Source organism: Nocardiopsis baichengensis YIM 90130 (assembly GCF_000341205.1).
GTDB lineage: Bacteria > Actinomycetota > Actinomycetes > Streptosporangiales > Streptosporangiaceae > Nocardiopsis_A > Nocardiopsis_A halophila.
In genome coordinates, this window is the sequence record NZ_ANAS01000014.1 from 57672 (window position 1) to 115342 (window position 57671).

Consider the following 57671-nt stretch of genomic DNA (forward strand, 5'->3'; position numbering starts at 1 on the left):
CCGCACCGGCGACCTGGCCAGGTGGCGCAGCGACGGTGCCCTCGACTTCCTGGGCCGGGCCGACCACCAGGTCAAGGTGCGTGGGTTCCGGATCGAGCCCGGCGAGGTCGAGGCGGAGCTGAGCGCCCTGCCCGGCGTCGCCCAGGGGGTGGTGGCCGCGCGCGAGGACGCTCCCGGCCAGGCCTACCTGGCCGCCTACGTCGTCGCCGAGTCCGGCGCGGACCCGGAGGCCTCGGTGATGCGCGCCGCTCTGGCCGAGCGCCTGCCGGACTACATGGTCCCCTCGGTGTTCACCGTCCTCGACGCGTTCCCGCTGACCGAGAACCGCAAGATCGACCGCAAGGCCCTGCCCGCCCCCGCGGTCGGCTCCACCGCCGGCGACCGCGAGCCCCGCACCGGCCTCGAACGCGGCCTGTGCGCCGTGGCCGCCGACATCCTGGGCCTGCCCTCGGTCGGCGTGCACGACGACTTCTTCGCCCTCGGCGGGCACTCGCTGTCCGCCGCGCGCGCCGCCAACCGGGTGCGCGCCGCGCTGGGCGCCGACGTCTCCGTGCGCGACGTCTTCGACGCCCCGACCCCCGCTCGCCTGGCCGCGCTCATCGAGGCGCAGGGCAAGGCGGGAGAGCCGGCCCGCCCGGCGCTCACCGCGCTCACCGCGCGCTCCGGCGGTGCCCCCTCCGAGGCGCCCGTGTCGGCCGAGCAGCTGCGCCTCTGGCTGCTCGACGGCATGGCGCCCGGGTCGGACGCCTACAACGTCCCCTGGTCCCTGCGCATCCGGGGCGACCTGCGGGCCGACGCCCTGAACGACGCCCTGCGCGACGTGCTGGCCCGCCACGCCGTCCTGCGCACCCGCCTGGCCGCCGCCCCCGGCGCCTCGGAGCCGGTGCAGCGCGTCCTGCCCGCCGAGGAGCTCCCGGCCCAGGTCCTGCGCATCGACGACGGGCCCGCCGAGGACGCCGCCGCGCGCGCCGACCGGGCCGCCCGCGAGCCCTTCGACCTCGCCGCCGACCTGCCCGCCCGGTTCACCCTCATGCGCACCGGCGACGACGAGCACCTGCTGCTGGCCGTGTTCCACCACGCCGCCGTGGACGAGTGGTCCCAGGAGCCCTTCCTGCGCGACCTGGACACCGCCTACCGGGCCCGTGTCCGCGGCGACGGGCCCGGCTGGTCCCCGCTCCCCGTCCAGTACACCGACTACGCGGTCTGGCAGCGCGAGCTGCTCGGCTCGCAGGAGGACCCCGGCAGCAGGGCGGCGCGGCAGCGCGCGTTCTGGCGCGGGGCGCTGGAGGGGCTGCCCGAGGAGATCCCGCTGCCCGCCGACCGCCCCCGCCCCGCGGCGCCCTCCGCCGCCGGGGGCGTGGTCCGCTTCGCCGTCCCCGCCGACCTCCGCCGCGCCGCCGACGCGCTGGCCGCCGAGTCCGGCGCCACCCGCTTCATGGTGCTGCGCTCGGCCCTGGCCGTGCTGCTGCACCGGATGGGCGTCGGGGACGACGTCCCCCTGGGCACCCCGGTGACCGGCCGGTCGGACGAGGCGCTGCACGACGCGGTGGGCATGTTCCTCAACACGCTGGTGCTGCGCACCGACCTGTCGGGCCGGCCGTCCTTCGCCGAGGTCCTGGACCGGGTGCGCGCCGCCGACCTGGCCGCCCACGGCAACGCCGACCTGCCCTTCGAGGACGTCGTCGACGCGGTCGACCCGGTCCGCGCGCCCGGGCGCAACCCGCTGTTCCAGGTCATGGTCTCCCAGCAGACCCGCCCCGAGGGCGCCGAGGACCTGTTCGGTCTGCGCACCCGCCTGGACGACCAGGTGATCGACAGCGCCAAGTTCGACCTGGAGTTCGCCTTCATCGAACGGCCCGGCCGCGACGGCCTGGACGCCGTCGTGCGCTACGCCTCGGCCCTGTACGACCGGCCCACCGTCGACGACCTCGCCGAGCGCTTCACCCGGCTGCTCGGGACCCTCCTCGCCGATCCGCGGCGCCCCGTCTCGGGCGCCGACGTGCTGCTGCCGCGCGAGCGCCGGGCCCTGGAGGCGGCCCCGGCGGACACCGCGCGCCCGGTGCGCAACCGGACCCTGCCGGGGCTGGTCTCCGAGGGGGCGGTGAACCCCTCGGAGACGGCGCTGGTCGGGCTCGACGGCGCCGAGCTGACGCGCGGCGCGTTCGAGGAGCGGGCCAACCGGTTGGCGCGTGAGCTGGTGGCGCGGGGTGCGGGTCCGGAGTCGGTGGTGGCGGTGGCGCTGGCGCGGTCGGTGGAGCTGGTGGTGGCGCTGCACGCCGTGGTGCGTGCGGGTGCGGCGTATCTGCCGCTGGATCCGGAGCTGCCGGGGGAGCGGTTGGCGGCCATGCTCGCCGACGCCGGCCCCGTGGCCCTGGTGACCGACGGGCCCACCCGGCGCGACCTGCCCGACGGCCTGCCCGAGGTGCTCGACCTCGACGACCCGCGCTTGCAGGGCCGGCTGGAGGTCCGCTCCGGCGACCCGCTGACCGACGCCGACCGGCGCTCCCGGCTGGACGCCCGGCATCCGGCGTATGTGATCTTCACGTCGGGCTCGACGGGGCGTCCGAAGGGGGTGGCGGTCGCGCACGGGGCGATCGTGAACCGGTTGGAGTGGATGCAGGGCGCCTATCCGCTGGATGCGGGCGACCGCGTCCTGCAGAAGACGCCGGCGTCGTTCGACGTGTCGGTGTGGGAGTTCTTCTGGCCGTTCGCGGCGGGCGTGCCGCTGGTGGTCGCCGAGCCCGGCGGCCACCGCGACCCCGCCTACCTCGCCGAGCTGATCCGCACCCACGGGGTGAGCGTCTGCCACTTCGTCCCCTCGATGCTGCGCATCTTCCTCGACGCCCTCGACGCGCTGGAGACCCCGGCCGCGGACGCGGACCAGGGCCTGCCCCTGCGGACGGTCTTCGCCTCCGGCGAGGCGCTGGGCGCCGACATCGCCGAGCGGTTCCGGTCGGTGCTGCCCGGCGCGGAGCTGCACAACCTCTACGGGCCCACCGAGGCGGCCGTCGACGTCACCTGCTACGACGCCGCCTGGACCCCCGACGGCGCCGCCACGGTGCCCATCGGCCACCCGGTGTGGAACACCCGCGTGCACGTCCTCGACGGCGCGCTCGCGCCGGTGCCCGACGGTGTCCCGGGTGAGCTGTACCTGGCCGGGGAGCAGCTGGCACGCGGCTACGTCGGCCGCGCCGGCCTGACCGCCGACCGGTTCACCGCCTGCCCGTTCGGCGCTCCCGGCGAGCGCATGTACCGCACCGGCGACCTGGTCCGCAGGCGCGCAGGTGCGATCGAGTTCCTCGGCCGCACCGACTTCCAGGTCAAGATCCGCGGGCAGCGCATCGAGCTCGGGGACGTGGAGGCCGCGCTGCGCGGCCTGCCCGGTGTCGCCGACGCCGCCGCCACCGCCCGCCCGGGCCCCGGCGGGCGCACCCGCCTCGTCGGCCACCTGGTCCCCGCGGCCCCCGCCGCCGGCCTCGACCTGGACGCGCTGCGCGAGCGCCTGGCCTCCCTGCTGCCCGCCGCCATGGTCCCCGAGGCCCTGGCGGTGCTGCCGGAGCCGCCGCTGGCCCCCAGCGGCAAGCTCGACCGCAAGGCGCTCCCGGACCCGCCCGCCGCCCCGGCCGCGCGGACCGCCGGCCGTCCGCCCGCCGAGGGCGCCGAGCGCACCGTCGCCGACGCCTTCGCCGACGCGGTCGGCGCCCCCGTCGAGCACGCCGACGACGACTTCTTCGCCCTGGGCGGCAACTCCCTGGCCGCCGCGCGCGCCGCCAACCTGCTGCGCGCCCGCCTGGGCGCCGAGGTGCGGGTCACCGACGTCTTCGAGGCGCCCACGCCCCGGGCCCTGGCCGCCCGGCTCGGTGCCGCCGCCGACCCCCGGCCCCCGCTGCGCCCCGGCGCCGCCGACGCGCTCGCCGGACCGGTCCCGCTCACCGGCGGCCAGCGCGGCATGTGGGCCGCCGCCCGGGTCGCCGGGACGGAGGCCGCCTACAACGTGCCGTGGGTGCTGCGCGGCCGGGGCGACCTGGACACCCGCGCCCTGGGGCGCGCCGTCCGCGACGTGGCCGCCCTGCACGAGGCGCTGCGCACCGTCTTCCCGGCCGACGGCGGCGGCGAACCCGTCCAGCGGGTCCTCGCCCCGGAGGAGGCACCCGACCCGGTGGAGGTCGTCGACGCCCGGTCCCTGGGCGCCGAGGCCGCCGACGACCTCCTGGCCCGGGCCGCGCGCCGCCCCTTCGACCTGGAGCGCGAACCGGCCTTCCGGGTCACCGTGCTGCGCACCGGGGACCGCGCCTACACGCTGCTGTTCCTGTTCCACCACATCGTCGTCGACGAGTGGTCCCAGGAGCCGTTCCTGTGGGACCTGGAGGCCGCCTACCGGGCCCGTGTCCGCGGCGAGGCCCCGGGGTGGGGGCCGCTTCCGGTGCGCTACGCCGACTACGCCGCCTGGCAGCGCGAGCTGCTCGGCGCCGAGGACGACCCCGGCAGCAGGGCGGCGCGGCAGCGCGCGTTCTGGCGCGGGGCGCTGGAGGGGCTGCCCGAGGAGATCCCGCTGCCCGCCGACCGCCCCCGCCCCGCGCGGCGCGGCGCCGAGGGCGGGACCGCCCGCGTCGGCCTGCCCGCGGACCTGATGCGTGCCGCCGAGGCCCTCGGACGCGAGCACGGCGCCACCCGCTTCATGGTGCTGCAGGCGGCCGTGGCCGTGCTGCTGCACCGGATGGGCGCCGGGGACGACGTCCCGCTCGGCTCCCCGGTGACCGGCCGGTCGGACGAGGCGCTGCACGACGCGGTGGGCATGTTCCTCAACACGCTGGTGCTGCGCACCGACCTGTCGGGCCGGCCGTCCTTCGCCGAGGTCCTGGACCGGGTGCGCGCCGCCGACCTGGGCGCCTTCGACAACGCCGACCTGCCCTTCGACCGGGTGGTCGACGCGCTGGCACCGGTGCGCGCGCCGGGGCGCACCCCGCTGTTCCAGGTGATGGTCTCCCACCAGACCCGGCCCGAGCGCTCCCGCCGGGTGCTGGGGCTGGAGACCTCCGTCGACGACGGCGCCCTGCACAGCGCACGCTTCGACCTGGAGTTCGAGTTCGTCGAGACGCCGGGGGAGGAGGGCTGCACGGCCTCGGTGCGCTACGCGGCCGACCTGTTCGACCGGGGGACCGCCGAGGGGATCGCCGAGCGCCTGGCGCGCGTCCTGGCCGAGGGGGTCGCCGCCCCGCAGCGGCCGGTCCGGGCGCTGGACGTGCTCTCACCGGAGGAGCACAAGGAACTGGAGGAGGGCAGGGCCCGGACCGCGCACCCGATCACGCACCGCACCCTGCCCGGGCTGGTCGCCGCGGGCGCCGCCGACTCGTCGGCGCCCGCGCTCGTCTTCGCCGGCACCACCGTGCACCGGGGCGCGTTCGAGGAGCGCGCGAACCGGTTGGCGCGTGAGCTGGTGGCGCGGGGTGCGGGTCCGGAGTCGGTGGTGGCGGTGGCGCTGCCGCGGTCGGTGGAGCTGGTGGTGGCGCTGCACGCCGTGGTGCGTGCTGGTGCGGCGTATCTGCCGCTGGATCCGGAGCTGCCGGGGGAGCGGTTGGCGGCCATGCTCGCCGACGCCGACCCGGTCTGCGTGGTCTGCGACGACGAGACGGCGCCGCTGCTCCCGGACACCGCCGGAGCCGACAGGGTCGCCCCCGACGCCGGGGAGCGCGCGGGGCGCAGCGCCGCACCGCTCACCGACGCCGACCGGCGCTCCCGGCTGGACGCCCGGCATCCGGCGTACGTGATCTTCACGTCGGGCTCGACGGGGCGTCCGAAGGGGGTGGCGGTCGCGCACGGGGCGATCGTGAACCGGTTGGAGTGGATGCAGGGCGCCTATCCGCTGGATGCGGGCGACCGCGTCCTGCAGAAGACGCCGGCGTCGTTCGACGTGTCGGTGTGGGAGTTCTTCTGGCCGTTCGCGGCGGGCGTGCCGCTGGTGGTCGCCGAGCCCGGCGGCCACCGCGACCCCGCCTACCTGCACCGGCTCATCACCGAGCAGGCGGTGACCACCTGCCACTTCGTGCCGTCCATGCTCACGGCGTTCCTGGAGGACCCGGCCGTCGCCGGGGCGGCGGCCCCGACCCGGCTGCGCCGGGTCTTCGCCTCCGGCGAGGCGCTGGGCGCGGACACGGCCGAGCGGTTCCGGTCGGTGCTTCCCGGCGTCGAACTGCACAACCTCTACGGGCCCACCGAGGCGGCCGTCGACGTCACCGCCTACGACGCGACCGCCGCCCGGCCGGAGGGAGGGCGCTCCGTCCCCATCGGCGAACCCGTCTGGAACACCGGCGTGTACATCCTCGACGGCGCGCTCGCGCCGGTGCCCGACGGTGTCCCGGGTGAGCTGTACCTGGCCGGGGAGCAGCTGGCGCGCGGGTACGTGGGCCGGGCGGAGCTGACCGCCGACCGGTTCACCGCCTGCCCGTTCGGCGCTCCCGGCGAGCGCATGTACCGCACCGGCGACCTGGTGCGGCGCGGCCCCGCGGGCATCGAGTACCTGGGCCGCACCGACTTCCAGGTCAAGATCCGGGGGCTGCGCATCGAACTCGGCGAGATCGAGGCGGCGCTGGGACGCCTGCCGGGCGTCGCCGCCGCGGCCGCCGCCGTGCACGGCGCGGCCCCGGGAGGCGCGGGGGCGCCCCGCATCGCCGGGTACGCCACGGCGCGCCCCGGCGCGGCGCTCGACCCCGAGGAGCTGCGGGCCGCGCTGCGCCCGGCACTGCCCGAGTACATGGTCCCCGCGCAGGTCATGGTCCTGGACGCGCTACCGCTCAGCCCGAGCGGCAAGCTCGACCGCACGGCGCTGCCCGCACCCGCGCTGCCCGGGGGCGGCGAGGGGCGTGCGCCCGCGGGCCCTGCCGAGGAGGCGCTGTGCGCGCTGTTCGCCGAGGTCCTGGGGGTGGAGTCGGTCGGCGCCGACGACGGATTCTTCACCCTGGGCGGCGACAGCATCCAGGCCATCGCCCTGGTCGGCCGGGCACGTTCGCACGGGCTCTCGCTCACACCGGCCGACGTGGTCACCGAGCAGACGCCCGCCGGCCTCGCGGCGGTCGCGGGGCCCGCCGCGCCCGAGGACGCCGACGCCGACCCCGGCGCCGAGGACACGGGCGAGGTGCCGTTCACCCCGGTCATGCACTGGATGCTGGAGCAGGGGCGGCCGTTCGCCCGGTTCAGCCAGGCGATGGTGCTGCACGCGCCGCCGTCCGCCGACACCGGGCGGATCGAGCGGACCCTGCAGGCGGTCCTCGACGCCCACCCGATGCTGCGCACCCGGGCGGTGCTCGGCGGGGCGGCCCGCCCCCGCCTGGTGGTGGCCGCCCCCGAGGAGGTGCGGGCCTGCGACCTCCTTCGGCGCCGGGACATCGGCGGCGCCGGGGAGGACGCCCTGGGGGCCGTCGCCGCCGAGGAGGCGCGCGAGGCCCAGGACCTCCTCTCGCCCGAGGACGGGCGCATGGTGCGCGCCGTGTGGCTGGACCGGGGCGGGCGCCCCGGCCGACTGCTCCTGGTCGTCCACCACCTGGCCGTGGACGGGGTCTCCTGGGGCGTCCTGCGCTCCGATCTCGCCACCGCCTGGGCCGGAGCCGGAGAGCGGGTGCCCGCACTTCCCGCGCCCCCGGCGACCTTCGAGGCCTGGGCGCGCAGGACGGCCGCCCAGGCCGCGTCCCCTGAGCGCCAGGCCGAGCTGACCGAATGGGAGAGGATCACCGCCCCGGCCGACGCCCCCGAGCCCGTCCCCGACCCCGAGCGCGACACCGCCGCCACCGTGCGCCGCACGACGGTCCGGCTGAACGCCTCCGACACCCGGGAGGTGCTGGCCGGGCTGCCGGGCCTGTACAACGTCGGCCCCGACGACGCCCTGCTCACGGCGCTGGCCCTGGCCTTCGCCCGGTGGCGGGCCGACCGCGCGGGGGCGGCGGCCGGGCAGGCGCCCCTGCTGGTCGACATGGAGCGGCACGGGCGCGACCCGCAGGACGCGGGCGGCCTGGACACCTCCGGGACCGTCGGCTGGTTCACCGCCGTGCACCCCGTCCGCCTGGAGACCGGCGCCGACCCGGCGCGGTCGCGGGCCGGAGGCGCCGAGGCGGGGGAGGCGCTCAAGGCGGTCAAGGAGCAGCTGCGCGCGGTCCCGGGCAGCGGGGCGGGCTACGGGCTGCTGCGCTACCTGTCGCCGGCGGGGGCGCGGCTGGCCGACGGGGCGCGCCCGAAGGTGCTGTTCAACAACCTCGGCCGCATCGCCGCGGCCCCGGAGTCCCGGCCGTGGGAGGCCGCCCCGGAGACGGGGGCGCTGCCCCCGGGCGCCGACCCCGACGCCCCCGTGCGGTACGCGTTCGAGGTCATCGCCTCCACCCGCGACGGGGACGGCGGAGCGGAGCTGACCGCGACCTTCGCCTGGCCCCGGAACCTGTTCACCGAGCGGGAGGTCGGGAACCTCGCCGAGGAGTGGGCCGCCCAGTTGGCGGGCCTGGCCGCCCACGCCCGAACCCCGGACGCGGGCGGCGCGACCCCCTCCGACATGGCCTTCGAGGGCCTGGACCAGTCCGAGATCGACGAGTTCGAAGCGGAGTGGGACCTGTGATCCGTACCGGACGGGCCGCCCCCCTTGTCGTTGATCTCGGGGAAGTCGGCCTTAAGAGCGCCCTGATAAGGCCGACTTCCCCGAGATCAACACGGGTCTCCCCTCTTTGGACTTCCCGGTCCGCCGACGCGGACCCCGCACGACGCACGCTTCAGAAAGGCGGACACGAGTGAGCAGCGCATCCGGGCTGGAGGACATCCTCCCGCTGACCCCCTTGCAGGAGGGGCTGCTGTTCCACAGCGGGCTCGGCGACGGCGCGGCCGACGCCTACAACGTCCAGGTCGCCCTCGACCTGGACGGCCCGCTCGACGCCGAGCGGCTGCACCGGGCCGCCGACGCGCTCCTGGTGCGCCACCCGCACCTGCGCTCGGCCTTCCGCCGCCGCCGCAACGGCCAGCCCGCCGCCCTGGTCGGCACGTCCGTCCCCGCCTCCTGGCGGTACGCCGAGACCACCGAGGACGACCTCCCGGACCTGCTGGAGGCCGAACGCGCGGCCCGCTTCGACCCCGCGCGCCCGCCGCTCCTGCGGTTCGTCCTGGCCCGCACCGGCGCCGACCGGAACGTCCTGGTCCTCACCCACCACCACATCCTCCTCGACGGGTGGTCCCTGCCGCTGCTGGTGCGCGACCTGATGCGGATCTACGCCGACGACGGCGCCGCCGCCCTGCCCAGGCCCGTCCCCTACCGCCACTACCTGGCCTGGCTCGCCTCCCGCGACACCGACGCCGCCCGCAAGGCCTGGGCCGAGGCCCTGGGCGGGGTGCCCGGCCCCACCCGGATCACCGAGGCGGCCCAGGCGGAGCGGCGGGCCGGGGCGGCCGGTGGTGCGGACGGCGGCGCACCGCGCGGGGTGACCGTCGACCTGCCCGCCGGCCTCACCCGGCGCATGGAGGCCCTCGCCCGCGAGCGGGGCGTCACCCCCAGCACCGTCCTCCAGGCCGCCTGGGGCCTGGTGCTGGCCCGGCTGCTCGACCGCGACGACGTCGTCTTCGGCACCGCCGTCTCCGGCCGCCCGCCCGAGCTGCACGGCGCCGAGGCGATGATCGGCCTGTTCATCAACACCGTCCCGGTGCGCGTGGCGCTGCGCCCCCGCGAGAGCGCGGCCGGGCTGCTCACCCGCATGCGCGACGAGCGGGCGCGGCTGCTGGAGCACGACCACCTGGGCCTGGCCGACATCCAGTCCGCGGCCGGGGGCGAGCTGTTCGACACCCTGCTGGTGGTCGAGAACTACCCCCTGGAGGGCGCCGACCCGGCGGCGGACGTGCCCGGCCTCAGCGCCCGCGTGCGCGGGTCCGCCGACGCCACCCACTACCCGCTCTCGGCCGCCGCCGTCCCCGGCGGCGCCCCCGACGGCGGCCTGCGCCTGCGCTTCGGCCACCTGCCGGACCGGGTCCCCGCCGCGCTGGTCGAGCGGATCGGCGACTGGACGGCGGGGGTGCTCGGCGCCCTCGTCGAGGACCCCGACCGCCCGGTGGCCGGGCTGGCCCTGCCCGGGGCGGCCGAACGGGAGCGCCTGGACGCCTACTCGGCCGGCGGGCCGGTCGGGGTGCCCGCCGCGACCTTCCCCGAGCTGTTCGAGCGCCGCGTCGCCGCCGCCCCCGAGGCCCCCGTGCTGGAGGGCGAGCACACCTCCTTCACCGCCGCCGAGGTGCGGGCCCGCGCCGCCCGGCTGACCCGGGCCCTCATCGCGCGCGGGGCGGGCCCCGAGCGCACGGTCGCGGTCGCCGCCCCGCGCTCGCCCGAGCTCATCGTCGCCCTGGTCGCGGTCATGGGCTCCGGCGCGGCCTACCTGGCCCTGGACCCGGCCCACCCGGACGAGCGGTGGGCCGCCATGCTGGACGACGCCGCCCCGGTGTGCGTGCTGGCCGACGACGGACTGGCCGATCGGGTCGCGGCGCTGACCGGAGCCCCGCTGCTGGTGCCCGGCGGCCGCGACGCCGCCGAGGTGGCCGCCGCCTCGCCCGAGCCGGTCACCGACGCCGACCGGATCGCGCCCGTGGCCCCCGAGAACGCGGCCTACGTCATCTACACCTCCGGCTCCACCGGGACGCCGAAAGGAGTCGTCGTCCCGCACGCCGGCATCGCCAAGCTCGCCGCCACCGCCGACCGGCGGATCGGCGCCGGGCCCGGCGCGGTGATCACCCAGATGGGCTCGCCCGGCTTCGACGTGGCGTTCTGGGAGATGTGCATCGGGCTGCTGGGCGGCGGCCGCCTGGTGGTCGTCCCCGACGAGCGCCGGGTCCCCGGCCCGCCGCTGGCCGACTTCCTGCACGAGCGCGGCGTCACCCACGCCGCGCTGCCCCCGGCGCTGCTCTCGGCGCTGCCGGAGGGCACCGAGCTGCCCGAGGGGATGACCGTGCTCGCGGGGACCGAGGCCGTGCCGCCCGCCCTGGTGCGCCGGTTCGCCGCCCGCGGGCCCATGTTCAACTGCTACGGGCCGACCGAGGGCATCGTCAACGCCACCATCGGGGCGTGCACGGCCGACACCGGGGACGAGCGCGTGCCCATCGGCCGCCCCGACCCGGGGGTGCGGGCCCGGGTGCTTGACGGCGGCCTGCGGCCCGTGCCGCCGGGCGTGCCCGGGGAGCTGTACCTGGCCGAGGAGCCCGGCCCCGGCGGCGCACGGGCGCTGGCGCGCGGCTACCTGAACCGCCCGGGACCGACCGCGGGCCGGTTCATCGCCGACCCGTGGGCCGCCGAGCCCGGCGCCCGCATGTACCGCACCGGCGACCTGGTGCGCTGGACCGGCGACGGGCGCCTGGAGTTCCTCGGCCGCACCGACAACCAGGTCAAGATCCGCGGCTTCCGCGTCGAACCGGAGGAGACCGAGGCCGCCCTGGCCGCGGTCCCCGGGGTCGCGGCGGCCGCGGTGGCCGTGCTCGACGACGACGAGGGCGCCCCGATGCTGGTGGGCTACGCGGTCCCGGCCGGCCTCGACCCCGCCGCTCTGCGCGCCCGCCTCGGCGAGGTGCTGCCGCCCGCCATGGTCCCGGCCGCGATCGTGCCCATGGACGCCCTGCCCGTGCTGCCCAACGGCAAGGTGGACCGGTCGGCCCTGCCCGCCCCCGACTTCGCCGGCCTGGCCGTCCGCCGCCCCGCGCGCGACCCCGGCGAGCAGCTGCTGTGCGACCTGTTCGCCGACGTCCTGGGGGTGCCCGAGGTCGGCATCGACGACGACTTCTTCGCCCTGGGCGGCCACTCGCTGCTCGCGGGCCGCCTGGTGGCGCGCATCCGCGCGGCCCTGGGCCGGGAGGTGCCCCTGCGCGCCGTCTTCGACGCCCCGACCGTGGCCGGGCTGGCCCGGGCCCTGGGCGGCGAGCGGGCCCGGCCCGCGCTGCGCCGCACCGAGCTGCCCGAGCGGCCGCCGCTGTCCTACGCCCAGCAGCGCATGTGGTTCCTGCACCGGCTGGACGGCCCCTCGGCCACCTACAACATCCCCTTCTGCGCCCGCCTCACCGGTGGGCTCGACACCGCCGCGCTGCAGAGCGCGCTCGGCGACCTGACCGACCGGCACGAGACGCTGCGCACCGTCTTCCCCGAGGACGACGGGGTGCCCTACCAGCGCATCCTCGCCCCGGAGCAGGGACGGCCCGCGCTGCCGGTCACCGAGGTCGCCGAGGACGGCCTCGACGCGGCCCTGGAGGCCGAGGCCGCCGGCGGGTTCCGCCTGGAGGAGGAGCCGCCGCTGCGCGCCCGCCTCTTCCGCACCGGCCCCGACGAGCACGTGCTGCTGCTGGTGGTCCACCACATCGCCGCGGACGGCTGGTCGGCCCGCCCCCTCCTGCGCGACCTGGGGCGGGCCTACACCGCCCGCCGTTCGGGAGGGGCGCCCGCGTGGACGCCCCTGCCCGTCCGGTACGCCGACCACGGGGTGCACCAGCGCGCGGTCCTGGGCTCCGAGGACGACCCGGACAGCGAGTCGGCCCGCCAGGCCGCCTACTGGCGGGAGCGGCTGCGCGGCCTGCCCGAGGAGCTGCCGCTGCCCACCGACCGGCCCCGTCCCGCCGTCGCGCGCGGCGCGGGCGGCTCGGTGGGGTCCGTGCTCGGCGCCGACCTGGAGGCACGCCTGCGCACCCTCGCCCGCTCGGCCGACGTCAGCGCGTTCATGGTCCTGCAGGCCGCGGTCGCCGCCCTGCTCACCCGCCTGGGCGCGGGCACCGACGTCCCCCTGGGCACGCCGGTGGCCGGGCGCGACGACGCCGCCCTGGACGAGATGGTCGGCTTCTTCGTCAACACGCTGGTCCTGCGCACCGACACCTCCGGCGACCCCGGGTTCCGGGAGCTGCTCGCCCGGGTGCGCGAGACCGACCTGGAGGCGTTCGAGCACGACTCCATCCCCTTCGAGCGCCTGGTGGAGCTGCTCAACCCGGCCCGGTCGATGAGCCGGCACCCGCTGTTCCAGGTGATGGTGGCCTACCAGAGCGGCGGCCCCACCCCGCCGGAGATGGAGGGGCTGGGGGTGCGGCGCCACCCGGTGCGGGCCGACGCCGCCAAGTTCGACCTGGCCTTCGAATTCGCCGACCGGGGCGCCGAGGGCGGCGGCCTGGAGTGCACGCTGGTCTACGCGACCGACCTGTTCGACGAGGGCACCGCGCGCAACATGCTCCTGCGCCTGGAGCGGCTGCTGGAGGCGGTGGCCACGGCGCCGGACACGCCGCTGAGCGCGGTCGGCCTCATGGACGCCCAGGAGGAGCGGTCGGCGGCCGCGGCCGCCTCCGGGCCGGCCGTCCCCGCCGAGGCGGTGACGCTGCCCGAGCTGTTCGAGCGCCAGGCGGCGCAGGGGCCCGGGGAGCCGGCCGTGTCCTGCGCCGGGCAGGAGTGGACCTTCGGCGGGCTCAACGAGCGGGCCAACCGGTTGGCGCACGAGCTGATCGCCCGCGGGGCGGGGCCGGAGCGCATCGTGGCGCTGCTGCTGCCGCGCTCGGCCGACACCGTCGCGGCGATCCTGGCGGTCCTGAAGTCCGGTGCGGCCTACCTGCCGATCGACCCGGCCTACCCGGACGGGCGCATCGCCGGAATGCTGGAGGACGCCGGGCCCACGCTGCTCATCACCGCCCCGGAGCTGGAGGAGCGCGCATCGGACCTGCTGGGGAACGCCTCCGCGCTGCTCGTCCTGGGCCCCGACACCGCCTCCGGCCGGCCGGGCACCGACCCGGTCGACGCCGACCGGACGGCGCCGCTCACCCCCGGGTGCGCCGCCTACGTCATCTACACCTCCGGCTCCACCGGGCGCCCCAAGGGCGTGCAGGTCGAGCACCGCAGCATCGCCAACCTGTTCGCCAGCCATCGGGAGAGGCTGTACCTGCCGACCCGGCGCCGCGCCGGGCGGGACCGGCTGCGCGTGGGGCACTCCTGGTCCTTCGCCTTCGACGCCTCCTGGCAGCCGCAGCTGTGGCTGCTCGACGGGCACGCCCTGCACATCGCCACCGAAGAGGAGATGCACGACCCCGAACTGCTGGTGCGGCGCCTGCGCGCCGAGCGGGTCGACTTCGTCGAGGTGGCCCCCTCGCACGCGGTCCAGCTGCTGGCGGCCGGGCTCGACCGGCCGGCGGAGGACGGCGGCCGCGCGCACCCGCTGACCATGGGCGTCGGCGGGGAGGCCGTGCCGCGCACCCTGTGGGGGCGGCTGCGCGACCTGCCCGGGACCGAGGTGCACAACCTCTACGGCCCCACCGAGGCCACCGTGGACGCGCTGTCGGCGCGCCTGGCCGACGGCGAGCGGCCGGTCATCGGCCACCCGACCGCCAACACCCGCGCCTACGTGCTGGACGCGCGGCTGCGCCCGGTCCCGCCGGGCGTGGTCGGCGAGCTGTACCTGGCCGGGGCCGGGGTGGCCCGCGGCTACCTGGGCCGCCCGGGCACCAGCGCCGAGCGGTTCACCGCCGACCCGTTCGGGCCCCCGGGGGCGCGCATGTACCGCACCGGCGACCTGGTGCGGCGCCTGGCGGAGGGGGCGGTGGACTACATCGGCCGCTCCGACGGGCAGGTGAAGGTGCGGGGCTTCCGCATCGAGCTGGGCGAGATCGCCGCGGCCCTGGAGGCGCACGGCCGGGTGGCGGCGGCCGCCGTCGACACCTGGGAGCCGGTCACGGGCGACCGGCGCATCGCCGCCTACGTGGTGCCCGCCCCCGGCGGGGACGGTGCCCCGGGCGCGGCCGAGCTGCGGGCCCACCTGGCCGAGCGGCTGCCCGACTACATGCTCCCGGCCGCCTACGTTGCGCTGGAGGCGCTGCCGCTGACCGCGCACGGCAAGCTCGACCGGGACGCCCTGCCGGTGCCGGACGCCGCCGCGGCCCCGGCGCCGGGGCGGCCCCCGGCCGACGGCGCCGAGGCGGTGATGTGCGCGCTGTTCGCCGAGGTCCTGGGCGCCGAGGGGATCGGGGCCGACGACGACTTCTTCGCCGCCGGCGGCCACTCGATGCTGCTGGTGCGGCTGCGGTCGCGCATCGCCGCCGAGACCGGGCGCGCCCCGGCCGTCTCCGACCTGTTCGCCCACCCCACCCCGGCCGCGCTGGCCGAGTTCCTGCGGGGGCGGGACGGCGCCCCGGACGGGGTGGTCACCCTGCGCGCGGGCGCGGGGGACGCGGGGGAGGAGCCGCTGTTCTGCGTGCACCCCTCGGGCGGGATGGCGCTGCCGTTCGTCGGGCTGCGGGACCACCTGCCGCCGGAGCGGCCGCTGTACGGGATCGAGTCGCCGGACCTGGCCGCGGCCGCGGACGGGTGCCGGCCCGGCTCGGTGGAGGAGCTGGCCCGCGCCTATGCGGACCGGATCCGCCGGGTGCGCCCCTCGGGGCCCTACCACCTGGCGGGCTGGTCGTTCGGCGGGGCGGTGGCCCACGCGGTGGCCGGGCTGCTGGAGGCCGAGGGGGAGCGCGTGGGCCTGGTGGCCCTGCTGGACGCCCCGCTTCCGGGCGCCGCGGGCGCCGCGGGGGCCCCGGCCGGTGGCGACGGCGACGGTCCGCTCGCCGCCAACCACCGCCTGGCCGCGCGGCTGCTCCGGGAGGAGCCCGCCCCCGGGGCCCCGCGCTACACCGGTCCGGTCCTGCTGCTCACCGCCGAGGACACACCCGCGGGGGCGGTCGAGGCGTGGCGGGCCTTCTCCGCCGGGCCGGTGGAGACCGCCGAGGTCCCCGCCCCCCACCTGCGGATGCTGGAGGGGCCCGGCCTGGAGGCGGTCGGGCGCGCCCTGGCCGCCGCGCTCGCCGGGCGGGCGGCCGCCGCCCCGCCCGAAGGTCACGATCCCGAATCGTCCCGGACCACCGCATTGCAGACCGGGGACGGCGCAGTAAGGTAAGGCTGGCCTATCAGAGGATAGGCGATCCTCACATCTTCGGAACGGAGCAGGAACACCATGGAGGGACGCGCCTCGACCGCCCATCCCCCGGCCCTGGCGCGGCGCCTGGGCACCGGCGCCGCCGCGGCGGTCCTCGCCCTGACCCTGGCCGCGTGCGGCAGCGGGACGGGCGCGCAGGAGGAGACGGACACCGCCACCCGCGGCTTCGCCAGCGACCACACCGAGGGCGAGGTGGAGATCCCCGAGTCGCCCGAGCGCATCGTCGCCATCGGGTGGGCGGTGCCCGCGCTCATCTCGGTGGAGGAGGCCGAGCTGGTCGGGGTCTCGCGCGGGACCCAGGACACCAGCCTGACCCCACAGGAGCTGACGCAGGTCGAGGAGCTGCCCGAGGTCGGCACCGACCTGGAGATCGACGTGGAGAAGGTCGCCGAGCTGGAGCCGGACCTCATCGTCTCCGGCCTGGCCTCGGCGATGGAGTTCGACTACTCCGAGCTGGAGCAGGTGGCCCCGGTCGCCGTGGCGGCCATGGACGCGCCCGTGCAGTGGAAGGAGACCAGCGAGCGCATCGCCGACGCGGCAGGGGTGGCCGACGCCCACGCCGAGCTCGTCGAGGAGTACGACGCGCGCGCCGAGGAGCTGTCCCAGACCTACGCCGAGGAGCTGGAGGACACGACCTTCGCCTCGGTGGCCGCGTGGGGCGACGGCAACTGGACACTGGAGCACCGCGACGCCCACGGGGCCAACGTGCTCGCCGACGCCGGCCTCCGGTTCACCGAGGCGGCCGAGGACGGGGCGTTCAGCGAGAGCCTCTCCGTCGAGGAGCTGGACCGGCTCGACGAGTACGACGCCGTCATCGTGCGGGCGCAGGAGAACGGCGACGTCGATCCCGAAGTCCAGAAGATCATGGACCAGGGGCCCTGGGACGAGACCGAGCCGGCTCAGGCCGACCGTGTCTACCCGGTCCCGTTCGTGGGCGCGATGAGCTACACCACCGGGCTGCTGGTCTTCGACGAGCTGGAGGAGCGCGTCCTCAAGGACCTGTGACCGGGGCCGGCCGCGTTCCGGCGGGCCCCGAGACCCATCGCCCGCCTCGGCGCCCTGCACAGGGCGCCGAGGCGGGCGTACGCGCGCGGCCGACCGGCCGCGACCGACAACGGAGGTGACCCAACGGTGCCCGACAGCACCCGAGCGCCCTGGCGCTCCCCGCGGGAGATCCCCGCGGGCCCCGACGTCCTGGCCGCCGGACCGCCCCCGGTCCCCGCATCGGCGCCGCCCTTCGCGATGCGCGTCGCCCGCGCCGGCGGCGCGGACCTGGAGACGCTGCACACCTGGATGAACCGGCCCCACGTGGAGCGGTTCTTCGAGCGCGCCTGGACCAGGGAGCGCTGGGCCGAGGAGATCGCCGGGCAGGTGTCCGGGACGTTCTCCCGCCCGGTCCTGGTCTCCGAGGACGGCAGGGACGCGGCCTACATCGAGCTGTACCGGGCGGCGCGCGACGTCGTGGGGGAGGCCTACCGCTCCGAGCCGCACGACGTGGGCCTGCACATCGCCATCGGCGAGGAGCAGGACACCGGCCGCAGGCTGGGCGCACGGATCTTCGCCGCGGTGACGCAGGCCGTGTTCGCCGCCGACCGGCGGTGCCGGACCGTGCTGATCGAACCCGACGCCGCCAACGCCCCGGCGCGCAGGGCCGCCGAGCGGGCGGGCCTGCGGTTCGGGGGAGAGGTCGCCCTCCCGCACAAGAAGGCGGCCCTGTTCTTCGCGGACCGCCCCGAAGGGGACCATGACCGGGAGTGACCGCGGCCGGAACGGGGTGCGGGCGTGACCGCCTCCTCGCTCTCCTCCGTCGCCATGGACCTGAGCCCCCTGCGCACACCGGGGGGCTTCCGCATCCTGTTCGCGGTCCGGCTGGTGTCGCTGCTCGGCGGCGGCTACCGGATGGTGGCCCTGCCCCTGCAGGTCTACGCGCTGACCGGGTCCTCGGTGCTCGTCGCCAGCGTCAGCGTGGTCAACGGCCTGTCGAGCTTCACCGGAACGCTGGTCGGCGGCCCCCTCGCCGACCGGGTCGACCGCCGCCGCCTGGTCCTGGCCGGGGCCGTCGCCGAGGCGGTCGTGGTCTCCCTGTTCGCCGCGAACACCGTCCTGCCCGGCGGTGCCCGCCTCGAAATGATCTACCTCGGCGCGGCGGTCAGCGGGTGCGTGGGCACGACCGGGCTGATCGCCCAGCAGTCCATGGTCCCCGCGCTCGTCGGCCCGGCCCGCCTGCCCGCGGCGGGCGCCCTGTTCGCGCTGACCGCGCAGATCGGTGCGGTGGCCACGCCCGCGCTGGGCGGGCTGGTGGTGGCGGCCTTCGGCGTGGGCGCCGGGTTCGCCGGAACGGCGGTGGTCGCCCTGTTCGCCATCGCCGCCTCGCTCTTCCTCCCGCGGGCGCGCCCCGAGGAGGGCGAGGACGCGGGGGGCGGGATCGGCCGGGCCCTGGGCGGCGCGGTGTTCGCCGTGCGCGACCCGGTGGTGCGGCCGCTCATGGTGCTCGGCTTCTCCCAGGCGCTGCTGGCCATGCCGCTGGTCCTGATCCCCGAGTTCACGGACACGGTGCTGGGCGCGGGGCCCGAGGAGGCGGGGCTGCTGTACGCGGCGCCGGCCGCCGGGGCCGTCGCGGCCTCGCTCACCAGCGGTTGGACCGGCCGCGTGCGGCGCCCGGGGGCGGTGGTCTGCGCGGCGGTGGGGCTGTGCGGAGCGGCGGTGGCCTGCCTGGGGCTGAGCCGGTCGGTCCCGCTGGCGCTGGCCGCGCTGCTGCTCCTGGGGTGCGGGCAGGCCCTGGAGGAGATCCTGCGCTATGCGCTCGTCCAGTCGCGCACCCCGGACGAGCTGCGGGGACGGGTCAGCGGCGTGTGGCTGGCCCAGGCCACCGTCGGCGGCTCGCTGGGGGTGTCCCTGATGGGCGCCCTGGCGGCGCTGCTGGGCCCGGCCGCCGCCCTGCTGGCAGCGGGGTCGGCCTGCACCGCCGTCGTCGCGTCCACGGCGGCCGCCGAACGGGGCCTGCGCCGCCCGAGGGACGCGGACGCCCCCGCGCACGGCGCCGGCGGGGACGGCGGCGCAGGCCACACATAAAACCCTAAGGCAAGGCTTGCCTAATCGTGCGATGTGCGGGAAGGTGGCCCCTGGGCGGCCGCGCCCCGTGCACTGTGGACACCGAACCATCGAGGACCGGACCATGACCAACCCCTTCGACGACCCCGAGGGCACCTTCCTGGTGCTCGTCAACGACGAGGACCAGTACTCCCTCTGGCCGGAGTTCGCCGAGGTCCCCGCAGGCTGGACCACCGTCTACGGGCCCGCCGACCGTACCTCCGCCCTGGAGCACATCGAGGCCAACTGGACCGACCTGCGGCCCCGGAGCCTGCGTGAGGCGATGGAAGGCGCCGGGGCCACCGGCGCGGCGTGAGCGCGCGCGGCCCCCGGCTGCGCCGGGCCCTGGGCCGCGCGGCCATCGACCTCACCCCCCTCAAGGCCAGCCGCCCCTTCCGCACCGTCTTCGCCGCGCGCACCCTGTCCGTCTTCGGGCTGGGGTTCGCGCTGGTCGCGCTCCCCCTCCAGGTCTACGGCCTCACCGGCTCGTCGACCATGGTGGCCCTGGTCAACGCCGTCAACGGCGTCTCGGTGCTGGGCGGAACGCTGGTGGCCGGTGTGCTGGCCGACCGCCGCCCCCGGCGCGGGCTCATCGTCACCGGCCGCCTCGCCGCCACCGCCGCCTTCACCGGGCTCGCGCTGAGCGCCCTGTGGCTGGACGGCGCCGCCGCCATGGCCGCGATCGTCGTGTGCGCGGCCTTCAACGGCTTCCTGGGCACCTTCAGCCAGGTGGCGCTGCAGGCGGCGGTCCCCGGGCTGCTGCCGCGCGACCGGCTGCCGGCCGCCGGGGCCCTGCTCGCCCTCACCGGCAAGCTCGGCAGCGTGGTCGCGCCCGCCGCCGGGGGCGCGCTGATCGCGCTGCTGGACTACCCGCTCGTCTACACCGTCACCGCCGCCGCCTCCGCGGTGACCACCCTGATGGTGGCCCGCCTGCCCGCCATGGCGCCCGAGCACGCCCCCGGTGCGGCCGACGGCGCCACCGACGGCGCCACCGACGGCGCCACCGCACGGCCCTCGCCCCTGGCGGCCATCGCCGAGGGCGCGGGCTTCGCGGTCCGGGACCGGGTGGTCGGCCCCATCCTGCTGCTCGGCTTCGTGCAGCTCCTCTTCGCCACCCCCTACGTGCTCATCCCCGAGCTGACCGACCGGGTCCTGGGCGGCGGTGAGCAGACCGCGGGCCTGCTCTACTCGGCCTCCGCCGCCGGCGCCGTGGCCGCCTCGCTGACCAGCGGGTGGACCGCGCGCCTGCGCCGCGCCGGGGCGGTGCTCCTGGCGGCCGTGGCCCTGTGCGGCGCCGCCGCGGCCGGGCTGGGCGCCTCCACCGCGCTCACCGCCGCCGTCGCGGCCCTGGTCGCCCTGGGCTTCGCCGAGATCATCGAGGAGATCCTGCGCTTCGCCCTGCTGCAGTCGCACACCCCCGACGCGCTGCGCGGGCGGGTCAACAGCGTCTGGACGGCGCAGAACACCGTCGGCGGGTCGCTGGGCGGCGTGGTGCTCGGCGCGCTCGCCGCCGTCGTGGGCCCCGGGGCCGCCGTGCTCGCCGGGGGCGCCGCCACGGTGGCGCTCACCGCCGCCATCGCCGGCGCCTTCCCCGGCCTGCGCCGGGCCCGGCCGGGCGGCGCGGCCGTCCCCCCTCCCCGCACCCCATCCGAACCCGAGAAGGAGAAGTCCACATGACCGCGGCACTGACGGAGCCCAGGCTGGAGTGGTACCCCCTGCAGCCGCGCACCCTGCGGGTCAGCGGGGTCGACCGGGTCACCCCGCGCATGATCCGCGTGGTGCTCACCGGCGAGGAGCTGGAGGGGTTCCGCACCGACAACTTCGACGACCACGTCAAGGTGTTCCTTCCCGGGGAGGGCGAGCGCAGCCCTCGCCTGCCCGCCATGGACGAGCAGGGGCGCTGGAACATGCGCGCCCCCGGCCTGACCTACCGCGACTACACGGTGCGCAGCTTCGACCCCTCCGCCGCCGAGCTGGTGCTGGACTTCGTCGCCCACGACCACGGCCCCGCCGGGCGCTGGGCCATGAGCGCCCGCCCCGGTGACGAGCTCGGGGTGCTCGGGCCGCGCGGCACCCTGCACATCGACCGCGGGTACGACTACCACCTGCTGGGCGCGGACGAGACCGCGCTGCCGGCGGTGGCCCGGCGCATCGAGGACCTGCCGCGCGACGCGCGCGTCCTCGCGCTCCTGGAGGTGGCCGACGCCCGGGAGGAGCAGTACATCGACGCCCCCGAGGGCGCGTCGATCACCTGGCTGCACCGGGACGGCGCCGCGCCGGGCACCACCGACCTGCTCGACCGGGCGCTGGCCGGGCTCACCCTGCCCGAGGGCACCGGGTTCGCCTGGTTCGGCGGGGAGGCGGACTCGCTCAAGCCGGTGCGGCGCCGGCTGAAGGAGATGGGGTTCGTGCGCAACTCCACCTCGGTCGTGGACGGCTACTGGCGCCGCGGCGCCGCCAACCACGACCACCACGCCGACGACTGAGCCGGCCACCGGGCGGGGCTGCGGGGCGGGGGAGTCCGTCCACCTCCGTTCCGCGCCCGTCCAGGCGGTGAGGGGCCCTAGGAGGCGCCGTCTGCGCCGTCTCCGTCCGCGCGGCCGCCCGGGAACACCTGGGCGGCCCCCCGCGTTCTCCGTGGTCGGGCGGGCACGCCATCATGGGAGCCGCACGGGACCTCTCCGAGGCCTGTAGACGGCGAGAACGCGAAACGAGGACCGAGATCGTGCAGCGCACCCTCATCAACGGCAAGATCCACCGGGCCACGGTCACCCAGGCCGACCTGCACTACGTGGGATCGATCACCATCGACGCCGACCTCATGGAGGCGGCCGACCTCGTCGACGGCGAGCAGGTGCACGTGGTCGACATCGACAACGGTGAGCGGCTGGTCACCTACGCCATCACCGGCGAGCGCGGCACCGGCGTGATCGGGATCAACGGCGCGGCGGCGCACCTGGTCAAGCCGGGGCACCTGGTGATCATCATGGGCTACGCCCAGGTGGACGAGGCCGAGCGCGGTCGGCACACGCCCAGCATCGTGCACGTGGACCGGGAGAACCGCATCATCGAGCTGGGCGGGGACCCGGCCGAGCCGGTGCCCGGCTCCGAGCAGATCTCCGGTCGGCAGGCCGTCGGCGTGCGCTGACGGACCCCGGAGACGAAGACGCACGACGGCCCGCGGCGGGACGCCCGGGCCGTTCTCCGTGCGCTCTTCGCGCGCTTCCATCGGGGCCCCGACCGGCGAGAGCGGGAACGCGTCAAGGCCGCGAAACGCGACGTCGAGCCAGGGGAGACGTCGTTTCGCGAGGGGCGCATGCCCGCACACGCCTGCCCCGGGTGGCCTGACGCGCACCGGAGGCTTGAGGGGGCGGGAGGACGGCCTCGGACACCGTGTTCGCGCAGGTCGCCACAGGTTGGCCGCCCAGCGCCCAGATTGGTGGATTCGGCCGCGATGTCCTCCGCGGTCGAATGGGCGGGCGCCGGCACGGCATCCGTCCGTGCCGGGATACGGCAACGGCGCGGCGCCCCCCTCTCGGGGCGTGGTTCCGAAAACGCCGATGAACACCGGTGGCCGTGTGTCCATAGGAAAGGGCTGTCCACTATCGGCCCTTTCGCCCGTCATGCGTGCGGGTATGGCGTCCTCTGCGATGGAGGACGAGGACGAGGACCGCAAGCGCGTGGCCACCCACATCGAGTGGCAGAAGCAGGGCGCTTGGGTGGTGCTCTGGGGCGCCTACACCCGCCGGTACTGGGCCTTCGCGCGCTGGCCCCTCCCGCCCGGCGGGGTGGCGGTGTGCGCGGTCGACCCCGAGGCCCTCTACGGCGAGATGCGCAAGGCCGAGCGCGAGCACGACTTCCTCAGGTGGCGGTACGGCGGCCGGAGCGCCCCGGCGGCGGGAGGGCCGCCTCCGAGCGCCCGATCGTCGCCCCCCTAGCATTGTGCCGGTCATCCGATGATGAGCGCGCAAGCCCGTGGCGGCGGGCGCGCCACAGGAGAGAGAGCGGCGGTGGGGGCGCGATGACGACGGCCGGGGAGGCGCCGGGCGGCGGCCGGGCACGGGCCGGAGACGGGCACGACCGTGCCCGGGTGCAGCGGCGGGCCGTCTCGGTCCTGGTGGCGGTCCAGGTCGTCGGCGGTCTCGGCGTCGGCGCCGCACTCTCGGTGGGCGGGCTCATCGCCGAGGCGCTCACCGGCTCGCAGAGCTGGGCGGGCATGGCGACCACCACCATCACCCTCGGGGCGGCGGTGTTCGCGCTCCCGCTGGCCGGGCTGGCGGCGCGCCGGGGGCGCCGCCCGGGGCTGGGCGCCGGGTGGGTCGTCGCGGCGTGCGGCGGCGCGGTGGCCATCGGCGGTGCCCAGGCCGGGTGGTTCCCGGTCTTCCTGGCGGGCATGGCCCTCTACGGCGCCGGCACCGCCACGAACCTGCAGGCCCGCCACGCCGCCGCCGACCTCGCCGACGACGCCACGCGCGGGCGCGACCTGTCCCTGGTGGTGTGGGCGACGACGGCGGGGGCGGTCGTGGGCCCCAACCTCACCGGTCCCGGGGCGGCCGTGGCCCGCCCGCTCGGGCTCGACCCGCTCCTGGGGCCGCTGCTCTTCTCCACCCTGGCCTTCGCCGCGGCCGGGGCGCTGACCCTGCTGCTCCTGCGCCCGGACCCGCTGCTGGTCGCGCGCGAGACCGGCGGGGGCCGGGCGGCGAGCGCGGGCAAGGAGCCGCCGCTGGAGTCGCTGCGCCTGGTCGTGCGCACGCCCATGGCGCTGCTGGCCCTGGTCGGGACCGTCGCCTCGCACACCGTGATGGTGGCGGTGATGACCATGACGCCGGTGCACATGTCCCACGGCGGCGCGGCGCTCACGGTGATCGGGCTGACCATCAGCCTGCACATCGCCGGAATGTACGCGCTGTCGCCGGTGGTGGGGTGGCTGTCGGACCGGGTCGGGCGGATCCCCACGCTGGTCGCGGGGCAGGGGATCCTCCTCGTCGCGGTCGTGATCGCAGGCGCCTCCGACCACCGTGAAGGGGTGGTCATGGCCGGTCTGGTGCTGCTGGGGCTGGGGTGGTCGTTCGGGCTGGTGTCGTCGTCGGCGATGCTGGCCGAGGCGCTTCCGCCGGAGCGTCGGCCGGGCGCCCAGGGGGTGACGGACCTGGCGATGAACCTGGGCGGGGCCGGGGCGGGCGCGCTGTCGGGGGTGCTGCTGTCGGCGTTCGGGTTCGGCGGGCTGAACGCCTTCGCGGCGGTGTTCGTCGTTCCGGTGTTCGCGCTGGTGCTGTGGGCCCGGCGCTCTCAGCGGGCGTCGTGAGGGGCGGCCGCGGCCTGTTTGCCCAATACGCACGGTGACGGGAGTTTCCCCATTCCGTGACTCCGGGTAGCACATCTCGCGTGCGAGGCGTTGGCGGTCCGGAAGCGGCGCGACCGGGTCCGCCCTGCGAGCGGGGGCGAGGCGATGACGGAGAGGGAGCCGGGCGAGGGCGGACACCCGCCCGAGGACGGGGACGAGGCGAACGGGCGGCCGTCGTCCGGGGACGCCCCCCGGCCTCCGGAGGAGGCGCCCCGGGACCCGTCCGACGGGTCCACGCCGGATCCCGGCGGCGCGGGCTCTCCGGAGCGGGAGGAGCCGGGCGGCCGGTCGACGGGTCCATGGTTCGCCCCTGCGGACGGCGGAGACTCTCGGCCTCAGGCCGGCCCCGGCGGCGCAGGCCAGGGTGCGGCAGGCGTCCCTGCGCCCGGGCCTGCGGGCCCCTCCGGCGCTCACCCCACCGGAGGTCGGATGCCGCCCGGTGCGACGGGGGCGGGGCCGCCGCCCGGATCACCGCCGCCTGAGCGGGGCGGCCCGGCCTGGGGACCACCTCCCGGTGGGCCGCCCCCGGGAGGCTGGGGAGGCCCACCGCCCGGGGGTCCGCCGCCCGGCGGGCCTCCTCCCGGAGGCGGCTACGCGGGCTATCCGCCGCCGTCGCAGGAGAAGACGACCCCGTGGGGCAAGATCATCGGTATCGGCTGTGCCGTGCTGGCGGTCCTGGCCATCCTCCTCGCCGTGGGCTGCACCGTTCTGGTGAACACCCTCGTCGAGAGGCGGGACGGCGTATCGGATGTCGGCGCGGACGGCGGCCCGGTGGGTGTCGGTGAACCGGCCGTCTCAGGCGGGTTCGAGTTCACGGTGACCCGGGTGCAGGACGATGTGCAGTCCTTCGGCGACGCGCCCTTCACCTCCGAGCCGAGCGGCCGGTACCTGGTGGTGTCGGTTCAGGCCCGCAACGTGGGAGAGGAGCCCGAGTACTTCGCCTCGACCGACGCCCGGGTGATCGGCGTCGACGGCAAGGAGTACTCGGCCGATGAGTCGGCCAGCGTGCTCGCCGAAGAGGGAGGAACCCTCTTCGAGGAGGTCAACCCGGGGTCGGTCGCAGAGGGCAAGATCCCCTTCGACCTCCCGCGAAGCGCAGACCCCGAAAGGATCGAACTCAGCGGCTGGACGTCCTATGACGACCCGGCGGTCATCCTGCTCAGCGGTTAGGCGGGATGCAGGCGGCCGGGGCGTTGGGCACCGCCCTCCAACGGGAGTGGCCATCGATAGTGGTGATTCCGCCACTATCGATTTACGCGGGAGGCTCCGATCGCCCCTATGGAAGGTGGATGAGGCATCTCCTCAGGGGCGCGACCCGTGCGGGGTGGATCCGTCGGTCCGGGCGCAGTGCAGGCGCTCAAGGCCGGCTACGCCGGCACGTGCAGAAACCGGCCCGTCGCGTTCGTCCATGGGGCCGACGTGCCCCGAGGCGCATAGCGCCCCCGCTTCCATAAAGGGCGTGAACCTCCCGGTGATGACTCCTATCCACATCGTCGCTCTCGGTGTTACGTTCCTCACTCGTGAATGGGAGCGCTCCCATTTCGCGAACGCCATCCCGCACACAGAAGGAGCGACATGGAAGTGGATCGACACGGCCCCCGACGCCCCTCGCGGTTCCGGCGGTGGTTCGGGGCCGGAGCGGCGGCCCTGCTCGTCGGTGCCGCGCTGCTGGCCCCCGCGCCCGCGCATGCCGACGCGCCGCTTCGGGAGCACGCGCAGGCCCGGGGCTTCGAGATCGGGGCGGCCCTCGGCACCGACCACCTCGACGACGACCCCGACTTCGCGCGCCTCGCGGGCGCCGAGTTCAACGCCGCCACCGCCGAGAACGCCATGAAATGGGAGTCGGTCCAGCCCTCGCGGGGGCAGTTCTCCTGGGGAGGCGCCGACGCCTTCATGAACGTCGCCGAGGCCAACGGTCAGCGCGTGCGCGGCCATACGCTGGTCTGGCACAGCCAGCTCCCCTCGTGGGTCTCCGACGGCGGTTTCGGCCGGGACGAGCTGCGCCAGGTCATGCGCGAGCACATCGATGCGGTCGCCGGACGGTACGCCGGCCGGGTGGCCTACTGGGACGTCGCCAACGAGATCTTCCTGGGGGACGGGTCGTGGCGGAACTCGGTCTTCTACGACACCCTGGGCGAGGACTACGTCGCCGACGCCCTGCGCATGGCCCATGAGGCCGACCCGAACGCCGAGCTGTACCTGAACGACTACAGCATCGACGGGATCAACGCCAAGAGCGACGCCTACTATGAGCTGGCACGCTCCCTGCTGCAGCAGGGCGTCCCGCTCGACGGCATCGGCATGCAGGCCCACCTCGTCAACGGCCAGGTGCCCGGCGACATGCAGCAGAACATCCAGCGCTTCGCCGACCTCGGCCTGGACGTGGCCGTCACCGAGCTGGACGTGCGCATCCAGATGCCCGCAGACCAGGCCGAACTGGAGCAGCAGGCGCGCGACTACCGCCAGGTGGTGGACGCCTGCCTGGCGGTGGACCGCTGTATCGGCGTCACCGTCTGGGGCATCGTGGACACCTACTCCTGGGTGCCCGACGTGTTCGAGGGGTACGGCGCCCCGCTCCTCTTCGACGACGACCACCGCCCCAAACCCGCCTACGACGCGGTCCACGACGCGCTCGCAGGCGGAGGGGAGCCGGACTCCGAGCCGCCCTCGGCCCCCGGGCAGCCCCGGGTCGACGAGGTCGGCTCATCCACGGCGGAGCTGTCCTGGCCCGCAGCCACCGACAACGTCGGCGTCGCCCGCTACACGGTGCACGCGGGCGGTGAACAGGTCGCGAGCGCCGCGGGCACCTCCACGACCGTCACCGGCCTACTGCCCGAGACCGAGTACTCCTTCACCGTGGTCGCCCACGACGCGGCCGGAAACGCCTCCGATCCGTCCCCGCCGGTGGCGGCCACCACCGGGGAGGGGGCGGCGCCCGGTCCGTGCGAGGTCGACTACACGGTCTCGAACGAGTGGGCCACCGGCTTCACCGGCGAGGTCGCCGTCACGCACAACGGGTCCTCCGCGCTCGACGGCTGGGAGCTGTCCTGGGGCTTCCCCGCCGGCCAACAGGTCACCAGCGGATGGTCGGGCGAGTGGACGCAGTCCGGATCCACAGTGACCGTGTCCAACACGAACTGGAACGGCAGCGTTCCCTCCGGCGGCTCGGTCAGTGTCGGCTTCAACGCCTCCCACGCCGGCAGCAACCCCGAACCGACCGCGTTCACGCTCAACGGCCGGTCCTGCACCGTCCTCTAGACCGCCGCGGCCCGCCGTGGCGGGGAGTCGAAACCCCGCCACGGCGTCCGCCCAACGCTCCCGTGCAGTACTGGGCGAGCCGGCCCCGTGATCCGCGTCGACGCCGCTCCCACCGCCCGCCGGGCACAGACCCCCGTTCCTCAGGGGGCGGCGCCCCCGCTGTCCGGGGCGGGCGGGAGGTGCACCGTCATGACGAGGTCGCAGGTCTCCTCGCCCGCACCTCGGTAGGCATGGGGCGCGTCCCCGGCGAAGGCCGCGGTCTCCCCCGCGCCCACGGCGTGTTCGACGCCGTCCACCACCAGCACCATCCGCCCGGAGGTCACGCTCAGCGTCTCCACCACCCCCGCCTGGTGCGGGTGGCTCGGGTACTCCTCGCCCGGTTCCAGGCGCCACCGCCAGACCTCCGTCGGCGCCGGGCCGGGGGTGGTGAGCATCAGCAGGGCGCGTCCGCCGTGCTCCCCGCTCCACAGCGGTTCCACGGACGCGGAGTCCACCACCCGGACGCGCTCCTCGGCCGGCCCCTCCAACAGGGCCGACACCGGGATGCCCAGTGTGTCGGCCAGCCGCACCAGTGTGGCCAGGTTCGGGTTCCCCTGGGCCTTCTCCAGGCCGACCAGGGCCCCCTTGCTCACCTGGGCGCGCCGGCCGAGCTCCTCCAAGGACAGGCCCGCGCGCAGCCGGGCCACCCGGACGTTGCGCGCCACCGTCCTCAGCGCCGCCTCCTCGGCCATGCGCCCTCCTCCGTGCCGGTCGGGGTCATCGCACTACACCCTACGGTCGGTCGGTTGACATGTGATGGTCGGTGCGTTGTACCGTTCAGTCGTTTCGATGACACGCCGGTCCCGTGCCGTGCCGAGGACCGTCAGGCCCGGCGCCGGTACGCCCCGCACGATCCCGCCCTCCCCGTCCGAACCCACGGAGCACCGCCATGACCGCCTTCCGCCTCGCGCCCGCGATCGTCGACGCCTTCCCCGGCACCCTCATCGCCCTGGTCACCGCATCCGGCCTGCGCGGGCGCGAAGCGTGGCCGGCCACCGACGCCGCCGTCGCCGACCTGGAGCTCGGGGTCGCCGACGGCTCCTGGGAGCCCGCCGGCGAGACCGACCCCCGCATCGGGGCCTGGCACGCCGCCTACCGCTCCTTCGGCACCAACCCCCGGCGCGTCCGCCCCAGCGTCGACGCCCTCGGCCGACGCTTGGCCAAGAAGGGCGCCCTGCCGCGCATCAACCCGCCCGTGGACTCCTACAACGCGGTCTCCGTCGGCCACGGCCTGCCCGCCGGCGCCTTCGACCTGGACCGCGTCTTTGGCGACGTCGCCGTCCGCCGCGCCGACGGCACCGAGGCCTTCACCCCGCTCGGCGAGCCGGACACGGTCGAGGCCCCCGAGCCCGGCGAGGTCGTCTACGCCGACGACGAGGGCGTGCTGACCCGCCACTGGAACCACCGGGACGCCCACCGCACCCGGGTCACCGAGGACTCCGCCCGCGTCGTCTTCGTCCTGGAGACCCTCAGGGTCGAGGACGACGGCGCCCTGCTCAAGGACGCCGCCGAAGAGCTGCGGGGCCTGCTCGCCCCGCACGCCGACCTCACCGCCGTGCACCACGTCGGCGCCGCGCAGCCCGAGGCGGTGCTCTGAGGACGCTCCCGCCGCCCTCAGGCGCGGTGTGGGGCGTCGTGGGCCCACTCCTTCACGGCCTCCGCCCCGGGGTCCAGGGCCGCGACCCGCCGGCGCCCGTCCTCGTCCAGGGGGATCCTCCGCAGTTCGGCCTCCCACTCCGCGCGCCGGGCGTGCTCACCGAGCACCGCCGCCAGCTCGACCAGGTTCGCGTACACCAGCGCCAGGTCCAGCTCGGAGGCCCCCTCCGAGTGCCGGCGCAGCGCCGACACCAAGGCCCTCATGGCGGCGCGGTCGTCGTTCTTGAACTCGCGCAGGATCCTGGCGTTGTCCAGGGCCCGCGGCAGCCCCTCCAGCTCCTTGGACCCGCCGTACCCCACCTCCGGCTCGTCGCGCTGGATGAAGATCAGCGAGTTGCCCGACGGGTCGACGAGCGTGAACCGCGACGCCCCCGGCCGCAGGCGGGTGATGCGCGGGAGCCCCTTGCCCAGGACCTTCCCGTGGGCGGGGACGGGCCTGGCCCGCCCCCGCGGCGGCCGTCGGCCCCGGCGGGCCGGGACCGGGTCAGACGGTGTAGGCGGTCCAGCCGACGGTCTCGCGGACGTGCGTGCCGTCACCGGTGACACCGGCGCCGAACAGTTCGTTCATCCGGATCGAGAAACCGGTCTCGCTCACGTCGTGCAGCCGGACGCCCGGGGTCTCGGGGCCGTTGAAGGTCTGCACCGTCACCTGCACGATGACGTCGGACCCGGACGGGAACGGGGTGGGGAAGTCGACCCGGGTGAAGGTGTGCGTCTGGCCGCCCTTCTTCTCGACCGGGTTCTCCGAGGACAGGTTCAGCTTGCCCGTCTGGATGATGCTCACGGCATTGCCTCATTCCGCTCGTGGTTCCCGAAAGCGCCCGGCGGTGGGCGGGCAGCCCGTACGCCCGGCGCTACCGACACGATTCCGCGAGCGGCCCCGGCGCCCTAGCGGCCGAGTTCCCGGGTACTCGGCGCAATGGTCCCGAACGGAGGGCGGCCGCTACGGGGCCAGCGCCGGGTTGCGGATCCACTCCTGCAGCTCGTCCTTGCGGTCGTCGTCGCACTTGAGCGGGCACGTCGTGCAGAAGCCGTGCTCCGGGTCGCCCTTGTAGTCGAAGCAGCAGGTGCCCCGCACCGCCCAGGTCCCGCGCGGGTGGTCCTCCCGGAACGGGAAGAGCCGCGGCCGGGCCCGCGTCACCGCACCCGCCTCGATCAGCGCGTCGCCCAGGGCGCACGCCAGGCGCCAGGCCTCCTCGGCGTCGCGGCCCAGGAAGCGCGCCGGGTTGAGCATGTAGAAGTGCGCGGTGTCCAGCACCCACCCCCACAGGGTGCGCAGGCCGACGCGGGTGTGGGCGTGCAGCGCGTCGATGACCGGGGTGAACGCGGCGACCATGTGCTCGGCGGCGAGCCGGACCAGCGCGTCCTCGTCGGCGCAGACGACCGCCGAGGGGTGCGCCGCCGCCGGGTCGTCGTCCAGCACGGCGGTGCGCCCGCCGCTGACGGTCGGCGTGCCGAAACCGCCCGAGGACCACCACGGGAACCACAGCTGGTCGGCGTCGAGCAGGGCCGCGCGGCGGGTGAGGTAGGTGCCGGCCGCCACCATGAAGATCGGCTCGCGCAGGGTGGCGCGCAGGAAGTCGGTGACCGCCGGCAGCCGGTGGCCGCGCCCGCCCAGCGCGGTCAGGCGCTCGAACAGCACCGGGACCTCGCCGTCGGCGACCATCAGGTCGGTGCGGTACCACTGGTCGGCGACCGGATCCCCCGCCCCCGCGCTCAGGCCGGGGACCCGCAGGGCCGGTAGCGGGGAGAACTTCAGCGGCGCGCAGGCGTCGACGACGGCCTGCAGCGGGCTCGGGACCTCGGGCATGCGCCGGACGACCTTCCTCGAAACGCCGGGGGTGCGCGGTGGCGGGGGCGGCCGCGCCGCATGTCACGGACGGCCCGCCCTCTTTTAGCTGAGGCTACCCTAATCAGTTCGCCCGGGGCAAAGATCGGCGCTGAACGCGCGCCGTGTCGCGGGTCGGGCCCTGATCGGTGCGGCCCCTGCTGTCCGATATGTCATGTGGGGAATGCAACAAACACCAAGTGGGTGGAAAGTCAGGAATGCCACAGGGTGTACATTCCTTGACCAGGACGGACGTCCGTGACCACGGACGTCCCCGGCGGGGCGGTAGGCGCCCGCCGACCGGAAGCCCCGATCGTCAGCCAGAGCCGCCCGGCCCGCCGCAACCCCGGCCCCCACGAGGGGCACGGGGCGCACCTGTGCCGAAAGCCGGTCCGCCCGGCCGCGCCCGCGCGCCCCAGAAGGGCCCGCGGGCACACGCGAACGACGGGAAAACCGATGCGGAACCACCCCAAAGGGTTGATCACCCTGGCCGGGACGGAGATGAACGAGCGCCTGTCCTTCTACGGCATGCGCGCCATCCTCGTCCTCTTCCTCGCGGCGGCGGTGAGCGAGGGAGGCATGGGCCTGGGAACGGGCACCGCCACCGCGGTCGTCGGCCTCTACCTGGCCATGAGCTACTTCACGGCGCTGCCCGGCGGGTGGATCGCCGACCGCCTCCTCGGACAGCGCCGCACCGTCCTGGTCGGCGGCGTCGTGATCATGCTGGGCCACATCAGCCTCGCGCTGGAGTTCGGATCGGCCTTCGTCTGGTTCGGCCTGGCGCTGGTCTGCGTCGGCACCGGCCTGCTCAAGCCGAACATCTCCGCCATGGTCGGCGAGCTGTACAAGGACCAGCCCGACGCCCGCCGCGACGCCGGCTACTCGCTGTTCTACATGGGCATCAACATCGGCTCGGCGATCGGCCTGTTCCTCGTCGGCTACCTGGGCGAGCGCGTCAACTGGCACGTCGGCTTCGCCGTGGCCGCGGTCGGCATGGCCCTGGGCCTGCTGCAGTACGTGCTGGGCCAGAAGAACCTGCGCGGCGCCGGGGACGCGCCCGGCAACCCGCTCACCGCCGGCGAGCGCGGCCGCGTGCTGCGCATCCTGGGCATCGCCGCGGCCGCGATCGCCCTGGCCTTCGTCGCCGCCGCGCTGACCGGCACCCTCAGCGTCGACAACGTCACCTACGTGCTGACGGCCTTCTCGATCATCGTGCCGATCGCCTACTTCGTCTACATGTTCGTGGTGCGCCGCGACGACATCACCGATGAGGAGCGCCCCAAGCTCACGGCGTTCGTGTGGCTGTTCATCGCCTCGGCCGTGTTCTGGATGATCTTCGACCAGGCCGCCGGCCCGCTCACCCTGTTCGCCCAGGACCACGTCGACCTGCACATCGGCTCCTTCGCGGTGCCCGCCGGCTCCACCCAGGCGGTCAACCCGCTGATGGTGATCGTGCTGGCCGGGGTGTTCGCCCTGGTGTGGACCAAGCTGGGCGACCGCGTCAGCACCGGCATGAAGTTCGCCGCGGCGCTGGTGCTGTGCGGGTTCTCCTTCGTCGTGATGAGCTGGGCGACCGCCGCCACCGACGGCGGCACGGTCAAGGTCAGCCTGATGTGGCTGGTCGGCGTCTACCTGCTGCAGACCATCGCCGAGCTGTGCCTGTCGCCGGTGGGCCTGTCGATGACCTCCAAGCTCGCCCCGCAGGCGTTCAAGGCGCAGATGATGGGCCTGTTCTTCCTGTCCATCACCGCCGGCGACGCCGTCGGCGCCCAGGTCGGCCGCCTGCAGCCGGTGCTCGGCGGGACCTACTTCCTGATGCTGGGCCTGCTGGCCGTGGTCGCGGGCATCGCCCTGTCCCTCTTCGTGGGCAAGCTGCGCATGCTCATGGGCGAGCAGCGCCGCGCGGTGCAGGAGGCCGCGGCCTGACCGGCCGCACCCGCCCCGACGGCCCCCGACCGCGCCGCGCGGCCGGGGGCCGTGTGCGTGGTACACCTGTTCCGGGCCGCGAGGAGTCTGGAACGGGGTGGGGCAGTGGCGAGCCGCGACGGGGGCCGGGACGACCGGGCGGTGCCCGACACGCTGGACCTGCTGTGGGGCACGGCCGAGCGCCCGCGGCGCGGGCCGCGGCCCGCGCTGACCCTGGAGCAGGTGGTGGAGGCCGCCGTGGCCGTGGCCGACGCCGAGGGCCTGGAGGCGGTCACCATGCAGCGCACCGCCCGGGAGCTCGGCTACACGACCATGTCGCTCTACCGCTACGTGTCCGGCAAGGACCAGCTGGTCGAGCTGATGGTCGACTCCGCCGTGGGCGACCCGCCCGACACGGCGGCGGTGAGCGGCGGCTGGCCCGAGCAGGTGCGGGTCTGGGCGCGGGCGTTCTACCGCCGCAGGCTCGACCGGCCGTGGCTGGCCCGGGCGCCCGTGACCGGGCCGCCCCGGGGGCCGCGGGGCGTCGCCTGGCTGGAGGCGATCGCGGGGCCGCTTCTGCGCGCGGGGCTGAGCACCGGGGAGACGCTCGACACCGCGGCCTTCCTCAGCGCATCGATCCACGGCCTTGCCCGGATGACGGGGGACCTCGCCGGGCACGCGCCGCAGGACGCGGCGGCCGAGTACGCGGCCGTGCTCCGGCGGGCGGCCTCGGACGGGCGCTATCCCGTTCTCGCATCCCTCGGGGAGCGCGGGGACCTGGAGGACTTCGGCGACGAGCCGTTCGGCGACATGGCCTCCCCCCTGGAGTTCGCCCTGGACCGGCTGATCGAGGGCATCGCCGCCCACCGCGGGGGAGGCGGCGCCGAGGGCCCCCGTTAGCCCCGGGCCGGCCGGCGCGGTTCAGCGCATCACCACCAGGTGGTGCCGGACGAAGGCGCGCAGGACGGCCGACAGCGCGCCGGGGTCGGTTCCCGAGCGCTCGGCCAGCTCGCCGGCGGTCAGACGGCGGTCGCGGGCCAGCACCCGCAGCACCGGCTCGGCCGCGGCCGGGAACCGGTAGCGGCGCCCCGACACCGTCACGGCCACCTTCCCGTCCTCCGCCGCGGTCGGCGGGGCGAGCAGCGGAACGAACTCCACCACGGTGTCCGGCGCGGGCTCCCGGCCGTCCTCCACGGCCCAGCCCAGGGAATAGGAGCGGCGGCGCGGGAAGCGGGCGTCGCGTTCCTCGAGGAAACCGTCGACGCCGCTGTCCTCGGCCAGCGCGGCCAGCACCCGGACCAGCTCGTCGTGGCGCTTGCGCCGCTCGTCCGCCGAGGCGAAGCGCGGCAGGTCCCGCCGGAACACCTCCTCGCCGTAGAGGCGCTCGATCAGCGACCGGGCCCAGTCCACCCCCGTGGCGCGGGTGAAGCCGAACGTCAGGTGCATGCTCATCCCGCCGGTCCCGGTGACCGTGTGCCACCAGCCGCGCGGCACGTGCAGCACGTGCCCGGGCCGCAGCACCCCCTCCCACACCGTGCCCTCCGGAGGCGTGTGGGAGTGGTCGGAGTCCACCTTCATCGGGTAGGGGCGGCTGCCCTGCCCGTGGACCTGCCACGCCTTCTCCCCGGCGACCTGCACGATGAAGGTGTCGTGGTCGTCCCAGTGGGTGGCGAACCCGTGCGAGCCGCCCCAGATCAGGTACAGGTTCACCTGGGCGCGCTCGCGCACCAGGCGCATGAGGTCGTCGGCGGCCTCGCGCACCGGCGGGTGCAGCCGGTCGATGCTGTCCAGCACCATGCTGGCGCCGCCGCGCAGCTCCCGGTACAGCCCCTCGGGGCGCACCACCCGGGTGGACTCGCGGGAGACCTCGCCGGCCTCGGTGTAGCGCTCGGCGGGCACCGGCGCGCCCTCGCGGTGCAGGCGCAGCCGGGGCGGGGCCAGCGGCCGGGTCGCCAGGATCTCGTCGAGCGCGCCGAGGTCCAGCAGGTGGCGCACCGCCTCCTCGCCCACGTCGGCGAAGATCACGTCGTCGGACAGGCGGCTGCGCAGGGCGTCCTCGCCGATCGCCGCGCGCACGGCTCCGGTGAACAGGGTCTGGGACACGGTGGCGGTGACCTCCCGGGAGGGGCGGGGCCGCCGGGGGCCAGTGGCGCACCCCCGGCGGCGGTCGGTGTCGGGGCCGGTCGGGATCAGATGAAGTCGGAGCTTCCGTCGGTGCCGTCGTTGTCGCCGCCGCCGGCGGTCAGGTCGCGCGAGGTGACCTCGCCGAGGTCCTCGACCTCGACCTCGAACTCCATGGGGTCCATGGCTCCTCCTGTCCTTCCTCGTCGGAACTCCCTGCCCGGTGGGGCAGAGCCTTCAGCGCCCGCCCGACCGGGGGCGCAGCCCGATCCGCTCGGCGGCGAACGCGTGCGCGTCGGCGGCCAGGGCGACGGCCCGGGACACGGCCCGCTGGCCGTGGCCGACGTCGCGCTCGTACCGCAGCAGGGCGGGCGCGCCGGCCCCCTGCAGGGCGGCGCACATCTTGCGCGGGTGGGCCGCGCCGGTGCGGGTGTCGGAGTGGAACCCGGTCAGCAGCACCGCGGGGCCGCGGCGGGCGGCCCCGTCCAGCGCCAGGTGGTAGGGCGAGTAGGAGAGCAGCGCGGCGAAGTCGCCGGCGTCGGCGGCGGTGCCGAACTCGCGGGTCCACATCCGCCCCAGTCCCATGCGCTCGAAGCGGGCCATGTCGGTCAGCGGCGCCGAGGAGATCACCGCCGCGCACAGGTCGGGCCGCAGGCCGGCGGCGGCCAGGACCAGCATCCCGCCGGCCGAGCCGCCGGTCAGGCACAGCCGGCCGCGGGTGGCGTGCCCCTCGGCCACCAGGGCGTCCGCCGCGGCGATCAGGTCCTCGACGGCGCGGGGCTTGGCGCGGCGGGCGCCGCGGCGGTGCCAGTCGCGGCCTCCGTCGCCCCCGCCGCGTACGTGGGCCACCGCGTACCGGCCCCCGGCGCGCAGCCAGGCCAGCACGGTGGCGCTGAACCCGAACTGCCGGGGGCGGCCGAAGCACCCGTAGGCGTGCAGCAGCAGCGGGCCGTCCTCGCCGGGGTCGGACTCGGGGGCCGAGAGCAGGGTGAGCGGCACCCGGGTGCCGTCGGCCGAGCGGAAGCGCAGGACGCGGCGGCGGATGTGCGCGGCGGGGGCGGGCGGCCGCCCGCCCGCGTCGGGGGAGGGCCAGGGGCGCGGGCGGGCGGAGCCGGGGTCGAGCAGCAGCACGCCCTGCGGCGTGGCCACGTCGGCGTAGCAGAAGTGGGCGCCGCCGTCGGGCCCCTGCTCCAGGCGGGTGACCATGCCCTCGCCGGGCAGGCCGACGGCGTGCAGGCGGCGGCCGTCGCGGGCGTCGTGGGCGTCGAGGGAGCTCACGCCCAGCCGGGTGCGGGCGACCAGCAGCTCGGGCCGGTCGGGGGTGCCCACGGCGGTGAACCCGTCCAGGGGCGCCTCGGGGTCCTCGGGGACGACCTCGCGCCACCCCTCGGGGGAGGGGGCGGCGGGGTCGGCGGCGCAGATCCGGCGGCGGGGCGCGTCCAGAGTGGTGCGCAGGTACAGCATGCCGTCGGGGCCCAGGTCGGCGGTGGTCTCGGCCTCCAGGCCCTCCTGGACCGGGACCCAGGCGGGGGCGTCGGGCGGGACGGCGCGCAGGTCGGCGATCCACACGTCGTTGCGGTGGCCGGTGCCGTGGCTCTCGGTGGCCAGCAGCCAGCGGCCGCCCAGCACCCGCACGCCCGGCACGGTCCGGGGGCCGGTGCAGGCGCGCACCAGCGTGTCCGCCCCGCGGGGGTCGGCCACCCGGTGCAGCCACAGGCCGCGCCTGCCGTCGGTGCCGTCGCGGCGCGCGTAGAAGAAGGCGGGGCCGCCCAGGTCCGGGGGGAGCCAGGCGACGTGGGAGTAGCGGACGCCGGGGACGGGGGGCTCGACGGGGGCGCCGTCGCAGGTGCGCAGCACCTGGAGCTCGCCCCGCTCGGTGCCGCCGCGGGAGGTCTGCACGGCCACGAGGGAGCCGTCGGGGGAGGGCTCCCAGGCGTCCAGGGTGGTCCGGCCGCCGGGGTCGGCGGCGACCGGGTCGTACACCGTGCGCTCGGCGCCGCCGTCCAGGGCCACGATGCGGGGGTGCTCGTCGCCGGGGGAGCGGCGGGTGGCGAAGGCGGTGCCGCCGCGCAGCAGCGGGGGCGACCACAGGTCGTGGTCGAGCAGGCGGGTGATGTCGGCGGCCAGGCGCTCGCGCATCGGCCAGCCGCGGGCGGCCTCGGTGAACTCGCGCCGGCGCTCCTCCAGCCACCGGCGGGTGGCCGTGGACTCGCCGTCCTCCAGCCAGCGGTAGGGGTCGGGCACGGTGCGGCCGTGCACGGTGTCGAGCACCGACGAGCCGCCGTCCGCCGGTGCGGTGCGGGCGAACGGAGCGCTCACCGGGCGGTGCGGGGTCGGTGTCGGGGGTTGCTCCGGGCGGGCACGTGGGCGGGTCGGCTACGCACGATCACATCGTTCAAGCGCGCCGTCACGGCGGTCAAGGGAGGAGTGGCTGTCGCCGGGGCAAGCCGATTCTGGCGCAGGAGTGAGTTGCATCCCGGGAACGCGCACGTGACAGGCGGGGCTCCGGGCCCGGGAGCGGCGGGAGGGGCGCCGGTACAACGGCGGGGCCGTGTCAGGCCTCCGGTGCGCGCATGCGCGCCGCGAGCAGGCCGGCGACGGTGCCCCACAGGACCGCGGCGACCGGGAGGGCCGTCGCGGGCAGCGTCGTGTCCAGCGTCGCGCCGGACAAGGCCAGGGCGCACCCGACCACGCCCGCGGCCGCGCAGAGCGCTCCGGTCACGAGCATCCCGCGCGCCGCGAACGCGCGCGCCAACGGCGGGAAGTGCGCTCCCACCACGATCGCGATCAGGCCGGGGATCCACTGCTGGGCGTCCAGGACGGTGGCGAGGGCGATCGTCCCGGCGATCCCCGTCGCCTGGGCCAGGTTGACGTACCGGTACACGTGCCGGGCCCGGTGCATGCGCTCCTGCTCGCCGATGGAGTTCAGCCGCAGCACCGCGGCGGTGACCAGGGCGGCGCCCACGAGCGCGCCGGTGACGAGCAGGGCCGTGCCCCAGGGGGCCGCGAGCGGGCCCGAGCCCGCGATCCACCACAGCGTTCCGAATCCGCCGAACACCACGGCCTCGGCCCGGGTCCCGTCCACTCTGCCCGCTCTGCGCCGCCCATGGGCCGACTCCGCCACCGTGTGCTCTCCCCCGTCCCGGACGACCGCCCCGTCGGGGGGCCGCGTGTGCGGGGGTAGGACGCCGCGAACGCCGTTCGCGTTCCCTCACTCCTCGGGCGGCAGGAGCGGGCCGCCCTCCCATTCCTGGAAGACCAGCATCGTCTCCACGTTGTGGATCTCCGGCCGGGAGGTCAGCTCGTCGACGATCAGGCGCTGCAGCCCCGCCACGTCCGGGCAGGCCACCAGGACCAGGAAGTCCGAGGCCCCGGCGACGTTGTACAGCGCCCGCGTCTCCGGCTGGGCCAGGATGTGCTCGGCCAGCGGCGCGAGCACGTCGCGGCTGTGCTGGGTGCGCAGCGTCAGGAACGCCTGGATCGGGCGCCCCAGGGCCTGGGGGGAGACCCGGAGGCGGTAGCCCTCGATCACGCCCGAGGCCCGGAGGCGGTTCACCCGGTCCAGGCACGTCGACGCCGCGATCCCCGCCTCCTCGGCGAGGTCCCGGTTGGTGATCCGTGCATTGTTCTGCAGGACCCGCAGAATCCGCAGATCCACCGAATCAAGATCGACTCGTCCATCCATAGAGCGAATATATCACGACGATTTGGTGAAGTTTCCGCAGATCATCCATAATTACCCCGTCATGTTCGTGGAACGACCGGGGAACTCCTGGTCGTTTCGTCGTCCGTTCCGCCGTGCCGGTGCCGTGCGTCGGCGGGGCGGCCTTCCGGCGCAGAACGAGGGGGTGCGCTCGTGCCGATCCCGGAGCACCTGGGCGGGTTCATCGCGGCCGCGGTGCTGGTCACGGTCCTTCCCGGACCCGATTTCGTGCTCATCACCCGCAACACCGCCCGCGGCGGGCGGCGCGCGGGCCTGACCACCGCCGCCGGGTCGGTCACCGGCATCGCGGTGTGGGCCCTGCTGGCCACCGCCGGGCTGTCGGTGCTGGTGGCCTCGCACCCGGGGGTGCTGCACGCGCTCCGCCTGGCCGGCGCCGCCTACCTCGTCTATCTGGGCGGCAGCGCGATCCTGGCGCTGTGGCGCGCGCACCGCTCCGGGGGCGGCGACGGCGGCGCGGCCGCGCACGGCGGGGCGGACCGCTCCGGCGCCCCCTATGCGCAGGGGCTGGTGAACAACCTGCTCAACCCCAAGCTGCCGGTGATGTTCGTGACCGTCCTGCCGCAGTTCGTCTCCGCGCCGCAGGCCGCCGTGCAGCAGACGGCGCTGCTCGGCTCCATCCTGGTGGGGCTGGTCGTGGTGTGGTGGCTGGTCTACGTGCTGGGGATCAGCGCCCTGTCAGAGGTCATGCGGCGCCGCCGCGTCCGGCAGGGCATCGACCTGGCCGGCGGCGTGGCGCTGACCGCCTTCGGGGTGGCCCTGGCCCTGGCCGCCTGAGCCGTCCGCGACCGGGTCGCCGCCGGCGGCCGCGGCCAGCAGCGGACCCGCGTCGTGCGCGGCGACCTCGGGCCCGGCCGGGCCCAGCACGGCCAGCGCCGCCCGGTACAGCGGCCCGGCGTCCAGGTCGACCAGGCGCACCCGCCCGACGGGCGGGGCGCCGGGCGAGGTCCAGGCCAGCACCCGCCCGGGCTCGTCGGGGGAGGAGACCTCCACCGAGGTCAGCCCGGCGTAGATGCCCTCCCCGCTGGCCTTGAGCAGCGCCTCCTTGCGGGCCCAGTAGGTGAAGAAGTCCCCGGTGGTGCGGTCGCCCGGCAGGGAGCGCAGCGCGGCCTGCTCGCCGGGGGTCAGGGCCATGCCGGCGAGCCCGGCCGTGTCGCGCCGTGAGGAGACCTCCTCGACGTCGACGCCGACCGCGTGCCCCCGCGCCAGGGCCACCGCCACGCGGTCGCCCGAGTGGCTGATGGAGACCTCCAGGCCGGCGGCGGGCCCGACGGGGACGGGCTTGCCGTGGGGGGCGCGGTCGGCGCCGTCGCAGTTGGGGCACCGCAGCTCGAAGGCGACCTCCTCCGGGGTGCAGCCCGCCTCGCGGGCCACCACCAGGCGCGCCAGGGCGTGCGCGACGATGTACCGGTCGCGGTCGGCCTCCTGGCGGAGGCGTGCGCGGCGTTCGCGCTCGTGGGCGTCGAGGAACCGCCCGAGGGCGGGATCGGCCTGGGCGGGGCTGGCCCACCATACGTCGCAGTGCACTCGCGCGTCGCTCACCGTCCCATTGTGGCGGATCATCCCCGACCGGGGACCGATCAATTTCCGTGTTCGTTGTATTGCCTTTCGAACATCATCGGTGTTTGAATGACGCCCATGGACAGTGCGGAACGGGTGGATCTGGTGATCGCCCGGTTGAAGGAGGCGGGCGAGGTGGCCGTCGCCGAGCTCGCCGAGGCCAGCGGCCACTCGGAGATGACGATCCGCCGCGACCTGGACCGCCTGGAGTCGCAGGGCGTGCTGCGCCGGGTGCGCGGCGGGGCGGTCAGCCTCGTCCCGCGCGGGCAGGAGCCGCCGTACGCGCTGCGCGAGCGCCAGGCGGTCGAGGCCAAGCGGCGCATCGCCGAGCGGGTGGTCTCCCTGCTCCCGGCCGGGGCCGCGGTGGCCCTGGACAGCGGGACCACGGCGCTGGAGGTGGCGCGCGGGCTGGCCGGGCGGCCGGTCACGGTGATGCCGCTGTCGCTGCAGGGCGCCGACGCGCTGGCCCGGTCGCCGGAGACCACCGTGCTGGTGGCCGGGGGAGAGCTGCGCCCCGGCGAGCTCAACCTGCACGGGCCGCTGGCCGAGGCGGCGCTGGCGGCGGTGCGCTTCGACGCGGCCGTCCTGGGGTGCTGCGGGATCTCGGCCGGGGACGGCGTCACCGCGCACGACCTGCCGGACGTGGCGGTCAAGCGGGCGATGATGCGCTCGTCCCAGCGGGTCATCGCCGCGGCGGACGCGACGAAGATCGGGCTGGTGACGATGGGGCACGTGTGCCCGGTGGGGGAGATCGACACCTTGGTGACCGACACCGGCGCCCCCGAGGAGGCGCTCGCCGAGATCCGCGCGGCGGGCGTCGATGTGGTCGCGGTCTGAGTCCGTGAGCGCCGGATCCCCCTTCCCCGAGATCAACACGGGTCAGGCCCCCTGCCCCCCGACGACACGACGATCACCGGCACGACCGGTGGCGGACAGAACGGAGAGACCGTGGCCGAGAGCGGTGTGGAAATCGCGGCGTCCCCGGGAGGCGGGCGCCCGACGGCCCAGGCGGACCGCGCCCCGGCCCCCGGCCGGCGTTTGCGGCGCGCCCGCGCCGCCGTCGTGGTCTACTTCTTCGTCGCCGGCGTGATCCTGGCGACCTGGGCCTCGCGCATCCCCGACGTCAAGGCCCAGGCCGGGATCGACGACGGCGCCCTGAGCCTGGGGCTGCTGGGCCTGGCGGTCGGCGCCCTCGCCGCCATGCAGGTCGCCGGGCGGGTCACCGACCGCTTCGGCAGCGCCGCCGCGATCCTGCCCTCCGCCGTCTTCGGCTCCCTCGCGCTGGCCGCCCCCGCGCACGCCCACTCGCTGCCCGCGCTCTTCGCCGCCCTGTTCGCCCTCGGCGCCGGCCACGGGCTCATCGACGTGCCCATGAACGTGCACGCCGCCCGGGTCGAGCGCGCCTACGGTCGTCCCATCATGGCCTCATTCCATGCCGCCTTCTCCATCGGCGGGTTCGTCGGCGCCGGCGCCGGAGCGCTCAGCGCGCACCTGGGCATGGGCGCCGTTGCGGCCTTCTGGGCGGTCGCCCTGGCGTGCACGGCCGCCTCCTTCGCGGTGCGCCCGCTGCTCCTGCCCGGCCTCGACAGCGCACAGGAGGAGGGTGGGGCCGCCCCCGACACCGCGGGCCCCACGGGCGGACGGGCACGGCCGCGCCCCGCCCCCACGGTGCTGCTCCTGGGCGTGGTGGCCTGCGCGGCGTTCGTCGCCGAGGGGTCGGCCACCGACTGGACCAGCGTCTACCTGCACGACTCGGCCGGGGCCTCGGACGCCGTGGCCGCCGCCGGATTCGCGGTGTTCTCCGCCGCCATGGCCGCCGGCCGCCTGGTCGGCGACCGCCTGTCCGCCCGGTTCGGCCCGGTGGCGCTGGTGCGCGGATGCGGCCTGCTCGCCGCCGGCGGGCTGGGCCTGGCCCTGGCCGTCCCGCTCCCCGCGGTCGCCCTGTGCGGCTTCGCCCTCATGGGGGCCGGGCTGTCCTGCATCGTCCCGCAGATCTTCTCCGCCGCCACCTCCTACGACCCCGCCCGGGCCGGCCGCAACCTGGGCCTGGTGGCCGCCGCCGGGTACGTCGGCCTGCTCAGCGGGCCGGTCGCCATCGGCGCCATCGCCCACCTGTGGGAGCTGCGCGCGGCCCTGGCGGTGCCGGCCCTGCTCGCCCTGTTCGCGGCCGCCGCGGCGGGCGCGCTCAGGTGTAGCCGGTCGGCGCAGCGGGAATCGGTCAGATGACCGTCCGGTCCGGGTGCTCGCAGCCCCCGCGTGCCGTGGGCCGGACCCGCGTGCAAGGAGGCCCCCGTGTCCCTCTCTGCCCTTGTCGGTCTCGGGTCCCTCGCCGTGCTCGCCGTCCTGACGGTCCTCTTCCTGGCCGCGCTGCTGTCGGACGCCGACGGCGGCGAGGACGCCGTGGACGAGGAGGCCGTCGACGACTCCCTGCACCTGCACGGAGTGCACGGCTGCTGAACCGCGCGGCGCTATCCTCCCCTGTACGGGCGTCTCCGGATGGCGCCGCCGGCCACGCCCCCGTACCGCCCGCGCGCCGGTGCGGGACAGGCGTGCACGCAGCTTTTCGAACGCGGGCCTCCGCCGGTCGGGGGCTCCGGAGGTGATCGGTGACCGACGACAACAGGACCACGTTCGCGGCCGCGCGCCGGGAGCGGATCATGGAGCTGGTGCGCGCCAACGGGAGCATGGCCCTGCGCGACATCGCCACCCAGGTGCGCGCCTCGGAGGTCACCGTGCGGCGGGACGTGCGCGCCCTGGAGGCCGAGGGGCTGATCGACCGGCGCCGCGGCGGGGCCGCCCTGCCCGGGCAGCTCGGCCACGACCAGAACTACGCCCAGATGACCGGGCACAACGCCCCGCAGAAGCGCGCCATCGCCGCCGCGGCGGCCCGGCTGGTCGACGACGACGACGCGATCGCGCTCGGCCCGGGCAGCACCGCCGAGGCCCTGGCCCGCGAGCTGGTCGGGCGGCGCAACCTGACCGTGGTCACCACCTCGCTCCCGGCGGCCGAGGCGCTGGCGGGCGCGCCGGGGGTGGAGGTGGTCATGCCCGGGGGCACCCTGCGCTCGTCCATCATGGCCCTGGTGGGCACCGCCACCGAGCAGTCGCTGGCCGGGCTGCGGGTGCGGCGCGCCTTCCTCACCGGCAACGGGGTCACCGCCGACCGGGGGCTGAGCACCCCCAACCCGGCGGTGGCCGCCACCGACCGGGCGCTGGTCGGCGCCGCCCAGGAGGCGATCGTGCTCGCCGACAGCAGCAAGATCGGCACCGACACCATGGTGCAGACGGTGCCGCCCGAGCAGATCGCCCACCTGGTCACCGACAACCGGGCCGACCCCGAGGTGCTGATGACCCTGGAGGACTCCGGCACCCTGGTGCACGTCGCCGTCCTGGACACCGACCGCGGCGAATGAGGCCGCGCCCGGCCGCCCGCGTGGCGGCGGTCGGCGACGAACGGTAAGAATGTGTCCCCGACGGGGGCGGAGTCCGGTCCCCGCGCCCCGAGGACCCTGGAGGGCCGTTCCATGCCGACCCCCGCACCCCTGCCCGAGCCGTGGGCCGCGTCGAAGGTGACCGTCGTCGTCCCGACCTACAACGAGGCGGAGAACCTGCCGGTCCTCGTGGGCGGGCTGCTGGGCCTGGGGCTTCCCGGGCTGCGCGTGCTGGTCGTCGACGACGGCTCGCCCGACGGCACGGGGGAGGTGGCCGAGAAGCTCGCCGCCGACGCCGGCGGCAGGGTGGGGGTGCTGCACCGCACCGCCAAGGACGGCCTGGGCCGCGCCTACGTCGCCGGGATGGCCCGGGCCCTGGAGGAGGGCGCCGAGTACGTGGTCCAGATGGACGCGGACCTGAGCCACCCGCCGCGCTACGTGCCCCAGCTGCTGGGGACCGCCCTGGCGACGGGGGCGGGCGTGGTGATCGGCAGCCGGTACGTCCCCGGGGGGAGCCTGTCCCAGGAGTGGAACCTGCGCCGTCGGCTGCTGAGCGGGTGGGCCAACGCCTACGTCAAGGCGATCCTGGCGCTGCCGGTCCGGGACGTGACGGCGGGCTTCAAGATCTGGAGCGCCGAGGCCCTGCGCGCGCTCGACCTGGAGACCGTCGGCAGCGCGGGCTACAGCTTCCAGGTGGAGATGCACTTCCGGGCCTACCGGAGGGGGCAGAAGATGCTGGAGATCCCCATCCACTTCGAGGACCGCCAGGAGGGCGACAGTAAGATGGACCTGTCGGTCCAGGTCGAGTCGGCCCTGCGCCCCTTGCGCCTCCGCCGCGACGAACGCTCCCGCCGCCGCTCCCGCTGAAGGCCGCAATCGGCCAGGGGGTGCGCGGAGGAGACGCCTGGCCCGGCCTCCCTATCGTGAGTGCACGGGCGAGGGATTCGGCGAAACCGGCCATGCGCGACTCCTCCGACGGCTAATGTCGCCGGGGTCGTCACACCCCGAGCCCGAGGAGCCCCGATGGCCTTCCCCCCTCCTCCGCCCCCGCCGCCCCCGTCTCCCCCCAAGGGCATGTCCACCGGTGCGAAGATCGGTCTCGGCTGCGGCGGGTGCGCCGCAGCGGCCTTCATGGGCTTCATGGGCCTGATGGTCCTCGGGCTGCTCGCCGGAGGCGCAGGGGACGGCCCCACCGCCTCTGAGCCCGCGGGCGATGGGGCCGCCCAGTCCGCAGGCGGCGGGGGAGACGAGGGGGGCGACCGGGCCGACGAGGACGCCGAGGAGACCTACGCCGTGGGCGACACCGTCTCCCACGGCGACTGGGACATCACCGTCACCTCCGTGGAGGAGGGCGCCACCGAGATCGAGGACGAGTTCGGCCTCGTCGAGGAGGCGGGCGGGCAGTTCGTCGTCATGGAGATCGAGGCCACCAACACCTCCTCTGAGGGCCAGTACTTCGAGGCGGGGAACCAGGTGCTGATGGACCCCGACGGGTCGATGTACGAGTACGACATCCCGGCGAGCAGCGGGATCGACTGGCTGGAGAAGGTCAACCCCGGCAGCGAGATCAGCGGCGCGATCGCCTACGACGTGCCCGAGGACTTCGAACTCGACCACATCCTCGTCAACGGGAAGAGCACGTTCGCCGATGGAGTCCGCGTCGACGTCGACTGACGCCGGCACAACGAGTGCTCGTCACCAGGCCCACCCTTCGAGGGCGGACCCGGTGACGGGCGCCCACTCGTCCGCCTTCCGCTTAGCGTTCGCATCGCCACCAGGGCAGGGCCCCAAGGATCGACGCCCCCACCGAGCGGCCCCGCCTGGGCCGACACGAACCAGTGCAGCGCACCTCCGAGGAACAGGGCTGCGGCCACCGACCCCATCACATACGTTCCGGACACCCGCCGAGCCTGGCCGATGGGGCCCTCGGGGTCTTAGGCCGCCCTTGACCGCAGGACGGTGTCGCAGATCAGCCAGGCCAGGCGTTCGGCCTGGTCGCGGGTGTGGGGGACGGTGTCCTCGCGGGCTCCCCGGCGCACCGGGCCCACCGCGAACAGGTGGCGTTCGGCCCGGCCCCCGGTGCCGATGAGGGCGCCGCGCGGGCAGGTGGCCAGTCCCTCCGCGGGGTCGTAGCCGGTGGTGAGCGGGGGCCTGCGGAGATGCGGGTCGCCCGTGGCCACCACCAGTGCCCGGGCGGCGACGGCGCCCGGGGCGCCGCCGGTCTGCACGGCGACGCCTCCGTCCTCGGCCCGTGCGTCCGCCACACGGAGCGGCCGCACCTCCAGCGCCGCGTACGGGGCGGCCCACGCCGCCGTCGCCGAGAGGGTGTCCTCCAGGTAGTCCCCGTACACCCGGCGGGGCAGGAAGGTGGCCGGGGTGCACGCCAGTCCGCTCAGCCGCGCCCACTCCAGCAGGTGCGCAGGACGGTCGGGGAAGGCCGACAGCAGCCGCGCCGGCAGGTCCAGGCGCTCGGCGGAGTGCAGGTCCGAGCCGCGTCCCCGTCGGCCGTGGTCGTCGAAGACGACCACCCTGTACTCCAGGCGCAGCCAGGTGGTGGCGCGCAGGAGCGCGATGGCCGCCAGCGCGGCGCTCGGGCCGCCTCCGGCGAAGGCGACCAGCGGCACCGCACCATCGCCGGGCGCCGCGGATCCGTCCATGCCGGGAGTCTAGAACCTCGGGCGCCGCAGTGCGTCCTGCCGAGCGGGCGCGGGCGCGAACGACAGCCGCACCCCCTGGTCCGCCTCCCGGACCTCGCCGGGCGCAAGCCCCCGGTCGGCCAAGGCCTCCAGATGGGCGGGCAGGTCATCCACCGCGAAGTTCAGCAGCGCCGTGCCCGCGCGGTCCGGGTCGCGCCACACCTGGAGCCGGCCTCCGCCGGTGATCCGCCAGTCGGCGAGCCCCGGCATCGGACGGTTGTCCGGCGCCCGCCCGAACAGGCGCCCATACCATGCCGCAGCCGTGTCGAAGTCGGAGACGGGGGCGACGGCGAGAACGTGTTCGATGGCCATGGGGCCGCTCATTCCGCCCGCCGATCCTCCCCGCCCGCGTCAGGCGCCGACGAGGCGGGCGGCTCCATCGGCGGCCCGCTCACCCCGCAGAACATGCCCTTGTGCTGTTCCATCCGGGACCCCCTCTCGCGGAGCAGGACGAACGCGACCAGACCGCCGCCCACGCTCACCGCCGCCACGATCAGCATCGCCGCCGCGAACCCGCCCTCGATCCCGGCCGCCCCGCTCACGCCCGCCGCCGCCGGGACCGCCGCCACACCGATCAGCTGCGCCGCGCGGGCCACCGTGTTGTTCACCCCCGACGCCACCCCGGCGTGCCGCTCCGGCGCCGACGACAGGGCCGTCGCCGTCAGCGGCGCCACCGCCGCAGACAGCCCCAGTCCCACCACCAGCACCCCCGGAAGCACCTCGGTCAGGTAGTCGGCCCCGGGCGTGAGCCGGGACAGCAGCAGCATCCCGACGCCCACCAGCAGCGGCCCCGCCGTCATCTGCGCACGCGGCCCGATCCGCTCGGCGAGCCGGCCCGACCGCCCCGACAGCAGCAGCATCAGCACCGTGATCGGCAGCGACGCCGCCCCCGCGGCCAGTGCCGAGTACCCCGCCGCCTCCTGCAGGTACAGCACCAGCAGGAACAGCAGCGGCCCCAGCGCCCCGTACATCAGCACCGTCACCAGGTTCGCCGCCGTGAACCGCGCCGAGGCGAACACCCCCAGCGGCAGCATCGGGTGCGCGCTGCGCGTCTCCACCAGCGCGAACCCCGCCAGCGCGGCCGCGCCCACGGCACCGGCCAGCGCCGCCGCCCCGGCCGGCACCTCTCCCGCACCGGCCTCGATCAGCGCGTAGCTGATCCCCGCCAGGGCCAGGATCGCCAGCAGCGCCCCGGGGTAGTCCATCCGCGCCGGCGCCTGCGCGTCCCGCGACTCCGGCAGGTGCCGGCGGGCGATCAGCAGCACCGCCGCGGCCAGCGGCAGGTTGATCAGGAAGATCAGCCGCCAGGAGCCGATGTCCACCAGCCAGCCGCCCAGGAAGGGGCCGACCGCAGCCGCCACCCCGGTCAGGCCCGACCAGGCGCCGACCGCCTGGGCCCGGTCCTGCTTGCGGAAGCCCGACTGCAGCACCGCCAGGCTCCCCGGGGTGAGCAGCGCCCCGCCGACGCCCTGCAGCACCCGCCCGGCCACCAGCAGCTCCAGCGTCGGCGCGACCGTGCACAGCGCCGAGGCGAGCGCGAACGAGGCCACGCCCAGCGAGAACACCCGCACCCGGCCGAAGCGGTCGGCCAGCGCGCCGCCGAGCAGGATCAGCGCCGAGAGGGTGACCATGTAGCCGTTGGCGATCCACTGCAGACCGGCCACCCCGGTCCCCAGGTCGTCCTGGATGACCGGCAGGGCGACGTTGACGACCGTGGAGTCGAGGAAGGCCATCCCCGACCCGAGCACGGTGGCGGCCAGCGTCCACCGCGCGGCGGGCGTCCCCCACGCGATGCCCTCGGCGCCGTCCTCTGCGGAACGGTCCCGGTCGTCGTCGCTGCCCACGCGCGCCCTCCTCGGTCCCCGGCGGCCGGGCGCCACATTACGCCTGAGACCCCTGCCCGATGCGCGCACCGCGCCGGGGGCGGGGCGGGTCCGAAAGGGACCCGCACCGCCCCCGGCGGTTCAGGGCTCGGTGCCCGTCACTCGCTGGCGAGGGCCCCGGTGATCGAGGCGCCCGCCGCCTTGCGGCCCGGCAGCACCGACGCCAGCAGGCCGGCGGCCACCGCGACGGCGATGAACACCGCGATCTGCGCGACCGGCAGGGTGAACACCATGCTCGACATGGCCGTGGTCCCGGCCGCCCAGCCGAACACGATGCCCAGCAGGATGCCCACGCCCGCGCCGATCAGGCACAGCACCACGGCCTCGATGCTCAGCATCCGCCGCAGCTGCCCCCGGGCGAGCCCGAGCGCCCGCAGCATCGCCGACTCGCGGGTGCGCTCCAGTACCGACAGCGCCATCGTGTTCGCGATGCCGAACACCGCGATGATGATCGCCAGCCCCAGCATGGCGGCGATGGCCAGGAACGCGATGTTGAGCATGTCGTCGAACTGCGCCTTCACCTCGGCCATCGAGCTGACGCCCACCATGGGGGCGTCGGCGACCGCGTCGTACACCGCGTCGCGCAACTGCTGCGCCGAGGCGCCGTCGGCCCCTTTCACCAGGAGCTCGGAGGAGCCCTCGATGCTCGGGAACGCCTTCTCGAAGTCCTGGGGGACCAGGTTCGCGCCCCACAGCGTCCCGCCGTCCTCCAGGACCGCGGCGATCTCGTACTCCTTCTCGCCGTTCTCGGTGGCCACGGGGAGCGTGTCCCCGACCTCACGGTCGCCCGCGTACCCCTCCGACACGGCCACCTTGCCGGGGCCCATGTCGGCCAGGGATCCGGAGACGGCGTCGTTCTTGAGGTCCTCGCCGAGCGTGCCGCCGACGTAGGTGGTGACGGGCAGGTCGCCCGTGGCCTCGTCGCTGCCGGTGTAGGCCTGCCGCTGCTCGATGACGGTGCCGGTCGCGTCGGACCCCTTCAGGGCGTCCACCGCCGACTGCGGCACGACCGCCTCCGGCTCGTCCATGGGCGCGCTGACCAGGTAGTCGGCCGGGAACTGCTCGGCCAGCATCTCGTCCATCGTGGTCTTGAGCGAGGCGTTGACCACCGCGTAGCCGGTGATCAGCGTCGCCCCCACGGTCAGGGCGATCATCGCCGTCGCGGCCCGCTTGGGGCTGCGCCGCGAGTTGTCGGCGGCCAGCATGCTCGCCACCCCGATGCGTCGCATGAGAGGCGAGACGGCCGCCACGACCGCGCGTACCAGCAGCGGCGACAGGACCACCACCCCGACGAAGCAGACCAGTCCCGCCACCGTCGTCAGGACCATGCCGGTCGCGCCCACACCGACGTTGGTGGCGACGAACACGATGCCGCCCGAGATGAGGAACAGCACGGCGCCGATCGTGATGCGCACCCAGCCGATGCCCTTGTCCAGGCCCTGCGCGGTGGCGCTGGTGCGCAGCGCCGCCAGCGGCGGTACACGGGTGGCGCGCCAGGCCGGAAGCAGCGCCGCGCCGAGCGCCATCACGGTGCCCACGGCCATCCCGACGACGACCGGTAGGACGCCGACGACCAGCGGCTGGGAGGTGTCGGCGCCCAGCGCCTCGCCCCCGAAGGCGAACCCGGCCCAGCCGGCCGCCACGCCCGCAACGACGCCCAGGGCGGAGGCGACCAGCCCGACCACCAGCGCCTCGGTGAGCACGCTGCGGAACACCTGCCCGCGCGCGGAGCCCACGCACCGCAGCAGCGCCATCTCCCGCTGGCGCTGGGCCACCAGGATCGCGAAGGTGTTGTAGATGACGATCGCGGCGACGAAGACCGAGATCAGCGCGAACAGCATCAGTCCGACGGTGAGCACCTGCACGTCGGCGCCCGAGCTCTCGGCGAGCCGGGCACCGTGGTCCGCGCCGGTCTCCACGTCGGCGCCCGGCCCGACCGCGTCCTCCACGGCGCCGACCACCTCGGCGTCGGTGACGCCTTCGGCCGCGGTCGCATCGATCTCCGAGTACCCCTCGGCACCGGTCATCTCCCGGGCGGTGTCCTCGTCGAAGGCGACGACCCCCCGGTAGGAGAAGGCGCGGTCGACGCCGAAGTCGACCAGGCCGCTGACGGTGAACTCGTGCCGGTCGCCTTCGGAGTCGAGCACGGTGACGGTGTCACCGAGCCCGTACCCGGTCGCGTCGGCGCTGGTGGTGGCCAGGGCCACCTCGCCGGAACCCTCGGGCAGGTCCCCCTCCGCGGGCTGGAAGCGGGTGCCGTCCCCCAGCCCCATGCCGATCGTGGGCAGGCTCCCCACGGACCGCCCGTCCTTGTCGAGCAGCGGGGCGTCCCCGAGGGTCATGCCGTCGGCCGCGTCCACCTCGGGCAGGTCGCGGACCTTCTCCAGCGCGTCGGCGGGCAGCGACGGCGCGGGTTCCTCCGGGCCGGCGGGGGCGTCCTCGTCGGCCGCCGGAACGGCGACGGCGGCGAAGTCGTCGGCCGACCCCATCACCTTGGTGCTGAAGCCCTCCTCCAGGGTGTCGCCGAACACCAGCGTGCCCGAGACGAACATGACGCCCAGGGCGATCGCCAGAGCGGTGGTGACCAGCCGCGCCTTGTGCAGGCGCAGCCCGGCCAGGGTCGTGCGCAGCATCAGGACTCCAGCTTCAGCAGTCGGTCCGAGACGGTCTCGGCGGTGGGCGCGTGCACCTCGTCGACCAGCCGCCCGTCGCGCAGGAAGATCACCCGGTCGGCGTAGGAGGCCGCGACCGGGTCGTGGGTGACCATCACGATGGTCTGGCCCATGTCGCGGGCCGAGTCGCGCAGGAAGGACAGCACCCCGGCGCCCGAGCGGGAGTCGAGGTTGCCGGTGGGCTCGTCGGCGTAGACGACCTCGGGGGCCCCGAGCAGGGCCCGGGCGACCGCCACGCGCTGCTGCTGGCCGCCGGAGAGCTTGGAGGGCAGGTGGTCCAGCCGGTCCCGCAGGCCGACCACGTCGATCAGCCGCTCGAAGCGCTCCCGGTCCACCTTGCGCTTGGCGATCTGCGCCGGCAGCAGGATGTTCTGCTCGGCGGTGAGCATCGGCAGCAGGTTGAAGGACTGGAAGATGAAGCCGATGCGGTCCCGGCGCAGCTGGGTCAGCTGCCGGTCGTTGAGCCGCGTGATGTCGGTGCGGCCCAGGTGCACGGTGCCGGAGCTGGCGGTGTCCAGCCCGGCCAGGCAGTGCATCAAGGTGGACTTGCCCGACCCCGAGGGGCCCATGATGGCGGTGTAGTGGCCTCGGGAGAACTCGACGCTGACCCCGTCGAGCGCCCGCACGGCCGAGTCGTCGGCCCCGTACACCTTGGAGAGGCTCCGTGCGATCACCACGGGGGGCGCCTGTGTGCTGTCGTCGGGTGCGGCCACCGCTGCGGTCTGGCTCACGTCTGGTTGCTCCTGCTGTCGTGGGTCTCGTGGTCCGTGCCGTCCGCGTTCCGGCGCGCCTGGGCGTGCTCTGGCCCGGCTCGGCTCCGGGGGCGGACGGTGCTTCGGCGCCCGGCGGGTTCGCGGCCTGGGCACCGACCCTGACCACGCTAGGGGCGCGGGAGGGCCTCCGGCCTCGGCCGTGGAGCCGATTTCGGTGATGGCCGAAAGGAGGGGGCGCGGCGCGATCCGGAGCCTTGGGCGGGGTCCGGGCACCGACTTTCGTCGGTACCGCCCGACGGCGCGGGGTCGCGCGGAGGTCGGCGGCCGCCCATGAGGGGGCCTGTTCGCTGGGGCGATGCGCGGCACCGACCTTCGTCGCCCCCCGGGGAAACGCGCCCCACCAGGGCGAACGCGACCCGTACGGGCACCTTAGACTCCGGGGTGTGTTCTACGGGGAGGGCGAGGAGCGGCGCCTGCGCGCCGCGTTCGGAGACGGACCGGTCCGGCTGTGGAAGTGGTGGTGGGAGCGCCGCCACCGGCTCGCCGACTGGTTCCTGGCCGTGTGCGCCTTCCCCTGGAACGCGCTGTTCACCCTGGCACCCGGCTGGGGCCTGCTCAGCCCCGTGGCCACGTCCGTGCTCGTGCAGGACATGCCCGCCCCGCTCGAAGTCGCGGTCCTGGGCGCCCTGGCCCTGGCTCTGCCCGCCGCGGTCTCGCTCACCCTGCTGGTGCGCCGGTCCCGCCCGAACTGGCTGATGGGCCTGGCCCTGGTGCTCCTGGCGCTCTTCGGCAACCCCGTGCCCGGCATGCTCGGCCTGTACACCTACGCCTCCTGGTTCACCGACCGGCGGCGGCTCGCCCTGTGGAGCGCGCTGATGGTGGCGGCCGGCGCGGGCGCCTCCCTGGTGTCGCAGAACCGCATCGCGATGACGTTCTTCTTCCTCGTCATGGGCGTCGCCCTGCCGCTCACCCTGGGCCTGTGGGTGGGCACCCGCCGCCAGCTCATCGGCAACCTGCGCGAGCGCGCCGAGCGGCTGGAGCGCGAGCAGTACCTGATGGCCGACCGGGCCATCAACGCCGAGCGCACCCGGATCGCCCGCGAGATGCACGACGTGGTGGCGCACCGGGTCAGCATGATGGTGCTGCAGGCCGGCGGACTGGAGGTGAACGCCCCCGACGAGCGCACCGCCGAGGTGGCCGGGCTCATCCGGACCACCGGGCGCGAGGCGCTGGGGGAGCTGCGGGAGATCCTGGGCGTGCTGCGCGAGTCCACCGACGGGCCGGGGGAGGCGCCCACCGCCCCTCAGCCGGTCCTGTCCGACCTGGCCCGGCTGGTGGGGGAGTGGCGCTCGGCCGGCATGGGCGTGGAGCTGGTCACGGGGGGCCGTCCCCGGCCGCTGCCCGCCCAGGCCGAGCGGACCGCCTTCCGGGTCGTGCAGGAGGCCCTGACCAACGCCGGCCGGCACGCGCCCGGGGCCGGGGTGCAGGTCAGGGTCGACTACGGGGAGCGCGACCTGGAGGTGGCGGTGTCCAACGAACCGCCGCCGACGCGCGCGCCGGGCGCGCCCGAGCCGCCGATGGGCGGGGGGTACGGCCTGGCGGGGCTGCGCGAGCGGATCGTGCTGGCCGAGGGGACGCTGACCGCTGGGCCCTTCCCGGACGGGGGCTGGCAGGTGCGGGCGGTGCTGCCGCTGACCGGGGGCGGCTGAGGCCGCCGCGGCCCCGGCCATGCGCTAGCGTCGCGCGTGGCAGGGGGAGCGCGCCGGGGCGCGGTGCCCGGGGGTGCAGGCAGTGACGGGGAAGGCGGCCGATGATCCGCACGGTGCTGGTCGACGACGAGCAGCTGGTCCGCTCGGGGCTGAAGATGATCCTGGAGGCGGCCGACGACATCGAGGTGGTCGGCGAGGCCTCGGACGGCGCCGAGGCGGTGCGCGTCGCCCGCGAGAGCGGGCCCGACGTCATGCTGCTGGACATCCGCATGCCCGGGGTGGACGGCCTGAGCGCGGCGGCCGAGCTGGCCCGGCTGCCCGTCCCGCCCCGCGTGGTGCTGCTGACCACCTTCGACCTGGACGAGTACGTGCACCAGGCGCTGCGCGCGGGGGCCGTGGGCTTCCTGCTCAAGGACACCCCGCCCCGCGACCTGATCGGGGCGGTGCGCACGGTGTACGAGGGCAACGCGATGCTGGCGCCGAGCGTGACCAAGCGGATGCTGGAGCGCTTCTCCGCCCCCGCCGCGCCGGCCGCCAACGAGGCCGAGAAGCGCCTGTCGGTGCTGAGCGAGCGCGAGCGCCACGTGCTGGTGGCCATCGCCCGGGGGATGTCCAACGCCGAGGCCGGCAAGGAGCTGGGCATGCGCGAGGCGACGGTCAAGGCGCACGTCAGCCGGATCCTGTCCAAGCTGGAGATGACCAACCGGGTCCAGGCGGCGATCCTGGCCCACGACGCCGGCTGGGCTTGAGCGGAGCACGCCGGGGCCCGCTCCTCGGGGTCAGTTCGGGGAGCGGGCGAGCGCCTTGCCCAGGTCGGACACCCCGGCCTCCAGCGGTCCCCGCCCCACCAGGCGGCGCCACAGGAACGCGCCGATGATCGAACCGATGGAGAAGAGCTCGGTCATGTTGTCGTCGGTCCAGCCGGCCAGCCCCACGTAGTCGTCGGGGATCCAGGCCTGCCAGGACATCGCCAGGGCGTGCAGCGCGTACACGGTCAGCGCCATCGCGCCCGTGGCGGTGAGGGGCTCCAGCAGCCGGGGCAGGCGCTCGGCGATGTGGAGGCACCCGGCCAGCACGCCCATGGCCACGCCCACGCCCCCGGCCACCTCGATGGTGGTGGAGGTGTGCGGCATGCTCGTCAGCAGCCACCGGGCGTCGTCGGTGGGGATGGAGCCGATGACCTCCTCGCGCGGGCCGAGGGCGCTGAGGAGCCCGTAGTTGTACCAGGCGTGCCAGGACACCCGGTAGGCGACGGCGGCCAGCAGCACCCCGCCCAGGGCGATGCGCAGCCGCACCACCGGTGAGCGCAGGTCCAGGCGGCCCACCGCGAGCCCGGCCAGCACCGCGCCCATGCAGGCGAGCGCGGGGTAGTAGCCGTAGACGCCCAGTTCCAGCATCCCCTGGCCGGCCAGCAGGTGGGCGGGGTCCCAGGCGTTCCAGGCGTCGGTGAAGGAGGCCATGGCGCCGCCGGTGTCGCGGGAGCGGCGGAGCAGGAAGAGCAGCTGCGGACCGGCGGCCAGGGTGAGGACGGCGGCGGTGGCGGCCCAGCGGGCGCCCATCCGCAGGAAGGGGACGGCCAGCAGGAAGTACAGGCCGTAGAAGGTGATGATCACCGTCAGGTTGGACCCGGCGGCGGTGACCACCAGGTGCAGGCACCAGCCGATGGCCATCAGGGCCAGGCCGCGCACCGCCACGCGGCCGGCGGTCGTGCGGGCGGGGCGGCCCCGGTGGGGGCGGGCACCGCCGGAGACCAGGGCGAGGGAGACCCCGGCCAGGAACGCGAACAGGATCGTGGAGCGGCCCCAGGCGTAGTTGAAGATGATGCTGGAGGCGGGCGAGTCGAACTCCAGGAACGGTGCGCCGAAGTGGATGACGAGCATGCCCGCGATGGCGATCCAGCGGGCGAGGTCGACCCCGGCCAGCCGCCCGGAGGACGCCCGGCGCACAGGTGGCGGCGGCTCCTCGTCGGGGGCGGCCGGCTCGGGGGCCTCGGCCACGCGCGGCACAGGCGCCCCGTCCGCCAGCGGCGGCCGGGTGAGCAGACCGTTCGTGGGGTGAGCGGGGTGGGACTGCGACATGATCCTCAGAGGAAGCGGGACGAGCGGTGCGAGAGCGGGGGTCTCGCGCTGAGCACCCAGTACTAGCACCGCACATCCGGTGGGCGCCAAGCGTGCTGAGCACAGGGGAGCACGCTCCGCCCTGACGCTGCCGCCGGGATCAGGAGGGGTCCTCTGCCCGTCGGCCTCTTCTCAGAGGCCTCTAGCGATCCATCGGGGCGAAATCGTCCACCCAGGCGTCGTCGTCCGGCGCCCAGTCGTAGCGGACCCCTCCGTACTCGTTCTGGGCGATGGAGTCGAGGCCTCCTCCGACCCAGCGGAGCGGCTGCGCCTCACTTCCGTGCTGGAATGTATGGTCCTCGCCGTTGACCACGGCTTCGATGGTGATCATCCCCTCGTACAGGTACCCGTTCGTCGAGTCGATCGCGACCAAGGCGGACTCGTAGTCCATTCCACTCAACGAAAGCGAGGCCGGCGGCATGGGGGAGACATCTCCGGAGTCGAGCATCTCCAATGTGGTGTCGCCCGTGGAAAGATCCACCGATATTATGTTGCCGTGGTCCCCGCCTGCGCCGTAAGCGCACTGGATGACGGTGCTCTCGTCGGGGCGCTCCGTTCGTGAGAACACCTCCACGTGCACATCCCTGATCGCAACGACGTCCGGCTGGCCTGAAATGACGGACACCAGTGTGTCGGAATTGAAGCGGTAGATCTCCGGGAGCTCTCCGAACCACTCTTCCCACTCGTCGCAGTGGTTCCACGGGTTCTCGTAGCTCGGGGGGTCCGGCAGCTCTTCGGGGGGTCCGGCGAAAAGGACGGTCGCGCTTCCGCCGTCCCCCATCCAGTCGAGGCTGATTCCGGCGAGGGACTCGAACTCGGTCGGCAGCTGCGTGATGCAGTGGACGTTGTTGTTGCTCCCCTGAGCGTTGCAGTCCCCGGTGACGGAGGCCGATGCAGGCGGGGACGGCGGGGAGGGCCGGGGAGGTGTTCCAGCCGTCGAAGGGGAGGCGCTTCCCTCCGCCGCCTCCCCTTCGGTCGTCTCGATGCCGGAACAGGAGGTGAGGGCGGACGCTGCGATGATCGCCACTGCTGCACCGTGTATTTTGTCCATGATCTGCCGATCTAGCCGGAGCAGTCTACTGGGGAGCGGGATTCTGTGGAGTCCCACAGGAGACTGAGTTGCCGGACCCGCCCTGCGCGTTGCAGTTTCCGTTCTGAATCCGGAGCGTGTTCGGGTCGTTCGGCGGTCTCGTGCAGGCGTAGAGGGTGGCTATGAGGGTGAGAACCGTTCCCATGGCGCCGATGGCGGTCCACCACTTGTGCTCCATGAGAAAAGAGACCAGCCCTCCACGAGGGCGGGCGTCCCGAGAGTCAATGCCCTGCTTGTCTTCCTCGGAGGTCACACGCTCCCCTGTCTGGCGCTGTCGGTCAGGGTTATAGGTAAAGCCGGGAGCGGGGTTCCATGTAAGCACACACGTGTCCGTGATGTCAGGAGTTCACGGAAACCTGCGGTGCCGAGGGTGCCCCTGAGTGAAATGAGGGGGATGGTCAGAGGGGCCGCCCTGTGAGTACCGGCTGTCTGAGAAGGGGGAAGAGGCGTCCACTCTGGCAGTCTTCTTCTTCGCCTTCTCGTGTGGTTCCACCCGGGTGTGCGGAGCGGCCGTCCCGGCGTTCGCTCAGGTCACGGTCGGGTCGCGAAGAGGGGAGGGGGCGTTGACGTACCGGCTGGTCGGTTCCATCGTCGGTCCAGGTGCCGGGACGGCCCGCACCGTCCCGGTGCCGTTGGATCCCCCAGCCGAGGAGGACCGGTATGGCCACCGACGACCCCCCCCGACGGGGCCTCGCTCGGCTACCTGATCGCCCTCGGGCTGATCGCCTTGGTCTCGGTCGCCTTCCTGGTCCGAGGCCGCCGAGCAAGAGAGGAGGCAGGAGCGGCCGGATAGCCGGGCCGACTCCTCCACACAGCCGATGTCTCGGACACGATCGCGCCCCGCCCCCCGCGTACAGACGGAAGGCGGGGCGCTTTCGTGTCATCCGGCGTGGAAGTCGTTGGTCGCTC

Annotated in this window: 41 protein-coding genes (1 of these 41 only partly in view); 25 read left to right on the plus strand and 16 right to left on the minus strand. The window is 75.4% G+C overall.

Going from position 1 to position 57671, the window contains the following annotated elements; translation table 11 throughout:
• The 13 genes from C892_RS0113540 to C892_RS0113600 form a co-directional block, all read left to right on the plus strand.
• Nucleotides 1–8596: the 3' portion of a non-ribosomal peptide synthetase gene (locus C892_RS0113540; RefSeq protein ID WP_017557655.1), read on the plus strand. It extends 6083 nt beyond the left edge of the window; only the last 8596 of its 14679 coding nucleotides appear in the window; its start codon lies off the left edge, out of view; its stop codon occupies nt 8594–8596.
• 169 nt (nt 8597–8765) lie between these two features.
• A complete protein-coding gene (locus C892_RS0113545) occupies nt 8766–15890 on the plus strand; it encodes a non-ribosomal peptide synthetase (RefSeq protein ID WP_017557656.1) in 7125 nt (2374 codons plus the stop codon).
• Nucleotides 15891–15947: 57 nt separating this feature from the next.
• Nucleotides 15948–16934 (plus strand): ABC transporter substrate-binding protein, encoded by a 987-nt coding sequence (locus C892_RS0113550; RefSeq protein ID WP_017557657.1) that lies wholly within the window; start codon nt 15948–15950, stop codon nt 16932–16934.
• 126 nt (nt 16935–17060) lie between these two features.
• Nucleotides 17061–17687 carry a GNAT family N-acetyltransferase gene (locus tag C892_RS0113555; protein ID WP_017557658.1) on the plus strand — a complete coding sequence of 209 codons (627 nt, stop codon included), beginning with the start codon at nt 17061–17063 and terminating at the stop codon, nt 17685–17687.
• A gap of 24 nt (nt 17688–17711) precedes the next feature.
• Nucleotides 17712–19001 (plus strand): enterobactin transporter EntS, encoded by a 1290-nt coding sequence (entS, locus tag C892_RS0113560; RefSeq protein WP_017557659.1) that lies wholly within the window; start codon nt 17712–17714, stop codon nt 18999–19001.
• 103 nt (nt 19002–19104) lie between these two features.
• Complete coding sequence (locus tag C892_RS0113565) at nt 19105–19335, plus strand: MbtH family protein (RefSeq protein ID WP_017557660.1); 231 nt, start codon at nt 19105–19107, stop codon at nt 19333–19335.
• Nucleotides 19332–20696, plus strand: coding sequence for an enterobactin transporter EntS (entS, locus tag C892_RS0113570; protein ID WP_017557661.1), 1365 nt, complete (start codon nt 19332–19334; stop codon nt 20694–20696). The genes C892_RS0113565 and entS (C892_RS0113570) overlap by 4 nt, the downstream gene beginning before the upstream one ends.
• The gene (locus C892_RS0113575; protein WP_017541151.1) at nt 20693–21505 is read left to right on the plus strand and encodes a siderophore-interacting protein; all 813 of its coding nucleotides are present in this window, start codon (nt 20693–20695) and stop codon (nt 21503–21505) included. The genes entS (C892_RS0113570) and C892_RS0113575 overlap by 4 nt, the downstream gene beginning before the upstream one ends.
• A gap of 239 nt (nt 21506–21744) precedes the next feature.
• Nucleotides 21745–22167, plus strand: a complete 423-nt coding sequence (panD, locus tag C892_RS0113580; RefSeq protein ID WP_017541150.1) for an aspartate 1-decarboxylase — start codon at nt 21745–21747, stop codon at nt 22165–22167.
• 487 nt (nt 22168–22654) lie between these two features.
• The gene (locus tag C892_RS28930; protein WP_239647389.1) at nt 22655–22957 is read left to right on the plus strand and encodes a hypothetical protein; all 303 of its coding nucleotides are present in this window, start codon (nt 22655–22657) and stop codon (nt 22955–22957) included.
• Nucleotides 22958–23040: 83 nt separating this feature from the next.
• On the plus strand, nt 23041–24324 hold the full coding sequence (locus tag C892_RS0113590) for an MFS transporter (protein WP_017557663.1): 1284 nt from the start codon (nt 23041–23043) through the stop codon (nt 24322–24324).
• A gap of 702 nt (nt 24325–25026) precedes the next feature.
• A complete protein-coding gene (locus C892_RS0113595) occupies nt 25027–25533 on the plus strand; it encodes a DUF4352 domain-containing protein (RefSeq protein ID WP_017557664.1) in 507 nt (168 codons plus the stop codon).
• Between the two features lie 405 nt (nt 25534–25938).
• Nucleotides 25939–27621, plus strand: a complete 1683-nt coding sequence (locus C892_RS0113600; RefSeq protein ID WP_017557665.1) for an endo-1,4-beta-xylanase — start codon at nt 25939–25941, stop codon at nt 27619–27621.
• Nucleotides 27622–27761: 140 nt separating this feature from the next.
• Here the strand turns inward: C892_RS0113600 and C892_RS0113605 are convergent, their stop codons facing one another.
• Entirely contained in the window at nt 27762–28352 is a 591-nt protein-coding gene (locus tag C892_RS0113605; protein WP_017557666.1) for a helix-turn-helix domain-containing protein, read from the minus strand.
• Between the two features lie 197 nt (nt 28353–28549).
• On the opposite strand from C892_RS0113605, the gene C892_RS0113610 reads away from it, so the two are divergent.
• Entirely contained in the window at nt 28550–29257 is a 708-nt protein-coding gene (locus tag C892_RS0113610) for a B3/B4 domain-containing protein (RefSeq protein ID WP_017557667.1), read from the plus strand.
• Nucleotides 29258–29274: 17 nt separating this feature from the next.
• Here C892_RS0113610 and C892_RS28935 read toward each other — a convergent pair whose 3' ends face one another.
• The 3 genes from C892_RS28935 to C892_RS0113625 all read right to left on the minus strand — a co-directional run bounded on the left by C892_RS28935 (nt 29275) and on the right by C892_RS0113625 (nt 31126).
• The gene (locus tag C892_RS28935; protein WP_017557668.1) at nt 29275–29616 is read right to left on the minus strand and encodes a DUF8817 family protein; all 342 of its coding nucleotides are present in this window, start codon (nt 29614–29616) and stop codon (nt 29275–29277) included.
• A 184-nt stretch (nt 29617–29800) separates the two neighbouring features.
• Nucleotides 29801–30100, minus strand: a complete 300-nt coding sequence (locus C892_RS0113620; RefSeq protein ID WP_017557669.1) for a hypothetical protein — start codon at nt 30098–30100, stop codon at nt 29801–29803.
• A 159-nt stretch (nt 30101–30259) separates the two neighbouring features.
• Entirely contained in the window at nt 30260–31126 is an 867-nt protein-coding gene (locus C892_RS0113625; RefSeq protein ID WP_017557670.1) for a (2Fe-2S)-binding protein, read from the minus strand.
• Between the two features lie 474 nt (nt 31127–31600).
• On the opposite strand from C892_RS0113625, the gene C892_RS0113630 reads away from it, so the two are divergent.
• On the plus strand, nt 31601–33070 hold the full coding sequence (locus C892_RS0113630) for a peptide MFS transporter (RefSeq protein WP_026124340.1): 1470 nt from the start codon (nt 31601–31603) through the stop codon (nt 33068–33070).
• Between the two features lie 105 nt (nt 33071–33175).
• On the plus strand, nt 33176–33949 hold the full coding sequence (locus C892_RS0113635; RefSeq protein WP_017557672.1) for a TetR/AcrR family transcriptional regulator C-terminal domain-containing protein: 774 nt from the start codon (nt 33176–33178) through the stop codon (nt 33947–33949).
• A 21-nt stretch (nt 33950–33970) separates the two neighbouring features.
• Here the strand turns inward: C892_RS0113635 and C892_RS0113640 are convergent, their stop codons facing one another.
• From C892_RS0113640 to C892_RS32595, 4 genes are all read right to left on the minus strand, one after another.
• Complete coding sequence (locus C892_RS0113640; protein WP_017557673.1) at nt 33971–35152, minus strand: JmjC domain-containing protein; 1182 nt, start codon at nt 35150–35152, stop codon at nt 33971–33973.
• Nucleotides 35153–35407: 255 nt separating this feature from the next.
• Nucleotides 35408–37489, minus strand: coding sequence for a prolyl oligopeptidase family serine peptidase (locus C892_RS0113650; RefSeq protein WP_017557674.1), 2082 nt, complete (start codon nt 37487–37489; stop codon nt 35408–35410).
• Between the two features lie 235 nt (nt 37490–37724).
• Nucleotides 37725–38255 carry a hypothetical protein gene (locus tag C892_RS0113655; RefSeq protein WP_017557675.1) on the minus strand — a complete coding sequence of 177 codons (531 nt, stop codon included), beginning with the start codon at nt 38253–38255 and terminating at the stop codon, nt 37725–37727.
• A 126-nt stretch (nt 38256–38381) separates the two neighbouring features.
• Nucleotides 38382–38828, minus strand: a complete 447-nt coding sequence (locus C892_RS32595) for an Lrp/AsnC family transcriptional regulator (RefSeq protein WP_017541881.1) — start codon at nt 38826–38828, stop codon at nt 38382–38384.
• Nucleotides 38829–39026: 198 nt separating this feature from the next.
• Between C892_RS32595 and C892_RS0113665 the strand changes: the two genes are divergently transcribed.
• Nucleotides 39027–39668: a LysE family translocator gene (locus tag C892_RS0113665; protein WP_017557676.1), complete on the plus strand. Its 642-nt coding sequence runs from the start codon at nt 39027–39029 to the stop codon at nt 39666–39668.
• Here the strand turns inward: C892_RS0113665 and C892_RS0113670 are convergent.
• The gene (locus C892_RS0113670; protein WP_239647390.1) at nt 39570–40433 is read right to left on the minus strand and encodes a 4'-phosphopantetheinyl transferase family protein; all 864 of its coding nucleotides are present in this window, start codon (nt 40431–40433) and stop codon (nt 39570–39572) included. The genes C892_RS0113665 and C892_RS0113670 overlap by 99 nt on opposite strands.
• Nucleotides 40434–40529: 96 nt before the next feature.
• Between C892_RS0113670 and C892_RS0113675 the strand changes: the two genes are divergently transcribed.
• The 6 genes from C892_RS0113675 (at nt 40530) to C892_RS0113700 (ending at nt 45556) form a co-directional block, all read left to right on the plus strand.
• Nucleotides 40530–41288 carry a DeoR/GlpR family DNA-binding transcription regulator gene (locus C892_RS0113675; RefSeq protein ID WP_017557677.1) on the plus strand — a complete coding sequence of 253 codons (759 nt, stop codon included), beginning with the start codon at nt 40530–40532 and terminating at the stop codon, nt 41286–41288.
• 111 nt (nt 41289–41399) lie between these two features.
• Nucleotides 41400–42677: an MFS transporter gene (locus tag C892_RS0113680; RefSeq protein WP_017557678.1), complete on the plus strand. Its 1278-nt coding sequence runs from the start codon at nt 41400–41402 to the stop codon at nt 42675–42677.
• A 66-nt stretch (nt 42678–42743) separates the two neighbouring features.
• Nucleotides 42744–42908, plus strand: a complete 165-nt coding sequence (locus C892_RS31815; RefSeq protein ID WP_017557679.1) for a hypothetical protein — start codon at nt 42744–42746, stop codon at nt 42906–42908.
• 149 nt (nt 42909–43057) lie between these two features.
• Nucleotides 43058–43864, plus strand: a complete 807-nt coding sequence (locus tag C892_RS0113690) for a DeoR/GlpR family DNA-binding transcription regulator (protein ID WP_017541887.1) — start codon at nt 43058–43060, stop codon at nt 43862–43864.
• Between the two features lie 111 nt (nt 43865–43975).
• Nucleotides 43976–44749: a polyprenol monophosphomannose synthase gene (locus C892_RS0113695; RefSeq protein WP_017557680.1), complete on the plus strand. Its 774-nt coding sequence runs from the start codon at nt 43976–43978 to the stop codon at nt 44747–44749.
• A gap of 156 nt (nt 44750–44905) precedes the next feature.
• Nucleotides 44906–45556 (plus strand): DUF4352 domain-containing protein, encoded by a 651-nt coding sequence (locus C892_RS0113700; protein WP_017557681.1) that lies wholly within the window; start codon nt 44906–44908, stop codon nt 45554–45556.
• Nucleotides 45557–45816: 260 nt separating this feature from the next.
• On the opposite strand, the gene C892_RS0113705 is transcribed toward C892_RS0113700, so the two are convergent.
• From C892_RS0113705 to C892_RS0113725, 5 genes are all read right to left on the minus strand, one after another.
• Complete coding sequence (locus C892_RS0113705) at nt 45817–46539, minus strand: FAD/NAD(P)-binding protein (RefSeq protein WP_026124343.1); 723 nt, start codon at nt 46537–46539, stop codon at nt 45817–45819.
• Nucleotides 46540–46548: 9 nt separating this feature from the next.
• The gene (locus tag C892_RS0113710) at nt 46549–46890 is read right to left on the minus strand and encodes a VOC family protein (protein ID WP_017557682.1); all 342 of its coding nucleotides are present in this window, start codon (nt 46888–46890) and stop codon (nt 46549–46551) included.
• An 8-nt stretch (nt 46891–46898) separates the two neighbouring features.
• A complete protein-coding gene (locus C892_RS0113715) occupies nt 46899–48422 on the minus strand; it encodes an MFS transporter (RefSeq protein WP_017557683.1) in 1524 nt (507 codons plus the stop codon).
• Between the two features lie 137 nt (nt 48423–48559).
• Nucleotides 48560–51094, minus strand: coding sequence for an ABC transporter permease (locus C892_RS0113720; RefSeq protein ID WP_017557684.1), 2535 nt, complete (start codon nt 51092–51094; stop codon nt 48560–48562).
• On the minus strand, nt 51094–51864 hold the full coding sequence (locus C892_RS0113725) for an ABC transporter ATP-binding protein (RefSeq protein WP_017557685.1): 771 nt from the start codon (nt 51862–51864) through the stop codon (nt 51094–51096). Before C892_RS0113725 ends, C892_RS0113720 begins: the two co-directional genes overlap by 1 nt.
• A 425-nt stretch (nt 51865–52289) precedes the next feature.
• On the opposite strand from C892_RS0113725, the gene C892_RS0113730 reads away from it, so the two are divergent.
• Both C892_RS0113730 and C892_RS0113735 read left to right on the plus strand, forming a co-directional pair.
• Nucleotides 52290–53555, plus strand: a complete 1266-nt coding sequence (locus C892_RS0113730) for a sensor histidine kinase (RefSeq protein WP_017557686.1) — start codon at nt 52290–52292, stop codon at nt 53553–53555.
• A 101-nt stretch (nt 53556–53656) separates the two neighbouring features.
• Nucleotides 53657–54304, plus strand: coding sequence for a response regulator (locus C892_RS0113735; RefSeq protein ID WP_017557687.1), 648 nt, complete (start codon nt 53657–53659; stop codon nt 54302–54304).
• Nucleotides 54305–54334: 30 nt separating this feature from the next.
• Here C892_RS0113735 and C892_RS28940 read toward each other — a convergent pair whose 3' ends face one another.
• Both C892_RS28940 and C892_RS0113745 read right to left on the minus strand, forming a co-directional pair.
• On the minus strand, nt 54335–55633 hold the full coding sequence (locus C892_RS28940; protein WP_017557688.1) for a heparan-alpha-glucosaminide N-acetyltransferase domain-containing protein: 1299 nt from the start codon (nt 55631–55633) through the stop codon (nt 54335–54337).
• Between the two features lie 181 nt (nt 55634–55814).
• Entirely contained in the window at nt 55815–56699 is an 885-nt protein-coding gene (locus tag C892_RS0113745; protein ID WP_017557689.1) for a hypothetical protein, read from the minus strand.
• Between the last annotated feature and the right edge of the window lie 972 nt (nt 56700–57671).

Excerpts from the sequence above, each read along its gene's own strand:
- C892_RS0113550 (WP_017557657.1), top strand. The coding sequence starts at position 15,948 with ATGGAGGGACGCGCCTCGACCGCCCATCCCCCGGCCCTGGCGCGGCGC.
- C892_RS0113565 (WP_017557660.1), top strand. The coding sequence starts at position 19,105 with ATGACCAACCCCTTCGACGACCCCGAGGGCACCTTCCTGGTGCTCGTC.
- C892_RS0113575 (WP_017541151.1), top strand. The coding sequence starts at position 20,693 with ATGACCGCGGCACTGACGGAGCCCAGGCTGGAGTGGTACCCCCTGCAG.
- C892_RS28930 (WP_239647389.1), top strand. The coding sequence starts at position 22,655 with ATGGCGTCCTCTGCGATGGAGGACGAGGACGAGGACCGCAAGCGCGTG.
- C892_RS0113590 (WP_017557663.1), top strand. The coding sequence starts at position 23,041 with ATGACGACGGCCGGGGAGGCGCCGGGCGGCGGCCGGGCACGGGCCGGA.
- C892_RS0113600 (WP_017557665.1), top strand. The coding sequence starts at position 25,939 with ATGGAAGTGGATCGACACGGCCCCCGACGCCCCTCGCGGTTCCGGCGG.
- C892_RS0113605 (WP_017557666.1), bottom strand. The coding sequence starts at position 28,352 with ATGGCCGAGGAGGCGGCGCTGAGGACGGTGGCGCGCAACGTCCGGGTG.
- C892_RS0113610 (WP_017557667.1), top strand. The coding sequence starts at position 28,550 with ATGACCGCCTTCCGCCTCGCGCCCGCGATCGTCGACGCCTTCCCCGGC.
- C892_RS0113625 (WP_017557670.1), bottom strand. The coding sequence starts at position 31,126 with ATGCCCGAGGTCCCGAGCCCGCTGCAGGCCGTCGTCGACGCCTGCGCG.
- C892_RS0113630 (WP_026124340.1), top strand. The coding sequence starts at position 31,601 with ATGCGGAACCACCCCAAAGGGTTGATCACCCTGGCCGGGACGGAGATG.
- C892_RS0113675 (WP_017557677.1), top strand. The coding sequence starts at position 40,530 with ATGGACAGTGCGGAACGGGTGGATCTGGTGATCGCCCGGTTGAAGGAG.
- C892_RS0113695 (WP_017557680.1), top strand. The coding sequence starts at position 43,976 with ATGCCGACCCCCGCACCCCTGCCCGAGCCGTGGGCCGCGTCGAAGGTG.
- C892_RS0113700 (WP_017557681.1), top strand. The coding sequence starts at position 44,906 with ATGGCCTTCCCCCCTCCTCCGCCCCCGCCGCCCCCGTCTCCCCCCAAG.
- C892_RS0113705 (WP_026124343.1), bottom strand. The coding sequence starts at position 46,539 with ATGGACGGATCCGCGGCGCCCGGCGATGGTGCGGTGCCGCTGGTCGCC.
- C892_RS0113710 (WP_017557682.1), bottom strand. The coding sequence starts at position 46,890 with ATGGCCATCGAACACGTTCTCGCCGTCGCCCCCGTCTCCGACTTCGAC.
- C892_RS0113720 (WP_017557684.1), bottom strand. The coding sequence starts at position 51,094 with ATGCTGCGCACGACCCTGGCCGGGCTGCGCCTGCACAAGGCGCGGCTG.
- C892_RS0113735 (WP_017557687.1), top strand. The coding sequence starts at position 53,657 with ATGATCCGCACGGTGCTGGTCGACGACGAGCAGCTGGTCCGCTCGGGG.
- C892_RS28940 (WP_017557688.1), bottom strand. The coding sequence starts at position 55,633 with ATGTCGCAGTCCCACCCCGCTCACCCCACGAACGGTCTGCTCACCCGG.